Genomic DNA, 55525 nt, shown 5'->3' with positions numbered 1-55525 from the left:
ATGCTGTAGCAAGTAGGCCTTGATGGCCTGCGCCACGGCGGTCACGTTGCCTTCCGCGGTGGCCGGAAGCGGCAGGACGTCGGCCTTGCCGCCGGCGGCGGTGATGCCATCGTTAAAGCCTTTGCAGTAGGCCTCGATGTTCGCCGCGCCGGGCAGCGAGTTGACGCAAACGCCGCTCTTGCCGCCGGCCTTGCCGAGGTAGTCGCCGCCCGCGACGCCGGCCTTGTAGTCGACCGCGCCGACGTAGTTCAGCGCGCCGAGACGATCGGCCGCCTCGATACCGCCAGCGTTGTAGATCACCAGCGGGATCTTCTTGTCGACGACCGCCTTGAAGGCGGGATCCATAGCCTCCGGAACCCAGTCCGGGCCGACGATGGCGTCCGCGCCCTGGTCGATGGCCTGGCGGATGAGTTCAGCGGCATCGACGCCCAGGTTGTCGTAGTTCTGCGGGCCGAGCCAAGTGACCGAGCCGCCCTGGACCTCAACGACCTTGCCGGCGTCCTCCGCACCTTTCTTGACGATGGACCAGAACGGGTCGTCGGGCTTGCCGCCGATGACGAAGATCTTGGCAGCGAACGCGGCGTTCGAGGCGAACGCGACAACAGCGACGGTCGACATCGCCAAGGCGATGCGTCGGAACTTTCTCATCTCTGAAAACCTCCCATGCCCCGCTCCCGAGGGGGCTTTGTCTGCGACACGACCCATATCTTCTGCTTGAACTACTTGGAACGTGAAAATATAACCTCATGAATGATTGTTTCATGGAATGTCTGTCACGATGACACAGAAACTGGTGCGGGCATGAAACGGCCGACGATCGCGCAACTGGCCGAGGCGGCCGACGTTTCGATCTCGACGGTGAATCGCATCCTCGGGGGCACCGTCGGGGTCCGCGGCGAAACCATGCAGCGGGTGCAGAGCGCCGCCGAGCGGATCGGCTTCTACGGCGTCGGGACGATCGAGGACCGGCTGCGCAAGGCGACGCCCTCCTACCGGCTCGGCTTCGTGCTGCAACAGTCGAGCCGCGATCTGTACCAACTCTTCGGCCGGAAGATCGTCGCCGCCTGCCGCGACCGCCGCGACGAGGTCGTGGCGCCCGTCGTCGAGTTCGTCGACGTGCTCACACCGGAAAACATCTCCGCGCGCCTGATGGCCGTGGGCAAGGACTGCGACGCCGTCGCCATCGTCGCCGCCGACCATCCGATCATCAGTCACGCCATCAGGACCCTGCGCGAAGCGGGGAAGCAGATCGTCTCCTACATCACTGACCAGAGCGCACCGGATCGGGCGGCCTACGTCGGTACGGACAACTGGAAGCTCGGGCGCACGGCGGCATGGCTCATCGCGCAGACGACCTCCGGACCCGGTCGCGTGGCCGTGTTCATCGGCAACTATCGCTACCAGTGCCAAGACGTGGCCGACGCGAGCTTCCGCTCGTACATGCGCGAGCATGCCCCGCGACTGCTGATCGAGGAGAGCCGTCCGACCCACGAGGAGGCGGACGAAGCCTACCGCATGGTGAGCGAGCTGCTCCGCACGAACGACGATCTTGTCGGGATCCTGATCGTCGGCGGAGGCATATCGGGCGTGCTGCGGGCGATCCGGGAGGTCTCGCCCGAAAGACGGTCGGGCATCAAGGTCATTTGCCGCGACATCGGCCCGGAGACGCGCAAGGGGCTATCGGAAGGCCTGATCACCGCCGCCCTATGCCACCCGCTCGACGCGACCTCTGAGTTGCTCGTGAAAACCATGATCGAGGTGGTCAATCAGGACGACCGGGGTTCGACGCTTCAGCGGACGATCCCGTTCGAGATCGTGACACCGGAAAACATCTGAATCCGCTCACTTCGAGGATCGACGCTGGATTGGGTCTTCCGCAGCAGCTCATCGTCCGGCGCGCCGAGCGACGCCCGCCCGTCCGAGTTCGGGCACCTTCCGCTTGGCCGCGCGGCGCGATCACCCGCCGGGCGTCAGCACGGTCAGCTTGAACGGCCCGACGTTGGCGGCGGCGTGGGTGACGGCGTCGTTGGCATCTTCCAGTGCGAACTTGTCAACGGCGTAGTGGTCGAGATCGAGGAGTCCGGACCGGACGAGGCCGACGATGCCGCCGACGGCGGCCGGCTCGTACATCCACTGGCCGCGGACGGTGATGTTGTTGCGCATGATCCAGGGGTACGGCAGCGCCAAGTCCTCGCCGCCGAGCATGCCGACGCCGCCCATCAGCACCGCCCGTCCGTAGGGGCGTACCGCCATGATCGCGGCGCGCGCGACGCTCGCCGGCACCGACGGCGGCAGGAAGTCGAGGACAGCGTCGATCCGCCCCGGCGCCGCCCGCCGCATCGCCTCCGTGTCCCTGTCGCCGTCGCCCGTCAGCCGCACCGGCACCAGCCGCTCGCCGAAGCGGCGCTTCAGGTCGGCGAGCACCGCTTCGTTGCGGCCGGGCGCGACCACCGAGCGGGCGCCCATCGCGAGCGCGGTCGCGACCGCCGCGCTGCCGAAGTTGCCGGTGGCGCCGCTGACCAGCAGCGTCTCGCCGGCTTTGAGGTCCATCGCCAGCAGTCCGCCATAGGCGATGAGCAGGACGCCGATCGCGCACCAGCTTGCCGCCTCCGTCGGATCGATGGCGCCGATCGGCACGGCGTTCTCGGTCGGCACCCGGACTCGTTCGGCGAACGCGCCATCGCGATGGTACTCCTGCAACCTCTGCCCGCCCTCACCGCGCGCGCTCCAACCTTGCAGGACGATGTCCGGCGTCAGGGCGTCGTCGCGCGAGCGCACCGTCGGGTCGCAGAACACCCAGTCGCCGGGTTTCAGCTTCGTCGCGTCCGGGCCTGCCTCGCGCACCCGGCCTATCGCGCCGCAGCCGGGCACGACGGGCGTCGGCAACAGGTAGCGCCGCTCGCCCGAGAACACCTCGGCGGCGTAGGATAGGACGGGCGCGGCGGCGACGTCGACGACGACCTCGCCGGTGCCGATGACGGGGTCGGGAACGTTCCCGATCGCGAGCGGCGATCCGAACGCCTTCAGGACTGCTGCCTTCATGATCCGTCTCCTTCGGCCGTGGGAGACCCGATCTGGCCCCCCGGTGGAGCCGAATGAAGAGCCGGGCCGATACTGGTATGCTGCGCCACCACCCTCGGGGACCGCTGCATGGACGACGTCTCGGAGCTTGGCGCCTTTCTCCGCTCGCGCCGGGAGCGGTTGCGGCCCGACGACCTGGACCTGCCGACGCTTCGCCGGCGGCGCACGACGGGGTTGCGGCGCGAGGAAGTCGCGCAGCGCGCCGGCATCAGCACCGAATGGTACGTGAAGCTCGAGCAGGGACGCTCGGCGACGCCTTCCGACGAAACGGTCGCGGCGCTGGCGCTCGCGCTTCGCCTCACGGCAGCCGAGGCGGCGCACCTGCGGCGCCTGACCGGAGGCGACAGGCCGAGCCGCTTCGAGCGCGAGGAGGTGCCCGCGGCGCTGCGCCGCCTGGTCGAGAGCCTGCCCGAGCCCGCCTACGTCACCGGCCAGCGCTGGGACCTGCTGGCCTGGAACCGGGCGGCGGCGGATCTCTTCGGCGACTTCGGCAGCGTTCCGGCCGGAGACCGCAACATCCTGCTGCACGTCCTGACCGACCCGGCCGGACGCCGACTGTTCGGCAACGGGTGGAATGGAGAGGCGCGGCGCATGGCGGCACTGTTCCGCGCGACCTTCGACTTATGGCCGGGCGACGCGGCCTTCGCCGACCTCGTCGGGCGCCTCCGGGACGACTGCCCGGAGTTCGAGCCTTGGTGGACGGCGCACGACGTCGGCGAGCCCTCCGCCGGGACCAAGCTGCTCCACCATCCGAAGCAGGGACCCGTGCGCTACGGCTACGCCACCTTCCAGAGCAACGACGACCCCCGGCTGAAACTCGCGATCTATACCAGGATCGGGGAGTAGACCCCGTCCCGTGCCCGTGTCTGCGCGACGGTCGCGGCGTCGACTGACGCCGCCGCCGTGGAAGTCAGCCGGCGACCGCTGGCCTCAGCTTGGTCTCGCACCATTGCCGGAAGGTCGTCGGCGTCCGCTCCCGGTCGGCCTCGCCGCGCGCGACCATGCCGTCCAGCCCCTCGTTCTTGGCGGTCAGCATGTCGACCATCGCCTGCGCCATGCCCGCCGACGCGCCGCGGTTCGTCATCATGCCGCGCATGTCCTCCATCGACATCTCCCGGACCGCGACGGGCTTGCCGAGAACATCCGCCATGGTCCGCGCCATCGCCTCGAACGACAGGTCGTCCGGTCCCAGCATCGGTACCTCCTCGACTCCGCTCCACGACGTGTCCGTCAGCAGCTTCACCGCGACCGCGGCGACGTCGCGCGTCGCCACGTGCGGCAGCCTGAGGTTAGGTGACGCCGGCCAGTAGAACGTTCCCTGGTCCCGGATCGGAGCGACCTGCCGCAAGATGTTCTCCATCAGCGATGCGCAGGCGAGCGCCCGGTAGGCGACGCCCGTCTCGGCGATCATGTCGTCCATCCGCAGCGTCGCCGTCACGTGGCCGGCCTCCCCCGGCCAGCCGCGTCCCAACGCCGAGATGCCGACCACTCGTTTGACGTCGCTCTCCCGCAAGGCGTCGCAGCCCGGACGGGCGAAGTCCACGTAGGCCGCTTCCGCGCTCGCGGCGGCGGGGTCGCCCGGCACGAGCCAGAACACGGCGTCGGCCCCCTCGAACGCCCGCCGGCAGACATTGCCGTCGGCGTGCGACCCCTCGACCACCTCGATGCGCCCGCGCACCTCCGCCGGCAGCTTGGCCGGATCGCGGGCGACGACCCGGATCGGCTCGCCGCCGGCCAGGAGCATGGCCAGGACCTGACGGCCGATGTCCCCGGTGGGTGCCGTGACGACGATCATGCTGCTTTTCCTTCCGCATTCGCGGTCCGCGGCGCCGAGCGGATCGTTGCGGCGCCCGGGGCTTCCCTTGGGGCTGAGCAATAGGAGTTCGCTCGGGGACGAACCAGCCGCCAGGGTTCGCGTTGTCGTCGCGATCGTTCGGAAATCGCCCTTGGACCCGCTGTCGGACGTCCTCTCGCTCCTGAAGCCGCAAAGCTACGCGTCCGCCGGGTTCGACGCGGGCGGCGACTGGTCGTTGCGGTTCCCCGCCTACGAGGGGATCAAGTGCAACGCCGTCGTGTCCGGTGCCTGCTGGCTCTCCATAGATGCGGCCGCAGACGCCGTACGCCTGGAGACCGGCGACTGCTTCCTGCTTCCGAAGGGCTGGCCCTTCCGGCTGGCGAGCGACCCGTCCGTGCCGTCGACCGACGCGAACGCGGTGTTTCCGCCGGCCCGGCGCGGCGGCGTCGTGACGCTGAACGGCGGCGGCGACTTCTTCCTCGTCGGCAGCCGCTTCCTATTGGCCGGACGGCACGCGGAGCTGCTGCTCGACGTGCTGCCGCCCGTCGTCCTCGTCCGGCGCGACGAGGACCGCGACACGCTGCGCTGGGCGCTCGAGCGGATGCGGCGGGAACTGCACGACCCGCAACCGGGTGCCGACATGGTCGCGCAGCATTTGGCGCAATTGATGCTGGTCCAGGTGCTGCGCCTTCACATCGCGGAGGCGGCTCGGGACGGCATCGGCTGGCTGTCGGGCTTGGGCGACCGACGGATCGGCGCGGCGATCGGTTTGATGCACGCCGAACCGGCACGCCGATGGACGCTGGCGGAGCTAGCTGATCGGGTCGGCATGTCGCGAACGTCTTTCGCCGTCCGGTTCAAGCGGACGGTCGGACTCGCGCCGATCGACTACCTGACGCGCTGGCGCATGCTTCTGGCCGGCGACCGGCTGGCGAACAGCGAGGAGGCGATCCCGACAATCGCCGCCTCGCTCGGCTACGAGGCCGAAAGCGCTTTCGGGGCCGCGTTCAAGCGCGTCATGGGCTGCTCGCCGCGACGGTACGGCCGCGATCGGCTAGTGGCCGGGCGGGCGTGAACACTCGCCGCTCCCGGGAGCCGCGTCGATGGCCGTGGTAGACCTTGCCGCCATCTACGGCCGCTACATCGAGTGTTTGAACCAGCAAGACTGGGCCAACCTGGGCGAGTTCGTCCGCGATGACGCGGTCCATAACGGCCGACCGCTCGGATTGTCCGGCTACCAAGCAATGTTGGAGGAAGACTTCCGCACGATCCCGGACCTGCGCTTCCTCGTCGACCTCCTCGTCTGCCAGCCGCCGCACGTCGCGGCCCGCCTCTGGTTCGAATGCACGCCCGCCGGACGCTTCCTCGGCCTCGACGCCGCGGGACGGCGGCTCTCGTTCGCCGAGAACGTCTTCTACCGCTTCCGGGACGGCAGGATCGCCGAGGTCTGGTCGGTCGTGGACAAGGCGGCGATCGAGGCGCAGATCCGGTGACGGCGGAGCGGTCGCAAGGATTCGGTCGATGCTCGCGCACGACGACCGGCCCGACCTCCCCAACAACGCGCCGACACCGTGCGCCATCCTCGGCCGTCTGACCGCCCTTCCCGCGCCGGTGCTTCGGGAACCTCGCCGGCAGACACAACCCGGGGTGACCGGAGGAGGGCCCCCCACCCGCCGTCAGCCCCGGAGGCGATCGTCAGGCGGCAGCGGACTCGATCCCGACGGCCGAGTTGGCGGCTTCGGCGTCGATCTCGTCCTGGAACCGGCTGATGAACTCGTCGCGTCCGATCTGGCCGAGATCGACCGCCTTGGCGTTGCCGGCGGCGACGAAGGCAACGTCGGTGATGCCGATGACCTTGAGGATCAGCCGCAGGTACTGGGTGGCGATGTCCCGGTCGCGGATCGGCGAGCCTTCCGTGTAGACGCCGCCCGACGCCATCAGCACGGTCGCCCGCTTGCCGGTGACGAGGCCGCTGCCGTCAGCCCCGAGCGTCAGTCCCTTGCGCACGACGTGGTCGACCCAGGCCTTCAGCGCCGCCGGGATATTGAAGTTGTAGACGGGCGTCGCGATCACGAGGTGGTCCGTCGCCAGGAGCTCGGCGACGAGCTCGTCCGACAGGCGGAGCACGTTCTTCATCTCGTCCGAATGCTGCTCGGGCGGCGTGAAGTAGGCTTGCAGCCACGGCGCGTTCACGAACGGCAGGTCGGTTTCCATCAGGTCGCGGATGACGACCTCGCCGTCCGGGTGCGCCGCCCGCCAGCGGTCGACGAAGCGGCGGGTCATGTTGCGGGAGATGGAGAAGTCGCCGCGCGGGCTGGTTTCGACGATGAGAAGGCGGGGCATGATGATCGTCCTCTGCATGGTCGGCCGAGGCTGGCGGCCGTGATCGAACTCGTTGCGCGAGCGGCTTCGGCGGCGGTCGGCGCTGCCGGCCGGAATTGCGCTCCGCCAACGTGGTCCCTTGCAGGCCCGTTCGGAAGCGATGAAGATGTGATGGTTTCCATCGGCTGAGATGATGGATGATCGGCAGCCTTACACTTGACCAGCTCCGCGTGCTTGTGACGATCGCGGACGCCGGCAGCTTCTCCGCTGCGGGCCGGAAGCTGAACCGCGCCCAGTCGGCGATCAGCCAAGCCGTAGCGACGCTGGAGAACGTGCAGGGCGTCACGCTGTTCGATCGCGCCGGCCATCGCCCGCAGCTCACCGACGTCGGCCGCGTCCTTGTCGGCCAGGCGCGCATCGTCCTGGCGGGCGCCGGCCGGTTCGAGGCGGTGGCCGCCGGCACGCGCGAGGGGATCGAGCCGGAACTTGCCGTCGCAATCGATCCGCTGGTGCCGACGGCCGCCTTCATCGACAGCCTGCACGCGCTGCGCGTCGCCTTTCCCCACCTGCCGGTGAGCTTCTCGACCGAAGGCCTCGGCGGTGCCGAGCGGCGGCTGCGCCGGGGCGAGGCCGCGCTCGCCTTCTGCATCCTGCTGGGGGGACCGTCGGACGATCTCGCGGCACTGCCGCTCCTCGGCGTCGAGCTCATCCCGGTCGTGGCGCCGGATCATCCGCTGGCTCAACTCGGCCGGGCCGCAACGCGCGCGGATCTCGACGAGCACGCCCAGCTCGTGATGACCGACCCGTCCGCGCCGGACGGTCCGAGCCACGGCATCATCGGAACGAAGGTCTGGCGCTTCGTCGACCTCGGGCGCAGGCTCGACTTCCTCCTGGCGGGGTTCGGCTGGTGCCGCATGCCGGAGGCGTTCGTGGCGCCGCATCTCGCCGACGGGCGCCTCGTCCGCCTGTCGATCGAGGACGATCCCGCCCGTGCGTCCGGCCCCGTGACGATCTACGCCGCGCACCTGCGCGACCGCCCGCTCGGCCGCGCCGGCGCCTGGCTCCTGAACGATCTCAGGGACCGCTTCGCCTGACAGCGCCCACGGTTGTCCGGCATCGGCCGCTCGGTTCCGCCCGCGCATGACCGCGATAACGGACGCTCGGCAAGCCGTCCCGTCGAGTCCACCCCGTCCGACCCTCGGTCGATCCCGGGCGGGCGTTTCCCGTGCGCGGAAGCGGACATCCGCGCCGCAACCCATTCCAATGGACCGCCGCTCAATCCTGTGCGGTCGGGCGCACCACGATGCTGCCGATCTCGACGTCGTCGGGCTGCTCGATCGCGAAGGCGATGGCGCGGGCGATCGCGTCCGGCGGGATGGCGAGCTCCTCCTTCCGTTTCCGGATCGCGGCTTTCACGACCGGGTCGGCGATCGAGGCGTCCGCGAAGGTCGTGTCGACGAAGCCGGGCGAAACCTCCGTCACCCTGAGGTGCGGCCCCGCCTCCTGCCGCAGCGCCTCGGTGGCCGTGCGCAGGGCGTTCTTGGTCGCGGCGTAGACGCCCATCGTCGGGACGATCTTGATGCCCGCCGTCGAGAGGACGTTCACCACATGGCCTGCCCGCTGGCGGGCGAACACAGGCAGCGCGGCGGCGATGCCGTAGATGCGCCCTTGAGGTTCACGTCGATCATCGCGTCCCAGTCCTCGACGCGCAGCGCGTCGAAGCGCGAGATCGGCCCGATGCCCGCGTTGTTGACGACGACGTCGAGCCGACCGAAGCGCTCGGTGGCGAGGGCGACCAAGGCTTCGAGATTCGCCCGCCTCGTGACGTCGGTGACCCGGTACGCGACCTCGCCGCCGGAAGCGACGATCTCGTCCGCAACGGCAGCGAGTTCCGTCTCGCTCCGCGCTCCCAGGACGAGACGTGCGCCGCGGGACGCGACGTGAACGGCGGTCGCCCGGCCGATGCCGCGTCCCGCCCCGGTGATGGCGACGATCTTGTTCTCGATGGTCATGGCTGGCTCGGTGGTTGCGTCGAGCGTCGAAGCTAGGTCCGCTGTGTCGGACCATCTATGCTCGTTCGGCCATGAGTTTGTCGCGATCCGCCGAAGCCGCTGCCGACCCGTTCTCGGAGGTCCTCGCGGCCCTCGGCACACGAAGCGTTCGGGGCACCGGCCTCGAGGCGGAGGGCGACTGGGCGCTTTCCTTCGACGGCCGCGGCCGCCTGAAGTTCGTCGCGCTCACATCCGGCGGGTGCTGGCTTCTCCTTCCGAACCGTCCCCCGGAAGCGATGAACGAAGGCGACGTCTTCCTGCTCAGCAACACGCGCTACGCGGTCGCGAGCGATCCCGCCGTCGAGCCCGTCGACGGCATGGCGCTCTACGCCGCCCCGGGGCACGACGTCGTGCGGCTCGGGACCGGACGCGAAACGGTCATGATCGGCGGCGGAAGCGGCTTCGCGGATGGATGCGCCCCGTTCGTCCTGGACGCGCTGCCGCCGTTCCTGCGGATCGACAGCACGTCACCCAACGCCGAAACCATCGCGCTGACGATCGCGGCGCTGCACCGGGAGGTCCGCTCGGATGGGGTGGGCCGCGCGCTGGTCGCCGAACGATTGGCGGAGATTCTCGTCGTCGAGGCGGTCCGGGCTTACGTCGCAAGCAGGCCGGCGGAGAACGTCGGCTGGATCGCCGCCCTCGGCGACGAGCGGATCGCCAGGGCGATCGGGCTGATGCATGGCGACGTCGCCCGCCGCTGGACGGTTCCGTCGCTGGCCCGGGAGGTCGGCATGTCGCGCTCGGCGTTCGCGCAGCGTTTCTCGCGACGTGTCGGCCAGCCGCCGCTCGACTACCTGACCCGGTGGCGCATGCTGCTGGCGCAACGGAAGCTTGCCGCGGGCGCGCCCGTCGCGGCGATCGCCGCGTCCGTCGGCTACGAATCGCAGAGCGCCTTCGCCCACGCCTTCAAGCGCACGACGGGCCGGACCCCGCGCGACAGGCGGTCGTGACGCGGTCGGGCGTTGCGTAGCCTCGGCAACGCCCCGCGCCGGGCGCCATCCGGGTGAGGTTCGTCGGCAAGCCGACCCGTCCCGGCGTTGCAAACCCTGCCGCATCCCTCGCCGGGCGCAGCCGAACGCGGGCCTTCCGCCTCCGGGGAAAGGGCAACGAGGGGACGGCCGTTCGCTGTCGGTACCCCAAGTCAGAAACGGACCCCGGTCACCTGTCTCGCGCGCCCTCGGCGAATACCGCCAACTGGGCGGCGAAAGCCCGCTCGAAGGCGGGCCGCGCCTCGCCGCGCGCGACGTAGGCGTAGAGGTTCGGATAGCCCTCCAGAAGACCCGAGCCGTCCAGCCGTCGCAGCACCGTCACCATCATGAGGTCGCCGGCGCTGAAGGCGCCGTCGAGCCAGTCGGCGTCGCCGAGGCGGCTCGAGAGTTCGCCCAGTCGCTCACCGACGCGGCCCTCGAGAACGGCGAGGCGCTTGTCGTGCCAGGGCTTGTCGCGGTCCAGGAGCCCGGCCATCTCGTGGTCGACGATCGGCGGCTCGACGGTGTTGAGCGCGGCGAACATCCACGCGATGGCGCGGGCCCTTGCATCCGCATCGTCCGGCAGCAGCCCCGCTTGGTTCCCGGCGATGTGGAGCACGATCGCACCGGACTCGAACAGGACGAGGTCGCCGTCCTCGTAGGTCGGGATCTGCCCGAACGGATGCAGGCGGCGATGGTCCGGCTCCTTCATCGCGCGGAACGACAGGAGGCGGACCTCGTAGGGCCTCCCCACTTCCTCGAGCGCCCATCGGACCCGCATGTCCCGCGCCTGTCCCCCGCCGCGGTCGGGAGACCGTTCGAACGCCGTGATGGTGATGGTCATCGCATGGCTCCGGGAAACCGCACGATGCCCCGCGGGGACAACATCTTGCAACAACCGCCGGAAGCGGCCGCTTCCCGTCGCAACCAGCGATCCGCGGTCGGCTTCTCGGGCGGCGAAGGCGCTCGGGCGCCCGGACGGGCATGTCGCAGCGTGACGACCGCGTCCGTCCCCACCGCCTCCCGGCCGATCCGACGGCGGTACCGAACTGCTCGGTCGACCGTTCCGGGAGCGCCGATCGCGTTGCGGGAGGCGGAAGGTCTGGCCGCGCCGTTCGATGTCGCCCGGCGCCCCCTTCAACGCCGGGTCATCGAACCAAGGGCTCTTGGGCGCGCAAGTCGGTCAGGAGGTCCGGCCCGAAGGGATCCCAGCGAAGCTCCCGTCGCGTCGACGCGCCCGAGGCCGCAAGGTCCGCGGCCGCGAGCGGCGCCATCCAGCCGAAGTACGCCTGCGCCTCCCCTGGGTCGATCGATGCGACCGGCAACCCCAGCCGCACCCCGATCGCAGCGGCGACGTCGCGCATCGCGACGCCCTCCTCGGCAACGGCGTGATAACGCGCCCCGGCCCGCCCCGACGCGAGGACGAGCCCGTAGAGCCGCGCGGCGTCCCCGACGTGGACGGCCGACACGCGGTTGGCTCCCCCGCCGACATAGGCGACGGAGCCCTGTTCCCGTGCGAGCTGGATCTGCCAGGTGATCCGGCCCTGCCGATGCGTGTCGTGCACCTGCGGCAGCCGCACCACCATCACATGCCTTCCGGCCGCGATTAGCGCGTCCGCCGCCTCCTCGGTGGCGGCTCGCGGGAACTCCGCCGACGACAGGTGGCCGTCGGTTTCCAGCGCCGGGCCGCCGTTCCCGGAGCGGACGAGGCCCGTACCGGAGGTGACGACGAGCGGCCTGTCCGACCCGGCCAGCGCCGCGCCGAGCGTCTCGACGACCCTACGGTCGTTCTCGCTGTGTCGCCGCATGTCGGCATGGTCGTGGTCGAAGGCCGCGTGGACGACGGCGTCCGCCGCTTCGGCCGCAGCCCGGAGGAACGGCAGGTCGTTGACGTCCCCGCGCACGGCATCGGCCCCGGCCCGGGCGAGCGCGGCGATGCCCGCGTCCGAACGGCTGAGACCCGTCACCCTATGGCCGGTGCCGACAAGCTCCGTGACGAGATGGGAGCCGATGAATCCGGTGGCGCCCGTCAGGAACACATGCATCTTCTGTCTCCCTCGTCGCTCGATCGGGATGATCGGGGTTTCCGGGTCACCAGGGAACGGCCTGTCCGAAGCGGTCGAGATACTGGATGCCGGGTTTGCCGCGTTTGGCGAGCACCACGTCCACCAGGCTCGGCACGGTTTCCTCGATCGTGAACGGCGCGTCCGGGCCGCCGAGCGAGGTGCGGATCCAGCCGGGCGCCAGGAGCAGCATGGCCCGGGAAGCGTTTTCCGGCCGCGCCGCGAAGCTGCGCATGGACATGTTGAGCGCCGCCTTGCTGGCGCGGTAGACCTCGCGCATCCCCCTCTCGTTGTTGGCGATGCTGCCCTGCCCCGACGACATCGCGCCGACGAGGCCGTCCGTCGGCACCAAGTCCTGCAACGCCTCGATCACCCGCATCGGGCCGAGCACGTTCGTGACCATGACCCGCATGAACTCGTCGGTCGCGACGGCGCCGACACGCGTGTGCTCGTCCTGCGTGGTGGTGCCGGCGCTGACGAACAGGATGTCGAGCGCCTGTCCGGCGAGGCGCTCGCGCAGGGCCGCGATCCCGTCCGGCGCGTCGATGTCGAGCGCCTCGATCCGCACCCTTCCAAGGTGCGCCTCCGCCAGTTCGTGCAGCTCGGTCCGGGCGCCTTCGACCCTGACGGTGCCGACGGCGTTCCAGCCCCGCCGCAGGAACTCGGCGACCAGGGCGGACCCGAGGCCTCGCGAGGCGCCGACGACGAGGACGGTGGGAATTGATGGGTTCGAGGAAGCTGCTGACATGGACGTCGTCCTTGACTGCTTTCGTTGCCGCCGGAGCTAGTCGGCGATCCAGCCAAGCGCCAGACGCACGCCGTGCAGGTTGTCGTTGCGCGCGGCGCTATGTCGTCCGTCGCGGAGCGGCTAGGCTTCCGGCATGGACGACCTCGACCTGAATCTCCTGCCCGCGCTGGACGCCCTGCTCGACGAGGGCAGCGTCGCGCGGGCCGCCGTTCGCCTGCGCCTCAGCCCGTCGGCGATGAGCCGAACGCTGTCGCGGCTGCGCGCGGCGACCGGCGACCCGCTGCTCGTCCGGGCGGGGCGCGGCCTCGTGCCGACGCCGCGCGCGATCGAGTTGCGCGAGCGGGTCGGCCCGCTGGTTCGGGAGGCGGAGGGCGTGTTGCGTCCGGCGGTGGCGCTCGACTTGGCGAAGCTGGAGCGCGCGTTCACGCTGCGGGTCAGCGACGGTTTCGTCGACAACTTCGGCCCCGCCCTCCTCGCACACGTCGCCGCAGATGCGCCGGGCGTCCTCCTGCGCTTCGTCCAGAAACTCGACCGCGACACCGCAGGCCTGCGCGACGGCAGCGTCGATCTCGAGACCGGCGTCGTCAGCCGGGAAACGGGTCCGGAGGTGCGCGCCAGGGCGCTGTTCCATGACCGCTTCGTCGGCGTCGTGCGCGAGGGGCATGCCCTGACGGACGGATCGATCACCGCGGCCCGCTACGCGGCGGAGCGGCACATCCTCGGCCCGCGCGGCACCAGCGACCGCGGGCCGGTCGACGCGGCGTTGGCCGGGCTCGGGCTCGAGCGGCGGATCGCGACCGTAGTCACCGGCTTTGCGAGCGCATTGGCGCTGGTGCGGGGGTCCGACCTCGTCGCCGCCGTGCCCGAGCGCCACACCGACAGCATGCGGAGCGGCCTCTTTGCCTTCCCTTTGCCGTTCGACGTCCCCGAGGTGACGGTGTCGATGCACTGGCATCCCCGGAACGACGCCGATCCCGCCCATCACTGGCTGCGCGAATGCCTGCGCGACGCCTGTCACGAAAAGCGGGACGGTCCGCGGCGGGCGTCGTAAGGCCGCCGCTGGGCCCGGCCACGCGCTGTCGTCGCTGTTCCGGTTGCGGGAGGAACGCAGGGTCGGCACTCTCGCCGAACGGGGCGCTCCGCATGCCGACCCGAACCTGGAGGATACCGGATGAGCTCGGCGCGGAGGCGGCCGTCCGCCGGGCGCTGTCCCGCTACACGCGGGCACCCCGTGCCCTGGTGCCGTCTTAGCCGACCCTCGGTCGCAACGCCGTCGGGCACTTCGGCCCGTTCCACGACCGGCATGCCGGCGGCTTCTGGCCGGACACACTGGCTGTGCTGCGCGAAAGGCGGAACCGTTGGCCGGACCGGATCGCGCTCGAGAGCCCATGGATTCGACGGCGTTTCCGAATGGGGACCGGGAAACCCTATCGGACCGGAAAAGTTTTCCGGACGTCGACCGACGGGGAACACGCATCCGCCCGTCCCTGCCGGGCCCTAGAGTCCGGCGAGAAGCGCCCTCAAGTCCTCGCCCGTGCTCCAGCCCCGGATCGGCGCCAGTTCCCGCTCGTCGGGCGGGTTGTCGACCAGCGTCTCCGACCAGCCGCCGCATCCGAGCAGGGGGAACAGCGGCCGCCGGTGCAGCCAGGCAAGGCATACCTCCGAGATCGTGCCCGCCCTGCCGCCGATCACCAGGCAGGCGTCGCCCGCCAGCGCCATCATCAGGTTGCGAGCGTCGCCCATGCCGCAGGGAATCAGTACCGTGCACGGCCAGTCCGCCGTCGCGATCTCGTCCGACGGGATGATCGAGACGACCCGCCCGCCGGCAGCAAGCGCGCGTTCGGCGGCGAACCGCGTCGCCGGGCTGCCGCAGCCGCTGACCGTGGTGATGCCCAAGCTCGCCAGGACCTCGCCCGCTTCCCCCGCCCGCTCGTAGGCCACGCTTCCGGGCTCCGCGCTGCCGAGCACGCTCACCTGCAACGGGTGCAGGCGTCCCGATGTCGATCGGACTCCCGACGGGTCAACGCGTCGGTCCCCGAGTTCATCGCTTCCCATCGTTGCCGAACCTCCGTTTGCCGCCGTGCGTCCGTGGCCTGTCGGGATACCGGGAACGGTCGGGAAGCGCCATGACGGTTGCGCGGCCGCGACGTATGTCCGTCGCGTAATGGTCCGGGACGGACGGCACGCGCCGTCGGGGCGCCATCGGCGTTCGACGGGCCAATCGATCGCGGACGGACGTCGCCGGAGGCTTCAGAAGTGGTAGGCGACGGAGGCGGCCCAGTGATCCGCGAACCGACCGTAGGCCGCACGCACGGCGTCCCGCCATTCCGCGTCGCCGGACAGCCCGAGCCATGCGAACGCATCCGCCGGTCCAAGGTCCGGCCACGTGTGCAGCCAGCGCAGGCGGTCCTCGACCGCTCCCGGCGGCAGCACCAGCGTGCCGGGGAACGCGTGTTCCCTTCCCTCGTTCGCGTCCGCGAGCAGCGTCGCCACCAGTTCGACGTTGCGGTCGTTGAACACCTCGATCTCGGCGGCGGGCTCCCGACCGAGCGCATCGCCGAGCGCCTCCTCCAGGTTGACGAGCAGGTCGCGGCCGCGGTTCGGCTTCGACGACACGTTCGCGACCCGACGTCCCTCTCCTCGCCGCTCGTCCCCGATGATCCGCCCGTCGAAGCGTCCGCCCAGATCCCACCAGTCCCACCGCCCGAGCGGGTTCAGCCAGCGCCCCCAGCCGCCGGTGACGGGATGGCGTTCGAGCCCGGACGCGGCGTAGCGCGGGACGAAGGCGTCCAGCGCCATCGTATCGGCGAAGCGGACCTGCCAGTGATCTGTGCCGCGCCGATCCATCTCGCCGCGGACGGCCCCGGTGTTCAATGACCAGGGGGCCGCGTCGCCGCCCCCTTCGATCCGCAGGCCGCCGCGGCCGGTGACCGCGAACGTCAGGGCCGCTTCGTGGAGGACGCGCAACGTTTCCGTCTTGTCCTCGAAGGCCAGCAGGCTTTCGGGCAGTTCGTCCCGGCCGCCCCGCTCGAAGGGCGAGAGGGACGCACGGATCGCCGCGGCGGGCGGCGTGTCCGACATGGGGAGAAGGACGTAGGCGACGGAGAACATGCCCACGGTCTACCGGAAAGACCCCGACGCCGTCACGGATCGGTGCCGTCCGGCTTGGCGGAGGACGGGCCGGCGTCCGGAAACCTACCGGAAGTCCCGTGCCTTCACGCGGATCGCCGCCAGGGTCAGGTCGGGAATGTAGATGTCGCGGACCTTCGTCGGAGGACGCGACGGTTCCGCACTCTCAGGTTCGGGGTCTGCATCTGCGGTCGCTCCCTTCGTTGCCGTCTTCCGTCGACCGACGCTTGCCAATTCCCGCGACAGGTCGGTCATCGTGTGGGCGACGAGGTGGACGACCTCGCCCTCGCGCTGGATGCGGCCGCGGACGCCCAGCATGCCGGCGCCGAGCACGGCGCGGCGGTTCGCCTCGAACGTTTTCGTCCAGACCACGAGGTTGGCGACGCCGGTCTCGTCCTCGACCGTGATGAACATGACTCCCTTCGCCGAACCCGGGCGCTGCCGCACCAGCACGAGCCCCGCCACCTCGACCCAGCGCCTGTCCCGCGACGCCATCGCCTCGGCGCATGTGATTAGGCCGCGCCGCCGGAACTCGTCGCGCAGGAACGCCGCTGGATGTTCGCGCAGGCTGAGCCCGGTGTGGACATAGTCCTCCACCACCTCGCCGCCCGCCGGCATGGCGCGCAGCCGCACGGCCGGCTCGTGCTGTTCGGGAACCGTGCGCTTCGCCCGTTCCGCCGCGGCGGCAAAGAGTGGCAGCGGTTCGTCGGCCAGCGCCTTGATCTGCCACAGCGCCTCGCGCCGTGAGACGCCCATGCTGGCGCTGAACGCGTCGGCTTCGGCGAGCTCGACCAGCGCGGCTGCCGGTACGCGCACCCGCTGCCAGAGATCGTCGACCGAGCGGAACGGCTCGTCGCCGCGGTTCGCGACCAGCCGAGCAGCCGCTGCGTTGCCAAGACCCTTCACCATGCGAAGGCCAAGCCGCACCGCTAGCCGTCCGTTCGCGTCCATGCCGTCGCGGTCACCGCCGTTCACTTTTGTGATCGGCTCCAGCGTGCAGTCCCACCGGCTCGCGTTGATGCAGACCGGCCGCACCTCGACGCCGTGGTCGCGCGCGTCTCGGACGATCTGCGCCGGGGCGTAGAAGCCCATCGGCTGCGAGTTCAAGAGCGCCGCGCAGAACACGTCCGGATGCCAGCACTTCAGCCATGACGACGCGTAGGCGAGGAGCGCGAAGCTCGCCGCGTGGCTTTCCGGAAAGCCGTACGACCCGAACCCTTCGAGCTGCCGGAAGGTCCGCTCGGCGAACTCCCGCTCGTAGCCCTTGTCGACCATGCCCTGCACCAGCTTGTCGCGGAAGTGCGTGACGCCGCCGGTGAACTTGAACGTCGCCATGGCCCGGCGCAGCGCATCGGCCTCCGTCGCCGTGAAGCCGGCGCACTCGATCGCCACCCGCATCGCCTGCTCCTGGAACAGCGGCACGCCGAGCGTCTTGCCGAGGACGCGTTCGAGTTCCGGCTTCGGGAACACGACCTCCTCCTTGCCCTCGCGCCGGCGCAGGTACGGATGCACCATGTCGCCCTGGATCGGCCCGGGCCGCACGATCGCCACCTCGATCACGAGGTCGTAGAAGGTGCGCGGCTTCATCCGCGGCAGCATCGCCATCTGGGCGCGGCTCTCGATCTGGAAGGTGCCGAGCGTGTCGGCCCGCCGGATCATCGCGTAGGTGCGCGGATCCTCGGCCGGGACCGTAGCGAGGTCGAGATCGATGCCCTTCGCGTCGCGCAGGAGATCGAACCCTTTGCGCATCGCCGACAGCATGCCGAGCGCCAGGACGTCGACCTTCATGAACTTCAGCGCGTCGATGTCGTCCTTGTCCCATTCGATCACCTGCCGATCGACCATCGCCGCCGGCTCGATCGGCACCAGCTCGTCGAGGCGATCCCGCGTCAAGACGAAGCCGCCCGGGTGCTGCGACAGGTGGCGGGGCGTGCCGACGAGCTGGGAAGCCAACTCGAGCGCAAGGCGCAGCCGCCGGTCCTCGAGGTTCAGGTTGATGCCGGCGGCGTGTTTCGCCTCGACGCCTTCCGACCAGCTCCAGATCTGCGACGACAGGGCGGAGAGGAGATCGTCCGGCAGCCCGAGCGCCTTGCCGACATCGCGCAGCGCCCCCTTCGCCCGGTAGCGGATGACGGTGGAGCAGAGCGCCGCGTGCGTCCGGCCGTAGGTCTCGTAGACCCACTGGATGACCTCCTCCCGCCGCTCGTGCTCGAAGTCGACATCGATGTCGGGCGGCTCGCGCCGTTCCTCCGAGACGAAGCGCTCGAACAGCAGGTCGTTGCGGTCGGGGTCGATCGAGGTGACGCCGAGCACGAAGCAGACGGAGCTGTTCGCCGCCGAGCCTCGCCCCTGGCAGAGGATGCCTTTGCTCCGGGCGAACCGGACGATGGAGTTCACGGTCAGGAAGTATGGGGCGTAGTCGAGGCGGCGGATGAGGTCGAGCTCGTGCGTGAGGTTGCCGCGGACCTTCGCCGGGAGCCCTTCGGGATAACGCTCCAGCGCGCCCTCCCACGTCAGCTTCTCCAACGCCTCCTGCGGCGTCAGATTGGGGAACTGTCGCTCCTCTGGGTATTGGTAGGCGAGCTCGTCCATCGAGAAGCGGCAGCGCTCAGCGATTCCCATCGTCCGCCGGATCGCGTCCGGATACCGTTTGAACAGGCGATTCATCTCCTCCGGGGCCTTCAGGTAGCGGTCGGCGTGGCGCTCGCGGCGGAAGCCGGCGGCGTCGATCGTGGTGCGCTCGCGGATGCAGGTGACGACGTCCTGGAGGATGCGGCGGTCGGGGGAATGGAACAGCACGTCGTTCGTCACGACGGTGGCCACCCCGAGCCGGGCGGCCATCTCCGACAGCTCGTGGAGGCGAAGCTGGTCGTTCGGGCGGCGGCGAAGCGTCAGGGCGAGGTAGGCACGGTCGCCGAAGGCATCGCGCAGGCGACGGAGGTGCACCGCCGTCGCCTCGTCCGCCTCGTCCGGCACGAGGACAGCCAGCAGCCCGTCGCCGTGCGCGGCGAGGTCGTCGAACGCAAGGATGCAGCGCGCCTTGCCGCCGCGGCCCTTGCCGAGCGTCAGCAGACGGCAGAGCCGCGAGTAGGCGGCGCGGTCGGTCGGGTAGACGAGCATTGACGGGCCGTCCGCGAGATCGAGGCGGCAGCCGACGACGAGGTGGACGCCGCAGGTTTTCGCCGCCTCGTGCGCCCGCACGATCCCAGCCAAGCTGTTCCGGTCCACGACGCCGAGCGCCCGGATGCCCAGCGCTGCGGCCGCCGCGAACAGTTCCTCGCAGCCGGACGCGCCGCGCAGGAACGAGAAGTGCGTCGTCACCTGCAACTCGGCGTAGGGCGGCGCGTCGGCGCGAGCTGGACGCTCGGTCGGGTGGTTCTCCGTCAAAGCGATCGCCACCTTGGGGTGGGTTTGCTCGGGATCACGGGAACGCCCGCGCCATACGCGCTCGCCCGGCCGCGCCAAACCTTGGCGCCGTCATCGCTGTCGGGCCCACTCCACGGACAGGACGCAGGATGCGAACCTTCCATCATCACGACGCTTCGGGGCGCCGGTCGTATTGAAAGTAGGCGTTCAGGGCGCCCGCGATCATGCGCTCGTCCACGAAGCGCATGCCTACCGCCTCCAGCACGCGGCGGGACGCCGTGTTGCGCACGAGGGCGAACCCCACCAAGCGTTTGTCAGCGTGGTGGCGCACCGCCCACTCGATCAACGCCGCCGCGGCTTCCTGCGCGATACCGCGCCGCTGGAAGGCGGGCTGGATGGCATATCCGATCTCGAGTTGATTCTCCCACGGCGACCAGCCGGCCCGTCCCACGAAGGTGCCGTCCCGAAGGCTCAACTTCCACTTCGTGTGGCCGTGGGCTTCCTGCTCGAGCATGTGGGCGCGAAGCCGCGCCGCGATGGCGGCCAAGGTCCACGACTCGGATGCGGCCGCGTATCCTGCTTGAACGGCAGGATCCGAGTGCAGGGCGTGAAGCAGCGGCAGATCCGCTGCCTGCCAAGCATCGAACCGCAGCCGCGAGCTGGTGAGCATCTCCATTTCGTGCCCCCTATCCAAAGATACCGTGCAGAAACCAGCGCTGCGAGCCGGTCTCCGGGTGCTCGCCGTCACCCTCGCGGTAGAGCCAGTACCGTTCCCCGGCGTCGTCCTCGACCCGGAAGTAGTCTCGCGCGGTCGCAATCTCGGCGTCGCGCTTCCACCATTCGCCGAAGACCCGCTCCGGCCCGTCGGCGCGTCGTACCCGCCGCCGCACCCCGCGCCACCGGAACCAGTTCGGGGGGTGATCGGGCAATAGCGCCATCGTCTCCACCAGCTCCGGCCGCGGCAGGAGGCGGGACGGCCGCGGCCAGTGGTCGTGCCACGCTGCCCCGTCGTCGGGGTCGAGCGCGCCGATGCGCGCGATCGAGCGCTCCGGCACGTCGCTGGCGACGGGGGCGAAGCGGTAGAGGCGCCGTTCGCCGAGTCGGTTGGCGAGAACGTCGATCAGTCCGGCGACGTCCACCACCGGCTCCTCGATCACCGGGGACACCGCTTGCCTTTCGCCCAAAGGCTCGGCCAGCGTCGCGGCGAGGCGCATCAGATCGATGCCGAAGCCGGGGTCGACGGTCTCGATCCGGCTGGCGAGCAGCCGCGTCAGTTGCCGGACGTCCCGAACGGGCTGCCCCGTCCCGACCCGGATCGCCTCCACCCGGTTGTCGACGCGCGTGAACAGGAGGTCGAGGCGCCGGGCGCCGAGGCCGCGCAGTTCGAGTTCGGCACATAGGGCGGCGACGAGCTTGCCCGTGTAACGGGCGACGGTCTCCGGAGCGCCGATCGGCTCGGGGAAGGCGCGACGCACCTCCACGAGGTCGGGCGACCGCACGGGGTCGACGGGTTCGGGAACGACCCCGAATGCCTGGTCGAGGCGATGGCCGAGCGTCGGCCCGAAGCGTTGCGTCAAAGGCGCCCGCGGTTGGCTCGCGACGTCGCCGATCGTCCGGAAGCCGAGGACGTTTAGGTCCACAACCGTGCGTGCAGCAAGCCGCAGCGCCGTGACGGGCAGCCCGGCGAGTGCCTCCCTCCCCACCCTTCCGTCGACGATGACCATGGGCGCGCCGGCGAAGCGTGCGGCGGCGTGCGCCGCGCCCCACGTGTCGGCGACCGCGACGCGCGCTTCCATTCCCGACGCCGCGAACCGCTCGACGAGTTTGGCAAGCATCGTCTCCTCGCCGCCGTGCAGATGGTCGGCGCCGGTCGTTTCGATGACGAGGCCGTCCGGCGGATCGGCGGCGACGACTGGCGAGAAGCGCAACGCCCAGATCGCCAGCCGCTCCAGCGCCGCCGCGTCGCCAGCGGGATCCGCCTCGATCACCGCGAGGCCCGGAACGAGCGCCTGCGCCTTCGCGGTTGGCATGCCGACGGAAAGGCCAGCCGCCTCGGCTATGTGGTCGAGCGCCACGACGGTGCGCCGATTGCCGTCGCGACCGACGAGCACGAGCGGCACGTCAGCCGGCGGCGCGGCGCCGGGCGAGGTCCGCCGCAGCCGATCGGTCGGCCAACGGGGCAGCCAAAGCGAGACGACCCTTGTCATCGCAAGCGTCCACCTCGAAGTCGGCGCACTCGCCCGCCCGACAGCGGATCAGCTCCAACAGCCAGCGCGACCGCCCGACGCCAGGCACGGGCAACGGAACCGAGGGCAGGACGGACACGCGCCAGCGCGTCGCGGCCGCGGTCGGCTGCCCGAAGTCGGCGGCTTCCGTCTGCCGCCGCCAGCGCCGGATCGCCAGCGCCATCGTGCCAGACCCCTCCGCGGCTAACTGGAGCCGGCGCGAGGCGGTCATCGACAGCTTCGCGACCTCCGCCACGACCGCTCCGAGTCCGCCATGCCGCAGGCAGTCCTCGAACGAGCCGAGCAGTTCCCGCTCGTCGCCCGCCTCCACGAAGATCACCCTTCCCGGGAGAAGCCCCGCCTGCTGCAAGGCCGGAGCGAACAGGTCCTGGCGCACGACGCACCAGAGCACCGGACCCTTCGTGCGCGCCGCGACGCCGGCCGCGAAGAGGGCTGCCGCCGCCCCGTCGACGGAGCCAGTGCCCCCACCCGCCACCTCGTGCAGCGAGCCCAGCGCCAAGCCACCGCCCGGCAGGCGCCGGTCGATCGCCTCGACCCCGAACGGCAATGCCGCGCGCGTCCGCGACGCCCGGCCCTCGAGGCGCAGGACGCGCTCCCGCAACTCGGCCAAAGTGAGCGGGATCGCCGGGGATGGCATCGCGGGTGCGGGCTCCGGAAATCATTTCGAATGCGAACTCGACCCGAATCAGGCATGGTTCCGTTCACTATCTGTTCGCATGGCGGATGCGGTCAATCCGCGACGTTTCCGGTGTGGACAAGCTGTGGGCAACGGGACCATGCGATCGACCGGCGCGCGTGGCGGCAAGCTCATCGAGAGGATGCGTGGTGACCGACAAGACGCTGTTCATCGTCCAGCAGTTCGAGCGTCGCGGCAAGAAGTTCACGGCCGGCCGCTCGGTCGAGTACCGGACAGCCGCCGAAGCGATCGCCCGGGCCGAGCGGGACGCGGAGAAGTTCGCTGGCGTCGTCGCGCTGACGATGGCGGTCGATACCGACACCGGCGAGGTCGTCGAGGAACCGAAGGTGCTCGCCCGCTTCGGCGAGGTCGGGCGGGAGTTTCGCGATGAGGGCTGAGGCCGCCTTCCGTCGCCTCGGTCCCGGCGACGCGTCAATTCTGCGACATTTGAATGCCGTCTTCGCCGAGGCCTTCGACGATCGGGAGACCTACCAGGACGCGCCGCCATCGGACGCCTACCTGGACGGGCTCCTGGCGAAGGAACACGTCGTCGCCCTCGTGGCCCTGGCGGACGACGCGGTCGTCGGCGGGTTGGTCGCCTACGAACTCGACAAGGCCGAGCGGATGCGGCGCGAGGTCTACGTTTACGATCTCGCGGTCGCCGCGACACATAGGCGGCGAGGACTGGCGACGGGCCTGATCGAGCACCTCTGCGGGATCGCGGCTGAGCGCGGCGCCTCCGTGGTCTACGTTCAGGCCGACCGTGGCGACGGTCCAGCCATCGCACTCTACGAAAGCCTCGGGACCCGCGAGGAAGTCCTGCACTTCGACATCGAGGTCGGGCATGGGCTCAAAGAGGAGTAGGCGGCGGATCGACCATGGCGACGGCAACGGCAGTGGCGACGATCGCAACGGAAATGTCGAGCGAGATCGCTCCAGCGGTCCGCAAGATCATCCACATCGACATGGACGCGTTCTACGCTTCGGTCGAGCAGCGGGACGATCCGGCCTTGCGCGGGCTGCCGGTCGCGGTCGGCGGCTCGTCGCAGCGCGGCGTCGTCGCGGCGGCGAGCTACGAGGCGCGCCGGTTCGGCGTGCGCTCGGCGATGCCGTCGGTGACGGCGAAGCGCCGCTGCCCGGACCTCGTCTTCGTCAAGCCGCGCTTCGAGGTCTACAAGGCGGTGTCCGCCGAAATCCACGCCGTCTTCGCCGAGCACACCGACGTCATTGAGCCGCTGTCGCTGGACGAGGCCTATCTCGACGTCACGGTGAACAAGCAGGGCATCGCGTCCGCCACCGCGATCGCGCAAGCTATCCGGCGACGCATCAGGGAGACGACCGGGCTGACCGCTTCGGCGGGCGTCTCCTACAACAAGTTCCTCGCCAAGCTCGCCTCCGACCACCGGAAGCCCGACGGCCTGTTCGTCGTGACGCCGGCGATGGGTCCGGGCTTCGTCGAGGACCTGCCCGTCGGCCGCTTCCACGGCGTCGGTCCGGCGACGGCGGCGAAGATGGAGGCGCTCGGCATTTGCACCGGCCGGGACTTGCGCGACCAGTCGTTCGCCTTCCTTCGGGAGCGGTTCGGCAAGGCGGGTCCGTTCTACCACGGGATCGCGCGCGGCATCGACGAGCGTCCAGTGAGGCCGAACCGGGAGCGGAAATCGGTCGGCGCCGAGAACACCTTCGGCGACGACCTCTTCACGTTCGAGGCAATGCGCGAGGCGCTCCGACCGATCGCAGACAAGGTCTGGCGCTATTGCGAGGCGAAGGAGCTGCGCGGGCGCACCGTGACGCTGAAGGTCAAGTACGCCGACTTCCGGCAGATCACCCGCGCGCAGTCGAGCGGGCAACCGGTCGCCAGCCTCGCCGACCTTGATCGCGTGGCCGGCGAACTCCTCGCGCCGTTGATGCCCGTCCCGAAGGGCGTGCGCCTACTCGGGCTGACGGTCTCGTCGCTCGTGGCGGAAACGGAAGCCGCGGAACGGCAGCTCGTCCTGCCGATGTAGGCTAGGCGGGTCCGGGGCGCCGACACCGCCGGGCGTCGGCGCGACGTGCCTTCAGGCTGCGCCCAGCAGCGGGGCGACGACGTCGCCTTCGTCGTCGTGCTCCACCAGGCTGTCGGCATTCGCTTCGACCCGGCCGAAGAACTCGTCGGCGTCGAACCATGCGAGATCCGTCGACGCCGAGAACGGCCCGACCGCGATGGGTCCCGTGACCGCCGACAAGACGAGGCGTTCGCCGTCGGCGGTCGCGGCGCAATGGATGGTCTCGGGACGCCCGTCCGGCACGCCGCGACGGCGCAGCGCCGCCTCCATCGGGATCCGGACCGTCTCCCAGGCGAGCGCCGCGCCGCAGGCCGGCCAGTCGAGCGGCGCGCCGATCGCCATGTCGGCGAGATCCGCGGCGTAGGAGTCGTACCAGGATTCGACGGCGGCGGCACTCGCCAAGTCCTCGGCGTCGAGTTCGTCCTCCGGGACCGCCGTCCTCCCCGCGAACGCGTCCAGCACCAGCTCGATGCCGACCAGCGCGCCGAACGCCGTGTCGCCTCCGGAAGCGGCGGGGTCCGCCTGGAGGAGTTCGGCCACCGCGACCCGGATGGCGTCCGGCGACGGCAACGGCGTCCGCAACAGCCCGTCTTTCAGACGATCGGACAGGTATTCGTGGAGCGCCCGGACCCGTCCGGGCGGGCTCGCGTCCGGCATGAAGGCGGCGATCGGCACGACGAGGGGAAGCACGAGGCATCGGCCGTCCTCGGGCACGACCCCGGCCTCCCGCAGCGACGTCTCCAGCCGGGCGATCTCCCCGGCGTCGTCCGCGAACGCGGCCACCCTGTCCGCAGGCCCGACCACGGGGCAGAGGACCAGACGCGTGCCCAGCTCGACCTCGGCACCGCCCGCCTCCGCGACGCGCAGCGTCCCGAGCCCGGCCTCGGCGTAGGCTTGCGCCCGGAAGTCGGGATACCCTTCCCCGAGGATGTCCTCAAGATCGTCAGCCAGCCGCGTCCAGGCATCGTCGAAGTCGGCGTTCGACAGGCACGGCCTGAGCTGGCCCGTGGCACCCTCGCTCGCGAACGCCGCAGCCGCGCGCAGGATCGCCCCTTCCGTCGGCGACTTCGCCCGCTTCACCGACTGCCGGGCGATCTTCGCCGACGCCCGCCTGTCCGCCCGATTGGCCATGCAACATTCCGTCCGACACGGCTCGCCCGTCGCATCCGCGGTCGCTGCGTAGTCCGGGGATTCGGCCCCGTCCACCCCGATCGCACCCCCGCTTGCCCTCGCCAGATGGCCGAGCTGCTGGTTCGAGTGTCAGGTCGCCCGGCCCGACGCCGCTTCCCGGCGAGCCTTTGAAACGCCGATCAGTACGCTGAGGCGAAGCGGTCGACCGTGTCGAGGACGGCCGAGTCGGCGTAGGGTTTGGAGAAGAACACGGCGCCCTTCGGCATTTCGTGAGCCGCGAGCTTCGGACGACCGGACACGACGACGATCTCGACCGGCGGCCAGCGATGACGGCAGACGTGAGCGAGCGCCAGGCCATTCATCGATCCCGGCATCTCGATGTCGGTGAACAGGACGCGGATCTCGGGTTGGCTCTCGAGCAGTCGGATCGCCTCGTCGGCGTTCCGCGCTTTATATACGAGGTAGCCGGCGTCCTCGAAGAAGCTCGCCGTTTGCATCAGCAGCGGCCCGTCATCCTCCACGACCAGGACGGCGAAGGAAGAATGCGAAGCGACCATTGGGCGGCATCCCGCCGGACGCGCGACGACAACAGGCACCGACGCTCCGGTTCTGGAACAGTAGTGTAGACGGCTAAACGTTCGGTTACGTTTGGGAAGGCATCGGCCGGGGCGTCGAGCGGAACGTCCCGGCCGCCGAGCGGACCCGGCTACTTCGGCATCAGGACAGTGTCGATGACGTGCACGACGCCGTTCTTCTGCATGACGTCGGCCTGCGTGACGGTGGGGGCGTGACCGCTTTCGTCGAACACCTCGAGCTTGTCGCCGTTCATCTGAAGGGTGAGCGTGCCGCCCTCAACGGTCTTGACGTTGTGCTTGCCGCCATCGTCCTTGATCATCTGCATCGCGGCCGCCGACGTCGCCTTGGCCGGCACCACGTGGTAGGTCAGGATCTTCGTCAGCTTATCCTTGTTCTCCGGTTTGACCAGCTCGTCGACCGTGCCGGCGGGAAGCTTCTTGAACGCGTCGTCGGTGGGCGCGAACACGGTGAACGGCCCGTCGCCCGCCAGCGTGTCGACGAGACCGGCGGCCTTCACGGCAGCGACCAGCGTCGTCAGGTTGTTGGCCTTGGAAGCGTTCTCCGGGATCGGCTTCATCGGGTCCATCGGCGCGCCGCCGACCATCGGCATGTCCTGCGCGAACGACACGGACATCGCTCCCGTCGAAGCGCCGGCGACCAGCGCGGCGACCGCGGCTGTCCGGATCATGGTGCGGATCATCATGGGTTCTCCCTGTCTCATGACGGCCTCGGGACCGAGGCGCGATCGAGATACGGGGCGACGACGCAAGCGGCTTCAAAGCGATCAGACCTCCGAGCCGACGTCAGGCGACGAGGTTCCTCGCCGAGCACCAGAACCCAGCGAGATCGTCCACGGGGTGGACGATCAGCCAAAGCGGCCGGAAGCGTCGACGGGATGCCGTCACAACCGGAAAAGTTCTCCGGCTTTCGCCCGCACTCCCGATCCGGCGCCCTTGCGGGACGCGGCCCCGGGACGCTTCGCGGACGACACGATGACCCCCGCTCCCATCGAACCGCGGATCGCACACCGCGAACCCGTATGCGGTAGTGCCATGTGGCGCGGCTTCCCGGCTCAGGCGTCGAGCGGCATGTCGATGGTGCAATCGAGGCGGTCGGCGCCGAGCGTGTAGGTCGTCTTGGCTTTCAGCGTATAGGGCAGCGCCTCCTCGATCAGCGTGCGCCCGTAGCCGCCCTCGTGCAGCGGTCCCCGCGTTTCCCCGACCGTGACGCTGATCCCCGTCTCAGTCCAGGCGAAGCGCATCCGGCGCTTGCCGCCCTCGTCGGCGTATTCCTCCCAACGAACGGCCAATCGTCCCTCGTCGCCCCTCAGCGCGCCGTACTTCCTGGCGTTGGTGGCGAGCTCGTGGACCGCCAGCGACAGGGTCTGGACCGCGGACTTCCTCAGCGCGATGGCCTCTCCCTCGATCGCGACGCGATCGCCCTCCAGGTCGGCGCCGAGCGCGTCGAGTTCGATCCGCACGATGTCGCCGATGTGGATCCGCTCGTCGCGCTTCCGCGAGAACAGGCCCTGGACCCGCGACAGCGCCTCCAACCGCTCGGTGAACCGGACGCGGAAGTCGGCAAGCGAGTCGCTGGACGCTACGATCTGGCGCATGATCATGCCGACGATGCCGATCAGGTTGCGGGTGCGATGGTGGAGTTCGGCGACCATCACCTGCAACTGCGCCTCGCTCTCGCGCAGCGCCTCCTCCGCCTCCTTCTCCTCCGTCGCGTCGTGCCCGACGCCGCCGATGGCGGTGACGCGGCCTTGGGCGTCCCGGATCGGAAAGTCGGTGTTGCGCAGCCAGCGGATCGCCCCGTCGCTCGGGCGCTGGACGCGGTACTCGAAGGTGACGCTCTCGCCGTCGCGCACGCGCCCGATCATGTCGACGGCGTGCTGCCGGTCTTCCGGCACGATGAGATCGGTCCAGTTGCGGAAGTTGTTGCCGGCGAACGCCTCGTCCCGCGGCAGGCCGTAGATCGCCTCGAACGCTGGCGTCAGGTACGTCCATCCGAGCGTTTCGACGTCGCGGATCCAGAGGACGTCCGTCGAAGCCTCGCCGAAGCCGCGCAGCCGTTCCTCGCTTTGCTTCAACCCCTCTTCCGCAAGCCGACGGCGCGTGACGTCCTTGAACAGGACGGCGACGCGCCGGCTGTCGGCGTTCTCAGGCTCGGTCTTGAAGACGTGGAACTCGTACCAGATGCCGTCCGGGGCCGCGTAGCGCTCCAGGCTTGCGGCCTCGCCGGTCACGGCGACCCGGCCCCAGATCTCGTACCAGTACTCCTCGTAGTCGGCGACGTCGCGCAGGCGATGCCCCGTCAGGTCGCTGCCGACCATCCGGATCGCCGCCGGGTTGGCTTCGACGTACGCGATGTCAACCGCCCTGCCGGCCCCGTCGAAGACGACGTCGGCGAGGAGGTACCCCTCGTCCATCGTCTCGAACATCGTGCGGTAGCGCTCCTCGCTCTCGCGCAGAGCCTCCTCGGCGCGGACCTTGTCGTCGACATCGATCGTCACGCCGACGTGGCCGCGGTAGCCGCCGTCGCCCCGGAACAGCGGTCGGGCGTAGTTGTCGAACCAGTGCCAGGCGCCGTCGGCGCGCCGGATGAGGTTGCGCCCGTACCAGGGAGCTCGCGTCCGGACCGCTTCCAGGTAGCTCTCGACGTAGGGCTGCTCCTGGTCGGGATGAACGAGCCCGTGCCAGCCCTCGCCGGCGATCTGCTCGGCGCTGCGCCCGGTGTAGTCGAGGAACGCCTGGTTGACGAAGGCGTTGGCGCCCGCCTCGTCGTTGAACCAGATGAATGCGGGCGCGGTCTCCGCGAGCGTGCGGAACCGCCGTTCGCTCTCGCCCAGCGCCGCTTCGGCTCGGGCACGTTCCAGCGCCGCCCAGGTGCGTTCGGCGACTTCGCCGGCCAAGTCGATGTCGTAGTCGCTCCAGTGCCGCGGACTCGACTGGTTGACACCCAGCAACGCCACCAGCCGCCCTTGCTTGATCAATGGAATGCCGAAGCCGGCGCGTGTCGAGACGGAGGCGTAGGCCCTGCGCTCGGCCTCGTCGTAGCGCGGGTCGACGTTCACGTCGTCGCTGCTCGCGAACCGTCCGGCCCGCCATTCGCCGACCGCATAGGTTGAGAAGGCCGAAAGCGAGTAGCGACCGACCCGGCTCGAAACGCCGTCCGTGTAGTCGGAGAGGATGTCTGCCGTGTCGCCGTCGCCGTCGACGACCACGTAGAAGACACGGCTCGCGTTCAGATGTCCGCCGAGCACCCGCATCGCCGCGCCCTGGATCTCGGTCGGATCGGCCAGCGGCCGCAGCACGTCGGAGAGTTCCAAGAGGAACGCCTGCCGCGCCTCGCTGTCGCGAAGGGCGGCATCGGCCCGCCGCTGCGCCGTGACATCGAAGGTGACGCCGTAGAGCACGGTCGGCGCTTCGCCGTCGCCGCGGCCGCGCCAGCGGATCCAGCGTCCGGCCGTCGGCCCGGCGACGATCTCCAGCGGCCCGTCGAACTCCTCGCCCGCGTCGATCGCCCGGTTGACGATCACCTGCATCTCGGCCGCGCCCTCCGGCGACATCCGCTCGGTGAACAGCGACAAAGGGTGCGCCTCCTCGGACGGCGGAAAGCCCCAGAGCGCCAGGAACTTCGCGTCGCCCCAGACGAGACGGTTCGCGAGGTCCCAGCGCCACGTGCCCATGCCGCCGCCGGCCAGCGCGACGCGGCGCAGCGCCTCGCTCTCGCGCTGCGCCTGTCGGGCGAGCTTGCGCTCGGTGACGTCGCTGGCGGACCCGAGCCACTCGACAATCCCGCCGTCACCGTCGAGGATCGGCACGGCGCGGGACAAGGTCCAGCCGAGCGAGCCGTCGGTCCGGATCACCCGGTGCTCCTGCTCGAACGTCGACTTCGTGTCGATCGCCTTGCCGATCGCCGCCCTGACGGTCGAATGGTCGTCGGGGTGGATGTAGCGGTCCAGCCAGTTGCCGCTCGGCTCGACCGTGTCGGAGAGGATCCCGCGGCCGTCGAGCCGACGCATCTCCGTCCAGTCCGGACCCATCCGGTAGACGACGTCGGAACTGGCGGTCACGAAGGCGCGGAACCGTTCCTCGTTGTCGCGCAGTGCCGCTTCCGCGCAGGCGCGTTCCGCCGCCGCCCAGGTCCGCTCCCCGACTTCCTCGACGAGGCGGATCTCGGCGGGCGTCCAGTCCCGCGGAACAGAGGAATGGACCCCGACCGCCGCGACCCAGCGACCGTCCTTGACCAGCGGGACGCCGATCCAGGCCCTGACCCGGATGGCGCGGACCGCCGCGAGGTTGCCGTCCGACGCGGCGTCCCGCTCCGTGTCGCGGGCGACCATCGTGCGTCCCGCCCGGTAACCCGCGCGGATCTCGTCGCCGAAGTCGGTGAGGAGCATCCGGTCGGGGAGCGGCACCGCCTCCCGTTCCCACCGGGCGGTCAGGAAGAACTCGTTCTGATCGGCTTCGACCTCGTAGTAGCCGGCCCGGCTCACCGCGAGGCGTTCGCCCATCAGCCGCACGGCGGCGTTCTGGATCTCAATCGCGTCGCGCAGCGGGCGAAGCGTGTCTCCGAGTTCGAGCAGGAACGCCTGCCGCTCCTCGCTCTCGCGAAGGGTTGCTTCCGCACGCTTCTGCTCGGTGACGTCGTTGAAGACGATGGCGACCTTCAGGCTGCCTTCGCCCCCGATCCTCGATGCATAGGCCGCGATCCACCGGTCGACGGGCGGGGCGAGGTAGCTCTCGTTGCGGGCGGCCTGTCCCGTCAGCGCGACCTGGCCGTAGAAATCCAGCCACGGTCCCCCTTCCGGGATGATCTCCAGCGACCGCTTCCCGACGATGCCGTGCAATCCCGTGTGCCGTTCGTAGGCCGCGTTGGCTTCGAGATGCAGGAGATCGACGGGTTTCCCGGTCCCGTCGAGGATCACCTCGACCACGGCGAAGCCCTCGTCGATCGACGCGAACAGCGTCCGGTACTTCTCCTCGCTCGCGCGCAGCGCCGTCTCGGCCCGGAGGCGCTCGCCGATCGCGAAGCCGGTCATCGCGGCCGCGATCACGTCGCCGTCGGCATTGCGCACCGGGGTCAGGTAGGCGTCGAACACCTCCGCCGTGCCGCTCATGCTTGGATCGAGGGGCTGCGCCGGGACGTGCAGGCTCTCGCCGGCGAAGACGCGATCGTAGAAGGGCGCAACCGCGGCGAACTCGTGCGCGAAGGCTTGCGCCAGCGGCCGGCCGAGCACGTCCGGATGGCGGTTGCCGTAATGGCGCGCCGCCGCGTCGTTGTAGAGGAACAGTCGCTCCGGCCCGACCGCCAGCGTCGCCAGCATCGGCGACGCCAGCATCGTCTCGACCGCGGCCCTCACCCTGTCCGTCCAGCCCTCGATCGGCCCGAGCGGCGTTTGCGCCCAGTCGAGGGCGCGGATGCGCTCGGCCATCTCGCCGGAAGCCCTCGGGAAGGGCATGCCGCTTGCCGAACCTGTCATCGCGCCGCCCCGTCGATCGCACCGCGTAGCCGGGTGCGATCATTCCCCGTTCCGGCTGGGTTGCCAACGACGCCGGCGGGGCGTTCCATGCCATGCTTCGGAAGTCGGGCGCGACCCGTGGAGCGACGGACGACGGCATGACGGACGCGAGCGACTTCGCCGACCTGGCGGGCAAGCGGGTGCTCGTGGTCGAGGACGAGTACTTCCTCGCAACCGAAATGGCGGCGGCAGTCCGCAAGGCGGGCGGCACGGCGCTCGGCCCCGTGCCGGACGTCGAGGCGGCGATGGCGATCGTCGAGGCCGAACGGGTCGACGCCGCGGTGCTGGACGTGCGGCTCGGCGACGAGACGTCGTTCCCGGTGGCGCAGGCGCTGAAGGCCAAGGGCGTGCAGGTGGTGTTCGTCACCGGCTACGACGACTGGTACCTGCCGGCCGATCTCGACGATGTGCCGGTCTACCGCAAGCCCGCCGATCCCGACGAGGTGGTGCGCGTCCTCCTCGATCCGAAGCGCGACGGGCAAGGCTAGCGCAGCCGTCGCAGTCGCTTGGCGACCACGGCGTCGAGCTCGGCCAGCGCGGACACGGTAGCCGTCTTCTCGGCGAGCGCGGCGAGGATCTCGGCCTCCACCTCCGCCTCGACGCGCAGCACCGCGTCGCGCGCCGCCCGGCCCTCGTCGGTGAGGTGGACCAGCACCCGGCGGGCATCCTCGTTGTCGGCCGAGCGAACGACCCAACCCTTCGCGGCGAGACGGTCGGTCATCTTCGACACGGTGGAGGCCCGGACCGACAGGCGGATGGCGATCTCGGCGACGGAGACTTGGCCGTCGTCCTCGAACGACAGGAGGAACTGGTCCTGCCCGACCGCGACGTCGAGGTCGACGAGCCGCATCGCCAGTAGCTGTCGCACTGAGCGCGACACGGAGAGCAAGTGAGGAAGCAGGGAAAGGTCGGCGAACCGTTCGGGTGACCCCACCGCGTCGGTCGTCGTTCCAGTCATCGTCGGCCTGTCCCTGCTCTTGGCGCAAGTCGCTGACAAACAATCATGTTGGCAGGATCGTCGCACCCAGAGGTTCATTAGGCAACGATGCTTCGCCGCTTCCGACGCCCCCCGGCCGTCAGTCCCGAGCTTCGATCTCGTCCTCCGCCTGCAACTCGGCGAGCGACGCCGTGATGCGGCAGCGCAGGCCGTCCGACGCGTAGTCGAGCGCCGCCGTGCCGCCCGTGGTTCCCGACAGGCCCATCTCGATGAGCCGCGTCCCGAAGCTCTTGCGATCGGGCGGCGTGACGGGCGGGCCGCCGACCTCGCGCCACTCGAAGGTCAGGACGGGTCGCCTCGTCTCCGGGTCGGCGGCGACCGACCACGATACGTCGACGTGGCCGCCGGCGGCCGACAGGGCGCCGTACTTGCCCGCGTTGGTCGCCAGCTCATGGCAGATCAGCGCCAACGTCAGCGCCGCCCTCGGTCCGAGGCCGACCTTCGGTCCCTTGAGCCGCAACCGGTCGCCGTCGTCGTGCAGCGTCACCGCGGAACGGATCACCTCGCGTACGGCCGCTGCGTCCCGCCGCCCGGTCATCAGCACGTCGTGGGCCTTGGACAGGGTCTGAATGCGGTCCGAGAGGGTCTTGCGCGCCGATCCCATGTCCGGTGCGCTCCGCAGCGTCTGCGTGACGATGGAGGAGACGAGCGCGAGGTTGTTCTTCAGGCGGTGGGCCAGCTCTTGGTTCATCAGGACGCGCCGCTCCTCGGCCGCGATCCTGGCGACGGCGGCCTGCGCCCGGTCACCCACTTGCCGGACGAATTCGAGTTCGTCCCGGGACCAGGCGTACGGGCGGTCCTGGTTGACGAAGACGAGCGCGGCGAACTCGCCGCGGTCGATCACCGGAAGGTTCAGGAAGGCCTCGACCTTGATCGCCCGCAGCGCCCCGACCCCCGACGCGGTGCGGGGATCCGTCCCGACGTCGTCGACGGCGATCGTCCCGCCGGCCTTCAGCGCGTCGACGTGGGTGCCGAAGTCGCGGAGCCTGTGCCGTCCGACGACGCTCGGGACCCCCGGCGCGCATCGGTCGGCGAGGACGTCCGCGACGTCGGTCGTGCCGTCGAAGCTGGCGAAGCCCGTCCGGCTCGCCTCGATGCCGCTGGCCAGGCATTCCGCCGCCGCCTCGGTGATCGCCTGCCGGTCGGTCAAGGTGCGCAGCGCGTCGCCGAGCCGCAGCAGCGCATCCTGCCGACGCTCGCGCTCGACGCGCTCGGTGACGTCCACGAAGATCGTGGTGAACGTCTCGGGCCCCCTCGGCTGCGCGACACCCTCGTAGAACCGACCGAGGATGCCGACGCGGCCCGTGAACGGCCTCGCCTCGCCCGTGTCGACGACTCCGCCGAGCCCTTCCACCCATTCGTCCTCGATCCCCGGGAAGACCTCGCGGACGGTCCGGCCGACGAGGGAGCCCGCATCGACGCCGACCAGACGTCCCCAGGCCGCGTTCACCTCGTCGTAGCGCCAGTCGACGATCCGGCCCCCGGCGTCTCGGACGACCGTGCCGAGGCCGAAGCCTTCCTGCAAAGTCTCGAACAGGCTCCGCCACTTCGTCTCGCTGGCGACGGTCACGGCCTGGCTTTCCGCCAGTGCCTTCGCGGCCCGGCGCCGTTCGACCCCCGCGCGGGTCCGGCCCGCGGCGTCGCGCAGGAACTCCACCTCCGCGTCCGTCCACTCCCGGGGATGGTCGTCGTTGACGTAGAGGATCGCGACCGTCCGCCCCCGCTCGACGATCGGCAGGTTGACCAGGCTACGGACCGCGACGCCTTCCAGCGGTCCCGTGTTGCCGGCGGTGCGCGGATCGAGGCGGATGTCCGGGATGACCACGGTCCGTCCCTGCCGCAAGTCCTCGGCGTAGCCGCCGTAGTCGTCCATGCGGTAGGTGCCGGCGAGGCTCGGATAGCCGTCCGCCGTCCAGTCCGCCGGGACGACGAAGGTCTCGCCGTCAGCCTCCACGACGCCGTAGCCGACCCAGCCGACCCCGAGCGCCCGGCCGAGGATCGCCGCGGCCGCGCCGGAGATCGCGTCCGGGTCGTCGAGGTCGAGCAGCGCGTCGCCGAGCTCGCGCAGCGCCTCGCGACGTCGCTCGGCGAGGACGCGCTCCGTGGTCTCGAGGAATATCACGGTGAAGCGGTCGCCGCCGACCGCCTGCGCGACGCCGTCGTACCAGCGTTGCAGCGAGCCGACCTGCCGCGTGAAGCGGATCGCGGTCCCGGTCTTAACCACGTCGGCGAATTCGTTCACCCATTCGTCCTCGACGCCGGGGATCACCTCGCGCACGGTGCGCCCGACGACGGTGGTGGGTTCGATGCCGACGAGGTCAGCCCAGGCCCGGTTCACCTCCTCGTAGCGCCAGTCGACGATCCGGCCGTCCGCGTCGCGGACGACCCGGCCGAGGACGAAGCCCTCCTGGAGGTTCTGGAACAGGCCACGCCACTTGGCCTCGCTGCCCTCGAGCGCCCTCCGGGTCTCGTCAAGTTGCAGTCCCGCTAGGTGCTGTTCGGTGCGGTCGCGGACGATCTTGATGAAGCCGAGGTGCTCGCCGTCATCGTCCCGGAGCGGCATCATGTTGCCGCTGGCGTAGAAGCGCGAGCCGTCCTTCCGAAGATGCCAGCGCTCGTCCACGGCGCTGCCACCCCGGAGCGACGCCCGCATCTCGGCGCCGATCCGGTCGATGGCGCGGTCCTCGGGCGTAAAGAAGCGTTCGGCGTCGGTGCCGCGGATCTCCTCCGCCGTCCAGCCGAAGATGCGCTCGGCCCCGGCGTTCCAGTCGGTGACCGTGCCGTCGCGGTCGGTGACGACCACGCCGAACTCGGTGACGCTTTCGAAGGTCTGGCGGTAGCGGACCTCGGCCTGCCTCAGCGCCCGCTGCGACTTGACCTCGGCGACGTCACTGACAGCGGACGCGACGAGCCCGGCGAGCATCTGCATCATCACGACGTCGCGGGGCGAGAAGGCGTCGGCCTTCGCTGACTGCACCTTCAAGGCGCCGATCGGCTCGCCGCGGCGCGTCACCGGCACCACCACCATCGAGCGGATGCCGAGCCCGATGGCCAGGGCATGGTTCATCGAGGGGTCGGCTTCCGTGTCCGCGCAATGCATCGGCCGCTCGGCAAGCACCGCCTTGCCGGACAGCGTCCTGCCGACGGGCAGGCGGATGCCCTTGTGGCGGGCCGACGTGCCCGACACCGTGTCGTAGACGAGGTCGTCGCCGTCCCGCAGTTCCACCACCGCGCCGTCGGCGGCGTCCACGACGCGCAGCGCGCCGTCGACGACGGCTTGGAACACCGACCCGAGATCCGCCTCCGCGGCGGCGACGGCCTGCTGCGTCGCGATCATCGTCTCGAGGCGGGCGGCCTCGGTCAGCGCCACCTGTCGGTCCGCCTCGCGCTCCCGCATGGAGTCGTCGCGCTGCGTGACGGCGCGGCGCAGGTCGAGCTGCGCCATGACCTGGTTCGCGAGCGCCCGGAGACCGACCCGCTGCGGCGCCGTCAGGCCGCCCGGACGCGGCACGGTGTCGATGACGCAGAGCGTGCCGAGCGTCAGGCCCTCGGCGGTGTTCAGCGGCGCTCCGGCGTAGAAGCGGATGTACGGCTCGCCCGTGACGAGGGGGTTGTCGCGCGTGCGCGGGTCCGCCGTCAGGTCGTCGATCTCGAGGATCTCCGCGGTCCCGAGCGCGTGCCGGCAGACCGAGCTGTCGAGATCCGTCTCGCACGGCTCGAAGCCGACGCGTGCCTTGAACCATTGCCGGCGGCGGTCGACGAGGCTGACGAGGGCGACGGGCATGTCGCAGAGCTGGGTCGCCAAGGTCACGACATCGTCGAAGCCGCGTTCCGGCGGCGTGTCCAGGACCCGGTAACCGTGCAGCGCGCCCAGCCGCTCGTCCCGGCCGAGAACCGGATCGTGTGTCGTCAAAATCCTTGGACCCGTCAGAAAGCTGCGTCGCCCCGACCCCCGGGCGCGCCGGGGAGGACGCTAGCCGACCGTGACGGCGGGATGAAGGCTTTTTTTTAACAGACGCCTTACGACCTCGCCCGTTCGGGCAGGTTCGCGAGTGCCAGGAGGATCTGGCCGTCGGTGAATGGCTTGCCGACGAAGCCGACGGGCCGCGACCCGGCCGACCGGGCGCGTACCTCGTCGGTCAGCCGGCCGCTGACGAACAGGGCGGCGACGTCGTGCTCTTCGCGCAGCCGTCGCGCCGTCTCGACACCGTCGACGCCGCCGGCCAAGTCGACGTCCATGAGGGCGAGGTCGAGGTTCACGTATGCGGACGCCACCTCGAGCGCCCTGTGCAAGTCCGTCGCGAACCCGACGACCTCGTGTCCGGCGTCCTCGAGGATGGCTTGCAGGTCGAGTGCGATCAGCGGCTCGTCCTCAACGATCAGGATCCGCAACGGCACGTGGACGATCCCCCGGTCGGAGGACGGCGCGGGGCGATGAATGAAAAACTCATTCCACGACAAGTGGTTGGCATCGGGAACGTTCCGTCGGTCGGAGCGACGCGACGATCGGCCCGCGGGCGGTGCCGCGTGCCGGGTTCCGCCGAACCGTTCCCGGAACGGCTTCAGACGGCATGGCGTGTCCGGCGGGAGCCTGCCGCTGCCCTTTACGGAATACGGAGCCGGGTCGGCAACGGCAACCAAAACAGCGACTTGGCATTGACGCGACGATGACCGACGCCCCCGACGACCGCCGCCCCTTCGCCCTCGTCGTCGACGACGATCCGCTGATCCTCATGGACGCGCTCGACATCCTTTCGGATGCGGGGTTCCGGCCGCTCGAGGCGCGCGACGTCGACGCCGCCGAGGCCATCCTCGTCGAGTACGCCGACGAGATCACGCTCCTGTTCACGGACGTGCAGATGCCCGGCGGCCGCGACGGCTTCGATCTCGCGCGGCTGACGGCGGAGCGCTGGCCGGCGATCGGCATCCTGGTGTCGTCCGGCATGGCGAACCCGGACCCCGGCGTCCTGCCGGAAGGGGCGATCTTCCTGCGCAAGCCCTTCTCGGCCGAGTTGATCCATGATCGCCTCCATGTTCTGCTGCCAGAGGGCAGGAAGCCGGACCCGCTCAAGCAAAGGGCACGGCCGCACTGAGCCTCGGCTCCGGAGAAGGCATCCGCCCGCATTGGGTACCGGATCGGGAAGACGCGGTCACCCCGACGGCGAAGACACCCGCGCCATCCGAGACGCCGCGACGCGCAAGGCCTTCCCGGAATCGGCTCCCAGCGACGCTTTGATCGTTCAGACGACGCCGGCCGATCCGAACGCGATCCCAGCCGCGAGCCCGGGCCGGAGTCATCGCGTTCGGAAACCGTCGCTTCGGTGGGTCCATTCCCGCAGCGTTCGACCGATCGCGTCCGGCTGGTCGTGCGGAAGGAAGTGCCGCCCCGCGCCGACGTGGCGGGCGGCGAAGTTCGGCAGGCATGCCCGCCATCGTGCCACGTCGCCAGGTCCGATCACGGCGCCGGGCGATGCGTGCAGCGCGAGCTTGGGCATCTCGGACGCCCGGAGGGCTTCGAATGCCGCTGTCATCCGCGCCGCGACATCCTCCGGCTCGCCGCCGACCGGGATCTCGCGCGTCCATTGCAACAAAGGCAGACGCGAGCGCGCATCGGGGTACGGCGCCCGGTAGGCGTCGAGCTCGTCGACCGTCAGCGCCCGCTCGGTCCCGGCTTGCAGGATGACCTCGACCAGCATGTTCTCCACGAGGATCAGCCGCTCGCCCTCGCCCGGAGTGCGGAAACGCCGGAACAGCGAGCGACCGCCCTCGTCGAAGGCGTCCCAACCCGGCAAGGGTTCGAGACGCCCCTCCATGAAGGCAAAGGCGCGGACGCGGTCCGGATGCCGGGCGACGAGGTCGGCGCCCAGCGCGACGCCCCAGTCGTGGGTGACGATCGCCATCCGATCGAGGTTCAAGCTGTCGATCAGGCCTTCGAGGAAAGCGGCGTGGTCGGCGAAGCGGTACGCGATGTCGGGCTTCGAGGAGCGTCCCATGCCGATCAAGTCGGGCGCGATGCACCACCCCCGGTCGGCGAGCCACGGCATGACGTTCCGCCAGAGCTCGGACGAGGTCGGGTTGCCGTGCAGGAACAGGATCGGCGCGCCGCTTCCCGTCTCCAGGCAGTGCATGACCTGTCCGCGAACGGACACAAGGCCGGAGGTCGGCATGGCGGGCGGCTTTCTCAGGCCGCGGGCGAGATCCCGCGGAGGACGAACGGCGCCGCCGCGTCGCATGCCCGGCGGAAACGCCAGCTCCCGACGGGCCTCAGTGCAGGGCGACCCCGACCCGCGAGGCGATCGCCAGGTCGTGCAGGGCCGAGGCCTTGTGCGGATCGGCCTCGGCGGCGAGGATCACGGCGAAGAAGGCTCCACGGCTGATCTCCTTCTTGCTCGCACCCGGATGGCGCTCGCGCACCTTCGCGACGAGATCCTTCGGCTTCATGCCCGGAACGGCATACAGCGCGACCGTCCGGGCGATCTCCTCGATATCGGCCATCGGCGTCCCCCTTCACGCGACTGACACACGGGCGAAGTTAGCCACCTTTGGATTCAGCGCAAGCTCCATGCGATCCGATCGCGGGACGGTCGGGAGGCACGCCGCCGCGACCAGGGCATCCGACCCGATCCCGGTCGCCCGGATGCCGGGTGCGTGCTCAATGCTTGGGTGTCCATGCGTGGCGTGCGAGCGCGAAGCGAGAGGGGGTCGTTCGGCGAGCCAATCGATTGCCTGCATGTCGACGTCGTTGGGGTGCGGAGCGGGTATGGGGGGACCTCACTCGTTCGCGGCGGCCGGGGCCCATCCCCGACGTCGACCGTCGCGCCGGCTCCCCTCGGATAGAGGTTCACGCCGTCCTTTCGTCGACGACAACGGCTTCGTCGCGGACGTCCCGTCCGGTCGACGCCGTCTCCAGCATCGCCCCGAGGCTCGCGGTCGCGCGGTTCGGCATCGGGTCGAAGACGAGTTCCTCGGGCAGCCGCGTCATCCGGACGATGTCGCCGTCCTGCTCGACGAAGGTGTCGAAGTGGGTGAAGTTGCTGGCCGTCAGGTCGAGCACCGGCTCCCGGTTCGCCTCGAGCGCGGCGCGGAACCCCTCGACCGTCCCCGTCGCGACGAGAAAGTCCGACAGGCGGCGGAAGAGCTTGGGCAGGATCACCGCATCGTCGGTGACGGAGGCCAGCGACGACACCCGCACACCGGACTGCGTCCTGTCCCCGGCGAAGACGCCCTTCCCTTCCGCGCGCGCCTGCCTCGCGGTCGCCGCCAGCGCGTTCCGCAGGTCGGCGAAGAGTCCCCAGTAGAAGGTCGGGTAGACGAGGCCCGCCGCGAGGGTCGCCTGGTTGTAGCTCGCCGCCAGCCCGGTGGCATCGAGGAACACGTCGTCGCCGTCCTCCTCGTCGGCTGGCCCCGCGAAGGCGAAGGCGATGACGCGCCCGTACTTGTCGACGGAGCGGGTGAGGACGTGCCCGGGGGCGCCGTCGTTGGCCGACGCGATCGACCGCCGCTCCGCCGTCCAGGCGACGTCGCGGACGCCGACGAAGTCGAGGAGGAAGTCGGTCGCGGCCCGCGCCAGCGGCATCGGCTGGCTCAAGGCGCCGCCCCCGGACGGCGGCGAGTAATGGCTCTCTAGGGCGTCGACGCCCTCGAGCCGCAGCGGGACATGGCCGGGGGCGTTGAAGCGCGCCTCGCCGAGAAGCAAGCCGAGCGCGGTGCGGTCGTCGGGCTCGAAGCGGATCGTGTCGCCGTCCGGCGCATAGTTGACGACCCGGTAGCGTCCCTTCACGAGGCGGTAGGGCATGGCGGATCCTCCGCGGGCTCGCTACAGGCTAGGTCGGGTCGATGACGGTCCTGCGACGGTCGCGGTGCCGACGCGGCATACGCTTACGCGGGCTGCTCGGAGGAGATCCGTCGGTATCCCCTCGCGGCGGTCGCCGTCGGCGGGGTCTGGTGAGCCGGTACGGCGGCGAAACGCCGACGTCCCGGCGAGCGGCTGCCACCGAATCCGGTTCCTGCCTGCGAACCGCATGGTAAGCAAGTCGGCCGCTCCAAGCAGGGCCGTTCGACGCCGTACCTAGGCTTGGTGGCGACCATGCGGACGACGAGCTAGGGCGGCAGCGGCGGGGGCTCACCTTATCGCCGGCCAGGTCGAGGGACTACTCGAACCAGCCCTCCATGCCGGCCGGCGTGAACGCCGCCAGCATCGACGCTTTGTCCAGCCCGATGTTCCGGCAAGTGTGCGGCACGCGGCGCCGCGCGTTCTCGAGCCGACGGTCGTGGCCTCGAGGGCGCGGTGGCCGACGGCCGCAGGCAACTCCCCGTCGACCAAGCGGAAGAACTAGTCCTCGCGGCCCTGGATGCGCGGCGGCCCGCCGCCCGGCGGCACGATGCGGTGGACGATGAAGCAGGCTTCCCTGCTGCCCGTGCCGGTGACGAGGAACGTGTAGCGGTCGCCCGGCACCCGGAACGCCCGGCCCTCGCTGCTGACGACGTGGATTAGCTCGTTGTTGACTGCCCTCGCCTCAACCACCTCGCGGACGGGCAAGACGGATCGCCTGTCGACGCGGGCACGGATCGGCGCTATCGGTCGACCGCAACGGTCCGGAGCCGATGGCAGAGAACCCATATACGTCCATCGTCGCCGACCCTCCCCGCCTCGCGGCGCTCGACGCCTACGCCGTACTCGACACGCCGGCCGAGCCCGGCTTCGACGACGTCGTGCATCTCGCCTGCCGGCTCTGCTCTACGCCTGTCGCGCTCGTCAGCCTGGTCGCCAGCGACCGGCAGTGGTTCAAGGCTCGCCTCGGATTCCCGTCGTGCCAGACCGACCTCAACAGCTCCGTCTGCGCCCATGCCCTGTCGACGCCGGATCGGGTGCTGGTGATCCCGGACCTGACGGAGGACCCTCGCACCTCCGCCAACCCGCTCGTCACTGGTGAGCCCCACATCCGCTTCTACGCCGGCGCGCCGCTGGTGACGGCGGACGGCGACGTGCTCGGCACGCTCTGCGTCATCGACCACGCGCCGCGGCCTGACGGTCTCTCTGCCGAGCAGAAGGACGACCTGAAGGCGCTCGCGCGCCAAGTGATGACGCTGCTCGAGCTGCGTCGCGCCGTCGTCGTCCGTGACCGTTTGCGCGAGCAGGACCGGCACTGGCGCGAACTGTTCGGCCGGTTGGATGAAGGCTTCCTGCTCGGCGAGGTCATCCGCGACGCAGACGGGCGCGCCCGGGACTGGCGTTTCCGCGAGGTGAACCCGGCCTGGAGCCGGCTTCTCGGCGTCGATCCGGATGCCGTGATCGGGCGGACGGTTCGCGAGGCTTTCCCCGATATCGAGCAGGAATGGATCGACGAGTTCGTCGGGGTCGTCGACAGCGGCAGGCCTGCGACTTTCACCCGGCAGGTCGGCACGCTGCACCGCTGGTACGAGGGTCGCGCCTTCAGGCTCGAGGAAGACCGCTTCGGCGTCTTGTTCCTCGAGGTGACGGCCCGGGTCGCGGCCGACACGCGTCGCGCCGCGCTCCTGTCGCTCGGCGACAGGCTGCGCGACCTGACCGACATCGGCGAGATGACCCGCGCCGCCTCCGAGATCGTCGGGCGGACGCTCGGCGCGACCCGCGCCGGCTTCGGCCGCGTCGACACCGATGTCGAGACGGTCGCGATTGAGCCGGATTGGACGGCGCCCGGCATGTCGAGCATCGCCGGCGTTCATCGCTTCGAGGACTACGGGGATTTGCGGCACGAGCTGATGCGCGGCGAGCCGCTGATCATCGACGACGTCGACACCGACCCGCGCACCCGGGACGATCCAGGCCGCATGCACGACGTCGCCATCGGTGCCCTTGTCAACATGCCGGTGCGCGAGCGCGGGAGGACCGTTGCCGTGGTGATCGCCCACGACGTCGCGGCGCGGCACTGGACAGCGGAGGAGCTGGCGTTCCTGCGCAACGTCGCCGACCGCCTTCAGGCTGGCGTCGCTCGCGTCCACGCCGAGGACCAGCAGGCAGTGCTGAACCGCGAACTGGCGCATCGGCTGAAGAACACGCTCGCCATTGTCCAGTCGCTGGCGACCCAGACGTTGAAGGACGTGCCGGAGCGCGCGCCGATCGAGGCGTTCGACCGTCGCATCCTCGCGCTGTCGCGGGCACACGACGTCCTCATGCAGAAGAGCTGGTCGGCGGCCCGCATGCGCGACGTGATGGCCGGCGTCCTGACGATCCAGGCCGACCTCGACCGCTTCGCCTTCGACGGACCGGACCTGGACATCGGCCCGCAGGCGGCGCTGTCCTTATCGCTGCTGCTGCACGAACTGGCGACGAACGCGCTGAAGTACGGATCGCTGTCGTCGCTGAACGGCCGAGTGAACCTCGCATGGCGGACAGAGGACGGCGCCGAGCCCGTCCTCGTGCTCGACTGGGCGGAGACAGGCGGCCCGCAGGTCGTCCCGCCGAGCAACCGCGGCGGCTTCGGCACCAAGCTGATCCGGATGGGACTGCTCGGAACGCGCCGGACCGACCTCCGTTACGAGCCAGCAGGGCTCAGGGTCGAGTTCCGCGCGCCGCTTTCGGAAATCCAGGAGGCAGCCGCCTGATGGCCTCGCAGTCCCGCCCGTCCTTGCCGATCGTGCTCGTCGTCGAGGACGACCCGATCCTGATGATGGCGATGGTCGACTTCGTCGAAAAGGCCGGCTGCGAGGCGATCGAGGCGACGAACGTCGTGGAGGCGATCAAGATCCTGGAGACGCGGACTGATGTCCGTACCGTCTTCACCGACCTCGACATGCGCGGCTCCACCGCCGGCATGAAGCTCGCCGTCGCGGTCCGCGACCGCTGGCCCCCGGTGGAACTGGTGCTCGTCTCGTCGCGTCCTTGGGCCGAGCACGATCTGCCGGCTCGAGGCGTCCTCTTCGGCAAGCCGTTCGACGAACGGCGCATCGTCTCGACGATCCGCAAGTTTGCGGGCTGACGCCCGACGCAGCCGATCCATCGTCTCCATAGGCTCACTCGACACAATTCTGTCGCGGTCCGTCGGCTTCATCGGGTTGGGGACGCGAGGAAACATCGAACATGAGCGAGACGGCATTGGCGGAGGGCGTCGCGGCCTTCCGGCGCGGAGCGTCGCGAACGTCGAACCCGTTCGACGCCAGCAGCGAGGACTGGATGTGCTGGCGCGACGGATGGGATCAGGCGAACGCACTCGCCGGTCACATCGAACAGGGCACGGCCGAGGCGTTCGTCCGGGCGGCGGTGGCGAGCCGCGAGCTGGTCGAGGACGCGTGAGCCACGATCCGATCCGCCGATCCTCGAACGGCGGCGATCGGTTGATCCGTCTCGCTCAAGCCAGGCACCGTATGCTGCCCGGGAATGTCCGGGAGGGGTTCCGTGCATGTCCGAAAACGATCAGTATCCCGCAGAACGACATGGAACGAAGACGCCAGTCGCGATCCTGCTCGTCGTCGCGATCGGCGCAGCGGTCGGAGCGTTCGTCTACGGCCGCTCCGATACCGCGACGGATCGGACAATCACCGGCGGCATCGCCGTGAGCCCGAACCGAACCACGCCGGTCGCGTCATCGCCGCCGGCTCCTTGACCGACCTTCGAGCAATCGCGCCCTTCCAGTTTCCGGCGATACTTCGAGCCTTGGGCTGATCTTATCGGAACAGGTCGAGCTGGAAGCGCTTCGAGAAGCCGACACCAACGGTGTACTGGTTCTCGTCGCCGGCCTTCACGATCGGCGATCCTTTCGCATCGCCGACGAACCGATTCCACGACGCGTCGGCGTTGATGAACCAAGTCGGGCGGAACTCGTAGCGGGCGGACGCCGCGGCGCCGACCGTCTTGAAGCCACCCTTCGGATCGTAGCTGTCGAGGCGGCCGCCGGAGCCGAGCGACTCGGCCGGCGACACGCCGAAGTAGTCGTTCATGTACTCGCCGGACGCGAAGCTCGCGACCGGTCCGGCCTTGACCTGTAGCGCCTGTAGCGGGCGGACGACGAGGTTCGCGCCAAGATCGCCGACGACGCCGTGCGCGCCGCCGAAGGCGTAGCGCGCCGCGCCGTAGATTTCGGCGTGGTCCCATTCGTAGCCGAGCCGGGCGCCGGCCTGGTACGTCGGATCCACATCCGACAGGCCTTCGAGGGCGTCGGAGTCGCCGGAGTCGCGCTTGCCGACGTAGCCGAAGGACGGGCCGACCGAGAAGCCGCCGCGCTGCGGGTCGATGCTGCCGAAGGAGAACAAGCCCGGGATGCTGAGGTAGTCGAGGCTGACGATCGGGTACGGGCTGAACCGCTGATCCATCGAACCCTCGTACTTCGGCGCGGTGCTGCCACCGACCCCAAGCTCGATTACGACGTCTGTCTCGCTCGGCGACGCCGCGCCTGCTCCTGCATTGGCGGCGGCCGCGGCGTTGACTTGAAGCAACGCGGCGACGCCGGCATAGAACGCCATCATACGCATCGAACACGGACCCCTGCTGCCGGTCGTTCTGGCCGTTTCGGTTTCGTCACGGCGGACGTCGGTCAGATCGCCTGTTCCGGCTGCATCGCCGGCTCGAACTCCGGCATGCGGCGGCGCAGCGGCGACAGACGCTTCGGCAACCGCGCCACCATCGGCACGGGCGCGGCCGCGACGCGCTTCTGCCGACCGACGATCATCATCGGGATGCTGGCGAACATCGCGATGCAGGAGATCGTCAGCAGCGGGCCGATGGTGGGATCCTCCTCGACCGCGGTCGTGTAGAACACCAGCCACCATTCGTAGAGGAAGGTCGGCGGCGCGAGCGCGAAAAGGATTGCTCCGGCCCAGCCGATCAGGCGGAACTGCGTCGTCTCGTACATCGTGGTGGCGGGTTCGGTGATCATGGTCGTATCCGTTGGTTGGCGGAAAGGAGGAGTGACGGCCGGCGGAACGCTCAGGCTTTTGGTGTTCTCATGTAGGCCCGCAGGTAGGCGGGCGAGAGCACGCGGCCGTCCGTGCGTCTCACCCACGGCCAGCTTGCGGTGCGCGAGGCGCACTTCAGGCGCCCCACCGCCCATGCCATCGCGTCGCCGAGAGATTTGCACGGCTGCGGCGCCGTACGCGTTGCGGCCGAGTCTGTCTCGACCGACCATACGGACGAGAGGGGGCAGACGTGCTCGTCGCCGAGCACGACCAGGATTTCCGGCGTGGGCATGTGAGGATGACCGTTCGAATGTTCGTTCGTTCGCTAAAACTCGAACGATCGTGGTTCGATCCTCACAAGATTTGGGGGGTCGGATCGTCGGCGGCCTTAACGGAAACTCAACCTTCGATCGGCCAGTCGTTCCAAGGCGGTGATGCAGTCGGCGGCGCCCGTCACTGCGCGCCCCTGACGCGGCACTCGGCGAACTTCGCGCCCTCGGCGCCCGTGACCGTCGTCGCCTTGCGCCCGCCGGCGGCGACCTTGACAGCCTCGCCCGTCGCGACGCCGAGGTCCTCGCGGTCGGCGTCGTAGAGTGTGCATTCGGCGACCGCCTCGACGTCCTTCTTCGTCCGGTTGGCGACGGTAACGGAAACGTCGGAACCCTGCTTGCCAGGTTGCAGGTCGTCGACGCGGATCGCGATCGGTTCCTCCGGCACGAAGTCGGCGGGCTTCAGGTCGACGTCGGCGTCCTCCTGCGCGCCGGCGGGTCCGGCAAGGCCGATCCACGCGACGGCAAGGGCGACCGCGGCACGGCGGACATGGCAGGGGCGGGAAAGGCGATCGGTCCGCGGCATGCGGATCTCCGTTCGGGCGACCGATCGCGAGCCTACCGCGCGACGCTTGATCCTGCCTTTCGCCGAAGCCGCGCGGGATCTGTGGCGGCCGTCAGGACGGCCGCGCCAGCACGATCTCGCGGATCCGAGTCGCGAGCTCGCGCATCGAGGCCTCGGTCTTGGCGAGCACCTCGTCGGCGGCGCCCTCCAGTGTCGAGCGCTCGGCACGGGTGAGGTCCTTCGACGACAGCACCACCACCGGGATGTCCCGCCATTGCGGCTCGGCCCGCAGTTCCTTCAGGAAGTCGAAGCCGTCCATCACGGGCATGTTGAGGTCGAGCAGGATCAGGTCGGGCTTGCGCTCCCGAACGCGGTCGAGGCCGAGCTGGCCGTTGGTCGCCGAGACGAAGGCGGCGCCCTGCTTCTCGACCATCGTGGCGTAGCGCGCCAGCGTGTCGACGTCATCGTCGATCGCGAGCACAACGCCCGAACCGTCCGTTCGAAAACGGTCCATCACCTCCTTCAGCTTATCCCATTCCACCGGCTTCAAGAGGTAGTCGGACGCGCCGAGCGCGAAGCCGAGCCGCTGCTCGTCCATGACGGTGATCATCACCACCGGGATCGCGCTGAGGGCCGGATCCTCCTTCAGCTCCGCCAGCACCGACCAGCCATCCTTCTTCGGCATCGTCACGTCGAGCAGGATCACGTCCGGCACGAGGGCACGCGCCATCTCCAGCCCGGCGACGCCGTCCGATGCGGTACGGACCGCGAAGCCCTCCTTCGACAGAAAGCGCGTTACCAGTTCGCGGGCGTGCGGATCGTCGTCGATCGCGAGCACCGTCCCCGCCGGCCCGACCGCGAGCGTACCCCCCGTTGCGGGCAGCGGCTCTTCCTCGACGACTGTCACCTCCGCCGGAATGCGGATCGTGAACGTCGTGCCCTCACCGAGGACGCTGGTGGCACCGATGTCGCCGCCGAGGAGACGGCAGAAGGCCTGTGTGATCGCGAGCCCGAGCCCGGTGCCACCGAACTTGCGGGTCGTTGAGGCATCCGCCTGCCGGAAGCGCTCGAACAGTTGCTCGACCTGCTCCTCGGTCATGCCGATGCCGCTGTCCGTGACGGCGAGCGTGATCCAGTCGCGGTCGCCGTCGCTCGTTCGCTCGCCGCGCAGCGTGATCGTGCCGCCTTCTGTGAACTTCGAGGCGTTCGACAGGAGGTTCAGCAGGCACTGCCGCACCTTCACCTGGTCGGTGTGCACCTTTCCCAAAGTGCCGTCGTGCTCGATGCGCAGAGTGTTGTTCTTCTTCGCGACGAGCGATCCCACCGTCGACGCGACCTCGTCCATCACCGTCGCCAAGTCGAACGTCTCCGGGTAGACGTCCATTCGTTCCGCCTCGATCTTCGACAGGTCGAGGACGTTGTTGATCAGGCTGAGAAGGTGCCGGGCGTTGCCCTCGATTTTCTTCAGATCGGCGAGGAGATGCGTCTCGCCGAGGTCCTCGACCTCCTCTTCCAGAAGCTCCGCGTAGCCGATCACCGCCGACAGCGGTGTTCGGAGTTCGTGACTCATGTTGGCGATGAACTGGCTTTTCGCCCGGTTGGCGTTGTCGGCGTTGTCCTTGGCCGCCAGGAGCTCTTCCTCGACCGCGCGTTGCTCGGTGACGTCGGTGTTGGTGCCGAACCAGCGCAGGATCGCTCCCTCAGCGTTCCGGATCGGGATCGCGAGACTGAGGAACCAGCGGTAGGTGCCGTCGACGCCGCGAAGCGGAAACGTGTCCTGCCAGGGTTGTCCAAGCGCGAAGGCGCGCTTGTAGCCGTCGACGACGCGCTCAGCGTGGTCGGGATGATGAACCTTCTGCCATCCGAAGCCCCGCATCTCATCGAGCGTCGTGCCGGTGTAGTCGAACCAGCGGCGGTTGTACCAGAAGATCTCACCATCCGGCCGGGCCGTCCAGGCCATTTGCGGAATGTTGTCGGCGATGGCGCTGAGCTGGCCGCTCGCCTCGTCGAGCGCCGCCGTCGCCCGCAACTGCTCGGTCGTCTCGAGCACGAGGAGACCCGTGCCGCCGCGCGTGCCGTCGACGCCCCGCACCGTCGGGAAGGCGGCCGCGATGCCGACGCGCGAGCCGTCGTCGCCGAAACGGAAGCCCGGGTCGACGGTCGCCCGGCCCGTCGCCCGCGCCCGGTCGCTCAGCGCGGCGAACCAGCGCGAAGCATCGGTATCCTTGCCTTCGGGGCCGGCGATCCGCCCGAACTCGACGTTGGAGCGGGCGAGCCTGCCGTCGCGGTCGATGAACGCGATGCCGACCGGGGCGACGGACATCAGGTCGTCGAGCAGTCCCGCGCTCGCGCGGACCTGGCGTTGCCGTCGGCGGGCGAGCGCCGACAACGCCACTGCCGCGACGGCGGCGAACAGGAACAGCGCAGTCTGCACGAGGGTCAGGAACCGCTGCGCCCTCGTGTTGCCGGCGATCGCCTTGCCGGCCGCGCCGCGTTCCGCCCGCAGCGTCGCGCGACGCTCGTCGAGGACGCGCTTCCCCCGCTCCTCGACCTCCGGTGCGGTGGCCGCCTCGTAGCCGCCGCTGCGCCGAAGGCCGATCGCGTCCTCGTCGAAGGCGACCTCGCGACCGACGGCGCCGACGACGGCGTCGATGCGGGCCCGGTCGGCGCCCGCGCTCGCCGAGGCTTGGCGGAACGCGTCGATGTCGGCGTCGAGCCTGCCCTTCGCCTCGCCGTAGCTGTCGAGAAGGCTTTCGGATCCGGCCAGGACGTAGCCGCGCTGGCTGCTTTGCATGGTCGTGACGGTCGCCGCCAACTGCTCCAACGACCCGAGCAGGCCGCTCTGGAGGTCGGACGAACGGGAGCGCTCGAAGCTCGACCAGAGCGACCATGCGAAGGCGGCGACGCACAGCAGGAAGACGACCGCGACAAGCGCGGGGACGCGGCTTGATCGGCCGCTTCCGGCTCCGGTTCCGATCGGCGCGACTGTCGGCGTATCTGTTGTCAACGGTCACCCCCGGCGCTGTACGGGGCGGATGCCCGGCGCCCACAAACGCATAACCAAGCACGGCGGTTCTCCGAGGTGTGGCGGAGCATCCGTTGGGTGGGGCCCGCACTTCGTCCGGAAGGGATCGGAACGGCGGCGGCGGACGCCCTCGCGAGGCGGGTCCCGAGACCGGGAGCGGGTCGCGGAGCCCCCGAGTCTTCGCTATCTTGGTGACGGTCGTCGGCGGAGGCGTCGGCAACGGGCTTTGGCGAGGGAGAGTGCCATGACGATCGAGTTCGGCAATGCCCGGGTGCTCGTCGTCGGCGCTGCCGGCGGCATCGGCAGGGCCACGGCCGTCGCCTTCGGACGAGTGGGCGCGCAAGTCGTCGCGGCCGGACGGCCCGGCGCGAAGCTCGATGACGCCGCCCGGGAAGCCGGCGCCGAGGCCGCGGCACTCGACTTCACCGACGATGCCGCCGTCGAGGCCTTCTTCGCCAGACGCGATCCCTTCGACCATGTCGTGGTCGCGGCCGCCGCCACGAAGATTGGGCCGGTCGCGGCGCTGTCCGTCGCGGATGCGAAAGCCTCGATGGACTCGAAGTTCTTCGGGGCGTTCCGCGTCGCCAAGGCGGCGCGCATCACTGACGCGGGCTCGCTGACCTTCGTCTCGGGTTTCCTTTCGACGCGGCCGAGCGGCGCGTCCGTGCTGCAAGGGGCGATCAACGCCGCGCTGGAGGCTCTCGCCCGCGGTCTCGCGCTGGAGAAGGCGCCGGTGCGCGTCAACACGGTCTCGCCCGGCCTGATCGACACGCCGCTCCACGCGCGGCTGGGCGACGCGGACCGCGCGGCGATGTTCGAGCGGACGGCCGCCAAGCTTCCGGTCCGCCGGGTCGGTCAGCCGGACGACGTCGCGCAGGCGATCCTGTTCGTCGCCGCCAACCCCTTCGCCACCGGTTCGACCGTCACCGTCGACGGTGGCGGAACCATCGCGTGAACGAACGGTCGCTGGCTCCGATCAGCAGAGCAAACCGACCGAGCCTACTCCGATAAGACGCGGGTCGGATCGAGCCTCGCCCCTCATCGCTCATAACTTGTAGCTGCCGCTCGCCTCGATCACCTGGGCTGTAACCCAACGGCCCTCGTCCGACGCAAGGAACGCCACTGCCGCAGCAATGTCCGACGTCTCGCCGAGGCGTTGCGCATGGCGACGGACTGGTTGCACGCCGCCGTCGGCAAAAGCGCGACGCTCCATGTCTGCCTCCTCCGCATGTGGAACCAGCCAACTTTTGGACGGCTGGAACCGTCTGCCCGGCGAGGATGGGGAGCGCGAACGAAAACGCCCGCCGGGGGAGGACCGGCGGGCGTCATGCATGGCCTACGGCTGGGAGGAGGATGCCGCAGGCCGGTTCGTCGCGGCCTTGGGAGGAGGATGGGCCGGGACGAAGCTCGGGAAACTCGTCAGCGGATCGACTGGCGGGCGATCGCCGGGATGTCGGACTTCGCGATGCCGAGATCGGCAAGCTCGCGGTTCGACAGGCGGTTCAGCTCGTTCACGGTCGAGCGGTAGGAACGGTAGTTGCGAAGGGCGCGGGTCAGGTTCATCGTCTTGGTCCTAGGTCTGGCTCCCATCGGTAGGAGCCGTTTTCGTGTTCGTTTTTCTTCGACGCCCGCAACATACGCATTTCAACCGATTAGCAGGAGTGGCACGGACGCATGGGAGCCGTGCGGCCGTTCGATATGTCAAAGCGGCTCGTCAGCCGTGCGCGACGGGTCGAGGCAGTCTGGAGGAGCATCCGCGATGGCGAGCACCATGCTGATCACCGGCGCGACCGGCGGCATCGGAACGGCGCTCACCGAGCGGCTTGCGCGGGCTGGCCATCACCTGATCCTGGCCGCGCGGGACCCGGGACGACTGGATGCCCTCCGCGAGAGGGTATCGGCATACGCGGCGGGGCCGATCGACGTCGTCTCCGTCGACATGACCGACCTTTCGTCGGTGGCCCGCTTTTCCGACCAGCTCGCCGCATGGGGGGCGAAGCTCGACGGCGTGGTGCTGATGCCGCCGCAGGTACCACCCACCGGGGAGGCCCTGCCCGATGCCGCCGTCTGGGCGAAGCTCTTCAGCGACCACTTCACCGGGCCGCTCGCCCTTCTCCAGTGCGCGATCGCCGCCATGACCCCGAACCTTGCAGAAAACCGACGCGGCAAAGTCGTCATCGTGTCCGGCATCTCGTCCGTTCAGGTGCTCAGCCACTACGCCACCAACAACGTGATCCGCGCCGCGTGGCTCGCACAGGCGAAGACGCTCGCCTTCGCGCTCGGCGAGAGGGGCATCCACGTGAACACGCTGTCCTTGGGAGGCACGCTGTCGCCCCACTACGCCGACATGATCCAGCAGCGGGCCGCCGCGTCCGGTCAGAGCTTCGAGGAACGTCTCGCGGCGGAGACGCTCAACATCCCGCTCCGGAAGTATGGTTCCCCGGACGAAGTCGCGGGGGCCGTGTCGGCGCTCCTGTCCGACTTCTCCGACCACCTGACGGGAGCCAACATCATCCACGACGGCGGCTTCACCCGCGCCTACTGATCGCACGAGGGCGGCCCGGTCGAACGATCCCGACCGTCGCCGGGACTGCATCGGAAGGAGCAGATGAACGAGCCAGGCCCGCGATATCCCACGCTTCCGATCGCCGCCGCCGCCGCGCGGCCTGGCTCCTCGGCTCGCCGTTCGGCCTGGCGCTCGCCGCCGTCTGGTCGATCCTGCTGGTCCTCAGGGAACCGTTCGCCATGGACGCCGCGTCCGCAAGGGCAGAGCGGGAGGGAGGGACGTTCGGCGCCGGGCGGATGCGCCGCCTCGGACGGCTCGTCGTCGCGACCTGCGTCGCCGCGATCTGGGCCGTCTGGAGCGTCGTCGCGCTCGCCGACGGCGGCATTTGGTGAGCTCCGGCGTCCTTTCGGTTCGGTCCCCGCCGGCGGCGAAAGGGCCTCGATCGCAACAGTCAGGTGAAACCGTCGACGCGGCTTTGCTTGAGCCCCCCTCCCGTCATCGTCGATGTGACGGTGACGGGAGGGGGAACGGACGGATGCTCGACGACGCAGGTCCAGACGGATTCGGGCTCGGCTCGCCCGTCCCGGTCGCCGCGGGGGCCGTTTCCCGCCGCCATCCCGACGACGAGATCGTCCGCGGCGTGCGCTGGGGCCGTTCCGGCTGGTTGGGCAGTCCCGCCTACTGGGCCGCGCTCGCGGCGGAGGCGGATCCGGCGGACGACTACGTGCGCCGCGACGACGCGCCATGTCGCCGACGGACTGTCCGAGATCGTCATCGGCGCCGTCGGCACCGACGCCCAAGCCGACGGCAAGGCGCCCTTCCTCGACGCGATCGACCGGGCGCTCGCCTTGCAGGAGGGCGGCGTCCGCGTGTCGGCCCCGGCGCGGGACTTGGATCCCGTGAACCTCGTGCGCCGCTCCGGGCTGCCGCTCGAACTCCTCGGCCTGACGTTCTCATGACATTCGGGGCCGCACTCCTGCGGCCAATGCCGCGGATGCGGGAAGCGACTCGCGACGATCGAGGCACTGAAGGGCGGCCGCCTCGCGAGCGAGTGAACCGAGCTGGAAAGCGGGACGGCGGTCCCGACGGCCGGAGCATCGACGGGAACGATCTCCATCCCCGTTGACTCGACCACCTTCCCGTGCGTAGCTTCCCGGCCATGCGACCCTGCCCGATCCAACCGCGGACATGCGCGCGCCCCCGGCGCGATGTGGCCCCGCGCGCCGTCGCCGTCCACCGCCCCATACGCTGACCTCCGAGCCTTCCCGAGGTTGACGGACGAGCGGCGCCGCCCCGTCCGGTACGGAGCGTCGCGATGCATCCAGACCATTCGATCCGCGCGGTCGAGACGCCGCCGTCTCATCCACCCGTCGCGTCCGTCGTTCCGACCGAGGGCGGGAACTACCGCCCCATCCGGTGCCGGGGGGACGCGGTGTTCCCCTCCGCCATGGCCGTCGACGTGGCGCGCCTGCTCGACGTCGACCCCGCGGTCGAGCACTGGCGTTGCCGGGTGCCGGTCGCGGGTACGGCGCACGTGGCGGACTTCGGCGCCAGCGGAAGCCGCGGCGAGGAGTTGCTGTTCGTCGTGCCGGAAGGACGACCCTTCCCGGCGATCCATCGCGAGTCGCTGCCGCCGGGCGCGCGGTTCGTCCTCCCAGCCGACATCGATCCCGTCCGGCTCGAGAACGCCAGGGCGATCCTGCCGTTCGCCCGGTGGCGGGTGTCGCTCGACGACCGCATCCGTCTGCTTGCCGCTCTCGACGAAGAGGGCTCGGTCACCCTGGCGGAATGCCTCGGCATCCTCCGGAACACGTCGCGCCCGATCGCGGCCGTCGCGTCGCTGGCCTTGGCCCGCTTCGTCGACCTCGACCTCGACGAACCCATCGGCTCCCGGACGCGGGTGATACGGCGCGAGGCCTGACGACCCCTCGCCAGTTCCCTTTCCTCGACGCCCGGACCGCGATGCGGCCGGCGATCGGAGTTCCGTGCCATGACCATCCTCGTTCCACCGTTCGGCGAGCCCCAGCAACTGCGCGAGGAGCTCGAGCGCCTCCGGCGCCTCGTCGCGGACGTGGAGGCGCTGGCCGACGGCCGCCACCCGTCGGCGGCAATCCTGGACGACGCGCCCATCGTGGAGGATTGGGCGCTTGCCTTGCGCAGCGCACCCTGCCTGACAGGACAGTTCCAGGGTCACCCGAGCATCCGGAACGGGCAACCGGGGGTCACCTCGGACCTCTGGGTGCTCGCCCCCTCGCACGGCTACGCGCGGACCCTGTCGCGCTTCTACCGCCTCGGCCACGCCGCCGGGACCGACCGGGGGGCGCTCCAGTGACCCGGCTCGACGACTTCCAGCCGATCGACCTCGAGGACAAGGAGGGCTTGTTCATCCCGCCCGGGGCGAGGAACGTCGTCGGCAAGAACATCGTCGCCCGAGCCATTCGAGCCCGCGACCAGTACGACCTGGCGGTGAAGCGACTCGGCAAGCGGGAGGCAGACAAGCTGTTCTCGACCGTCGCGGCCGGACCGGACGGAAGGTATCCGCTGCACGAGGTCGAGATCGATCACACGACGTTGGACATGATCGTGGTCCACGAGAACGGCGCGATTCTGGGACGTCCCTACCTGACGGTACTCATAGATCGTCACACGCGAATGATCCTCGGCTTCGCCATCGGCTTCACGCCGCCCTCCTGGACGAGTGTCATGGAAGCGCTGGCGATGGCCGTCCTACCGAAGGACGACTTCCTTGCGAGGATGCGCGGTTCGGAGCTTTCGATCGTATCGGACTGGCCTTGCTTCGGGCCGCCGGACGTCCTCTTCGTCGACCGCGGGGCGGAATTCCGTTCGGCTTCGATGCGGGCGGCCGAGATGGCGCTCAACATGCGCATCGTCGATCTGCCTCCTGGCTCGCCCTGGCTGAAGGGCAAGATCGAGCGCTGGTTTCGGACGCTCAACCTGAAGCTTCTGCACCGGTAGCCCGGCACGACGTCGTCGAACGTCGGCGAGCGTCGGCGAGCGTCGGCGGAAAGGCCACGATCCGGAAGGGTCGGCCTGTCTGACGCTCGACGACCTCTGTCGTATCGTCGGCAAATGGATCGTCGACGTGTATCACCGCGAGATCCACAGCAGCACCGGACGGACGCCGCTCGAAGCCTGGAAGGACATCGACAAGGTCGGACCGAAGCTCCCGCCGCCAAGGGAACTGCTGGCGCCGCTGGTGGGCTTCACTCCCTACCGTAAGCTGCAACGCGACGGTGTCAGGTTCAATCGGCTGCGCTGGAACTCGAACGGTTTCCAAGCTCTCAGGGCGAGTTCGGACTGCCCGAAGGACGTGCTGATCCGGATCGATCCCCACGACCTTCGGACCGCGTACGTGCTCGACGAGAACACCGGCGTGTGGATCGAAGGCGAACTGCAGTCGGAATCGGAGGTCGAGAACTTGACCTTGGCGCAGTACGAGCACCTGCGGGTGAAGTCGCGCGAACTCGCTCCGGTCGACCTGGACGAGCAGCTCGACATCGCGAGGGCGCGACAGGAGATCTTCGATTTCGTCGCCGACCGCA

At 69.8% G+C, this 55525-nt stretch carries 54 protein-coding genes and 1 pseudogene (1 of these 55 cut by a window edge); 24 read left to right on the top strand and 31 right to left on the bottom strand.

From position 1 onward, the window contains the following. Nucleotides 1-648, bottom strand: partial view of a substrate-binding domain-containing protein gene (locus tag F6X38_RS21690; protein WP_150973564.1) — the 5' portion only. It extends 327 nt beyond the left edge of the window; the window shows 648 of its 975 coding nt (coding positions 1-648); the start codon lies at nt 646-648; its stop codon lies off the left edge, out of view. A 153-nt stretch (nt 649-801) separates the two neighbouring features. Here F6X38_RS21690 and F6X38_RS21685 point away from each other — a divergent pair, with 153 nt between their 5' ends. Continuing rightward, nucleotides 802-1836: a LacI family DNA-binding transcriptional regulator gene (locus F6X38_RS21685; RefSeq protein ID WP_150973562.1), complete on the top strand. Its 1035-nt coding sequence runs from the start codon at nt 802-804 to the stop codon at nt 1834-1836. Nucleotides 1837-1956: 120 nt separating this feature from the next. On the opposite strand, the gene F6X38_RS21680 is transcribed toward F6X38_RS21685, so the two are convergent. Further along, entirely contained in the window at nt 1957-3042 is a 1086-nt protein-coding gene (locus F6X38_RS21680) for an alcohol dehydrogenase catalytic domain-containing protein (protein ID WP_150973538.1), read from the bottom strand. A gap of 108 nt (nt 3043-3150) precedes the next feature. Here F6X38_RS21680 and F6X38_RS21675 point away from each other — a divergent pair, with 108 nt between their 5' ends. After that, complete coding sequence (locus F6X38_RS21675) at nt 3151-3927, top strand: helix-turn-helix transcriptional regulator (RefSeq protein ID WP_150973535.1); 777 nt, start codon at nt 3151-3153, stop codon at nt 3925-3927. A 64-nt stretch (nt 3928-3991) separates the two neighbouring features. Here F6X38_RS21675 and F6X38_RS21670 read toward each other — a convergent pair whose 3' ends face one another. Next, complete coding sequence (locus F6X38_RS21670) at nt 3992-4876, bottom strand: NAD(P)H-binding protein (protein ID WP_150973533.1); 885 nt, start codon at nt 4874-4876, stop codon at nt 3992-3994. Nucleotides 4877-5027: 151 nt separating this feature from the next. Here F6X38_RS21670 and F6X38_RS21665 point away from each other — a divergent pair, with 151 nt between their 5' ends. Both F6X38_RS21665 and F6X38_RS21660 read left to right on the top strand, forming a co-directional pair. Next, complete coding sequence (locus F6X38_RS21665) at nt 5028-5951, top strand: AraC family transcriptional regulator (protein ID WP_150973531.1); 924 nt, start codon at nt 5028-5030, stop codon at nt 5949-5951. Between the two features lie 28 nt (nt 5952-5979). After that, nucleotides 5980-6369 (top strand): ester cyclase, encoded by a 390-nt coding sequence (locus F6X38_RS21660; RefSeq protein WP_150973529.1) that lies wholly within the window; start codon nt 5980-5982, stop codon nt 6367-6369. A 202-nt stretch (nt 6370-6571) separates the two neighbouring features. Here F6X38_RS21660 and F6X38_RS21655 read toward each other — a convergent pair whose 3' ends face one another. After that, the gene (locus F6X38_RS21655; RefSeq protein ID WP_150973527.1) at nt 6572-7219 is read right to left on the bottom strand and encodes an FMN-dependent NADH-azoreductase; all 648 of its coding nucleotides are present in this window, start codon (nt 7217-7219) and stop codon (nt 6572-6574) included. Nucleotides 7220-7395: 176 nt separating this feature from the next. Here F6X38_RS21655 and F6X38_RS21650 point away from each other — a divergent pair, with 176 nt between their 5' ends. Further along, on the top strand, nt 7396-8292 hold the full coding sequence (locus tag F6X38_RS21650; RefSeq protein WP_150973525.1) for a LysR family transcriptional regulator: 897 nt from the start codon (nt 7396-7398) through the stop codon (nt 8290-8292). A gap of 181 nt (nt 8293-8473) precedes the next feature. On the opposite strand, the pseudogene F6X38_RS21645 reads toward F6X38_RS21650, so the two are convergent. Next, nucleotides 8474-9210: pseudogene (locus F6X38_RS21645) on the bottom strand (SDR family oxidoreductase). A gap of 71 nt (nt 9211-9281) precedes the next feature. Here F6X38_RS21645 and F6X38_RS21640 point away from each other — a divergent pair. Next, complete coding sequence (locus F6X38_RS21640; RefSeq protein WP_150973523.1) at nt 9282-10202, top strand: AraC family transcriptional regulator; 921 nt, start codon at nt 9282-9284, stop codon at nt 10200-10202. A gap of 208 nt (nt 10203-10410) precedes the next feature. On the opposite strand, the gene F6X38_RS21635 is transcribed toward F6X38_RS21640, so the two are convergent. The 3 genes from F6X38_RS21635 to F6X38_RS21625 all read right to left on the bottom strand — a co-directional run bounded on the left by F6X38_RS21635 (nt 10411) and on the right by F6X38_RS21625 (nt 13031). Beyond that, on the bottom strand, nt 10411-11064 hold the full coding sequence (locus tag F6X38_RS21635) for a glutathione S-transferase family protein (RefSeq protein WP_150973521.1): 654 nt from the start codon (nt 11062-11064) through the stop codon (nt 10411-10413). Nucleotides 11065-11368: 304 nt separating this feature from the next. Then, nucleotides 11369-12265: an NAD-dependent epimerase/dehydratase family protein gene (locus F6X38_RS21630; protein ID WP_150973519.1), complete on the bottom strand. Its 897-nt coding sequence runs from the start codon at nt 12263-12265 to the stop codon at nt 11369-11371. A gap of 46 nt (nt 12266-12311) precedes the next feature. After that, complete coding sequence (locus F6X38_RS21625) at nt 12312-13031, bottom strand: SDR family oxidoreductase (protein WP_150973517.1); 720 nt, start codon at nt 13029-13031, stop codon at nt 12312-12314. A gap of 133 nt (nt 13032-13164) precedes the next feature. Between F6X38_RS21625 and F6X38_RS21620 the strand changes: the two genes are divergently transcribed. After that, nucleotides 13165-14082 (top strand): LysR family transcriptional regulator, encoded by a 918-nt coding sequence (locus tag F6X38_RS21620; protein WP_150973515.1) that lies wholly within the window; start codon nt 13165-13167, stop codon nt 14080-14082. Between the two features lie 446 nt (nt 14083-14528). Here the strand turns inward: F6X38_RS21620 and F6X38_RS21615 are convergent, their stop codons facing one another. The 6 genes from F6X38_RS21615 to F6X38_RS21590 all read right to left on the bottom strand — a co-directional run bounded on the left by F6X38_RS21615 (nt 14529) and on the right by F6X38_RS21590 (nt 22409). Continuing rightward, entirely contained in the window at nt 14529-15086 is a 558-nt protein-coding gene (locus F6X38_RS21615; RefSeq protein WP_161992877.1) for an SLOG cluster 4 domain-containing protein, read from the bottom strand. Nucleotides 15087-15281: 195 nt separating this feature from the next. Then, on the bottom strand, nt 15282-16148 hold the full coding sequence (locus tag F6X38_RS21610; protein WP_161992876.1) for a hypothetical protein: 867 nt from the start codon (nt 16146-16148) through the stop codon (nt 15282-15284). 78 nt (nt 16149-16226) lie between these two features. Continuing rightward, nucleotides 16227-19547, bottom strand: a complete 3321-nt coding sequence (locus tag F6X38_RS21605) for an error-prone DNA polymerase (protein WP_150973558.1) — start codon at nt 19545-19547, stop codon at nt 16227-16229. Nucleotides 19548-19692: 145 nt separating this feature from the next. Continuing rightward, a complete protein-coding gene (locus F6X38_RS21600) occupies nt 19693-20202 on the bottom strand; it encodes a GNAT family N-acetyltransferase (protein WP_150973511.1) in 510 nt (169 codons plus the stop codon). A gap of 10 nt (nt 20203-20212) precedes the next feature. Beyond that, complete coding sequence (locus F6X38_RS21595; RefSeq protein WP_150973509.1) at nt 20213-21733, bottom strand: Y-family DNA polymerase; 1521 nt, start codon at nt 21731-21733, stop codon at nt 20213-20215. Then, nucleotides 21648-22409, bottom strand: a complete 762-nt coding sequence (locus tag F6X38_RS21590; RefSeq protein WP_150973507.1) for an ImuA family protein — start codon at nt 22407-22409, stop codon at nt 21648-21650. The genes F6X38_RS21595 and F6X38_RS21590 overlap by 86 nt, the downstream gene beginning before the upstream one ends. Between F6X38_RS21590 and F6X38_RS24025 the strand changes: the two genes are divergently transcribed. Genes F6X38_RS24025 through dinB form a run of 3 tightly spaced genes read left to right on the top strand, consistent with a single transcriptional unit; the run spans nt 22403 to nt 24454 of the window. Beyond that, complete coding sequence (locus F6X38_RS24025; protein ID WP_246191483.1) at nt 22403-22846, top strand: hypothetical protein; 444 nt, start codon at nt 22403-22405, stop codon at nt 22844-22846. The two genes, F6X38_RS21590 and F6X38_RS24025, sit on opposite strands and share 7 nt — an antisense overlap. After that, nucleotides 22836-23312: an AAC(3)-I family aminoglycoside N-acetyltransferase gene (locus F6X38_RS21580; protein WP_150973505.1), complete on the top strand. Its 477-nt coding sequence runs from the start codon at nt 22836-22838 to the stop codon at nt 23310-23312. The genes F6X38_RS24025 and F6X38_RS21580 overlap by 11 nt, the downstream gene beginning before the upstream one ends. 14 nt (nt 23313-23326) lie before the next feature. Next, nucleotides 23327-24454 (top strand): DNA polymerase IV, encoded by a 1128-nt coding sequence (gene dinB / locus F6X38_RS21575; RefSeq protein ID WP_150973503.1) that lies wholly within the window; start codon nt 23327-23329, stop codon nt 24452-24454. 51 nt (nt 24455-24505) lie between these two features. On the opposite strand, the gene F6X38_RS21570 is transcribed toward dinB, so the two are convergent. The 4 genes from F6X38_RS21570 to F6X38_RS21555 all read right to left on the bottom strand — a co-directional run bounded on the left by F6X38_RS21570 (nt 24506) and on the right by F6X38_RS21555 (nt 31691). Beyond that, nucleotides 24506-25624, bottom strand: coding sequence for a hypothetical protein (locus tag F6X38_RS21570; protein WP_150973501.1), 1119 nt, complete (start codon nt 25622-25624; stop codon nt 24506-24508). Between the two features lie 179 nt (nt 25625-25803). After that, entirely contained in the window at nt 25804-26181 is a 378-nt protein-coding gene (locus F6X38_RS21565; protein WP_150973499.1) for a response regulator, read from the bottom strand. A gap of 149 nt (nt 26182-26330) precedes the next feature. Beyond that, nucleotides 26331-26900 carry a fasciclin domain-containing protein gene (locus tag F6X38_RS21560; protein ID WP_150973497.1) on the bottom strand — a complete coding sequence of 190 codons (570 nt, stop codon included), beginning with the start codon at nt 26898-26900 and terminating at the stop codon, nt 26331-26333. A 372-nt stretch (nt 26901-27272) separates the two neighbouring features. Further along, on the bottom strand, nt 27273-31691 hold the full coding sequence (locus F6X38_RS21555; protein ID WP_150973495.1) for a PAS domain S-box protein: 4419 nt from the start codon (nt 31689-31691) through the stop codon (nt 27273-27275). A gap of 137 nt (nt 31692-31828) precedes the next feature. Between F6X38_RS21555 and F6X38_RS21550 the strand changes: the two genes are divergently transcribed. After that, nucleotides 31829-32218 (top strand): response regulator, encoded by a 390-nt coding sequence (locus tag F6X38_RS21550; RefSeq protein WP_161992875.1) that lies wholly within the window; start codon nt 31829-31831, stop codon nt 32216-32218. Here F6X38_RS21550 and F6X38_RS21545 read toward each other — a convergent pair. The 3 genes from F6X38_RS21545 to F6X38_RS21535 form a co-directional block, all read right to left on the bottom strand. Next, complete coding sequence (locus F6X38_RS21545) at nt 32215-32580, bottom strand: MarR family transcriptional regulator (RefSeq protein WP_161992874.1); 366 nt, start codon at nt 32578-32580, stop codon at nt 32215-32217. The genes F6X38_RS21550 and F6X38_RS21545 overlap by 4 nt on opposite strands. A 226-nt stretch (nt 32581-32806) precedes the next feature. Next, nucleotides 32807-36640: a GAF domain-containing protein gene (locus tag F6X38_RS21540; RefSeq protein ID WP_150973489.1), complete on the bottom strand. Its 3834-nt coding sequence runs from the start codon at nt 36638-36640 to the stop codon at nt 32807-32809. 107 nt (nt 36641-36747) lie between these two features. Beyond that, complete coding sequence (locus tag F6X38_RS21535; RefSeq protein ID WP_150973487.1) at nt 36748-37368, bottom strand: response regulator; 621 nt, start codon at nt 37366-37368, stop codon at nt 36748-36750. 26 nt (nt 37369-37394) lie between these two features. Between F6X38_RS21535 and F6X38_RS21530 the strand changes: the two genes are divergently transcribed. Further along, entirely contained in the window at nt 37395-37820 is a 426-nt protein-coding gene (locus F6X38_RS21530; protein ID WP_150973485.1) for a response regulator, read from the top strand. A gap of 201 nt (nt 37821-38021) precedes the next feature. Here F6X38_RS21530 and F6X38_RS21525 read toward each other — a convergent pair whose 3' ends face one another. From F6X38_RS21525 to F6X38_RS21510, 4 genes are all read right to left on the bottom strand, one after another. Then, entirely contained in the window at nt 38022-38894 is an 873-nt protein-coding gene (locus F6X38_RS21525; protein WP_210248905.1) for a haloalkane dehalogenase, read from the bottom strand. 97 nt (nt 38895-38991) lie between these two features. Beyond that, a complete protein-coding gene (locus tag F6X38_RS21520; RefSeq protein ID WP_150973481.1) occupies nt 38992-39222 on the bottom strand; it encodes an Hsp20/alpha crystallin family protein in 231 nt (76 codons plus the stop codon). Nucleotides 39223-39568: 346 nt separating this feature from the next. Continuing rightward, nucleotides 39569-40522, bottom strand: coding sequence for a thermonuclease family protein (locus F6X38_RS21515; protein ID WP_150973479.1), 954 nt, complete (start codon nt 40520-40522; stop codon nt 39569-39571). Between the two features lie 537 nt (nt 40523-41059). Beyond that, on the bottom strand, nt 41060-41266 hold the full coding sequence (locus F6X38_RS21510) for a hypothetical protein (RefSeq protein WP_150973477.1): 207 nt from the start codon (nt 41264-41266) through the stop codon (nt 41060-41062). 65 nt (nt 41267-41331) lie between these two features. Between F6X38_RS21510 and F6X38_RS21505 the strand changes: the two genes are divergently transcribed. The 4 genes from F6X38_RS21505 to F6X38_RS21490 all read left to right on the top strand — a co-directional run bounded on the left by F6X38_RS21505 (nt 41332) and on the right by F6X38_RS21490 (nt 44309). After that, nucleotides 41332-43311, top strand: coding sequence for a GAF domain-containing protein (locus tag F6X38_RS21505; RefSeq protein ID WP_150973475.1), 1980 nt, complete (start codon nt 41332-41334; stop codon nt 43309-43311). Then, nucleotides 43311-43685: a response regulator gene (locus tag F6X38_RS21500; RefSeq protein WP_150973473.1), complete on the top strand. Its 375-nt coding sequence runs from the start codon at nt 43311-43313 to the stop codon at nt 43683-43685. Before F6X38_RS21505 ends, F6X38_RS21500 begins: the two co-directional genes overlap by 1 nt. Nucleotides 43686-43786: 101 nt before the next feature. Then, on the top strand, nt 43787-43999 hold the full coding sequence (locus F6X38_RS21495) for a hypothetical protein (protein WP_150973471.1): 213 nt from the start codon (nt 43787-43789) through the stop codon (nt 43997-43999). Between the two features lie 106 nt (nt 44000-44105). Further along, the gene (locus F6X38_RS21490) at nt 44106-44309 is read left to right on the top strand and encodes a hypothetical protein (RefSeq protein ID WP_150973469.1); all 204 of its coding nucleotides are present in this window, start codon (nt 44106-44108) and stop codon (nt 44307-44309) included. Nucleotides 44310-44370: 61 nt separating this feature from the next. Here F6X38_RS21490 and F6X38_RS21485 read toward each other — a convergent pair whose 3' ends face one another. The 4 genes from F6X38_RS21485 to F6X38_RS21470 all read right to left on the bottom strand — a co-directional run bounded on the left by F6X38_RS21485 (nt 44371) and on the right by F6X38_RS21470 (nt 49438). Next, entirely contained in the window at nt 44371-45165 is a 795-nt protein-coding gene (locus tag F6X38_RS21485) for a MipA/OmpV family protein (RefSeq protein WP_246191482.1), read from the bottom strand. Between the two features lie 71 nt (nt 45166-45236). After that, nucleotides 45237-45578 (bottom strand): hypothetical protein, encoded by a 342-nt coding sequence (locus tag F6X38_RS21480; RefSeq protein ID WP_150973465.1) that lies wholly within the window; start codon nt 45576-45578, stop codon nt 45237-45239. 472 nt (nt 45579-46050) lie between these two features. Further along, complete coding sequence (locus tag F6X38_RS21475) at nt 46051-46452, bottom strand: hypothetical protein (protein WP_150973463.1); 402 nt, start codon at nt 46450-46452, stop codon at nt 46051-46053. A gap of 91 nt (nt 46453-46543) precedes the next feature. Beyond that, complete coding sequence (locus tag F6X38_RS21470) at nt 46544-49438, bottom strand: response regulator (protein WP_150973461.1); 2895 nt, start codon at nt 49436-49438, stop codon at nt 46544-46546. Between the two features lie 262 nt (nt 49439-49700). Between F6X38_RS21470 and F6X38_RS21465 the strand changes: the two genes are divergently transcribed. After that, nucleotides 49701-50411, top strand: coding sequence for an SDR family oxidoreductase (locus tag F6X38_RS21465; RefSeq protein ID WP_150973459.1), 711 nt, complete (start codon nt 49701-49703; stop codon nt 50409-50411). Nucleotides 50412-50501: 90 nt separating this feature from the next. On the opposite strand, the gene F6X38_RS21460 is transcribed toward F6X38_RS21465, so the two are convergent. Both F6X38_RS21460 and F6X38_RS21455 read right to left on the bottom strand, forming a co-directional pair. Further along, on the bottom strand, nt 50502-50669 hold the full coding sequence (locus F6X38_RS21460) for an SDR family oxidoreductase (RefSeq protein WP_246191481.1): 168 nt from the start codon (nt 50667-50669) through the stop codon (nt 50502-50504). 206 nt (nt 50670-50875) lie between these two features. After that, the gene (locus tag F6X38_RS21455) at nt 50876-51019 is read right to left on the bottom strand and encodes a DUF1127 domain-containing protein (protein ID WP_150973456.1); all 144 of its coding nucleotides are present in this window, start codon (nt 51017-51019) and stop codon (nt 50876-50878) included. Between the two features lie 196 nt (nt 51020-51215). Between F6X38_RS21455 and F6X38_RS21450 the strand changes: the two genes are divergently transcribed. From F6X38_RS21450 to F6X38_RS21435, 7 genes are all read left to right on the top strand, one after another. Beyond that, nucleotides 51216-52001 (top strand): SDR family NAD(P)-dependent oxidoreductase, encoded by a 786-nt coding sequence (locus tag F6X38_RS21450; RefSeq protein WP_150973455.1) that lies wholly within the window; start codon nt 51216-51218, stop codon nt 51999-52001. A 200-nt stretch (nt 52002-52201) separates the two neighbouring features. Continuing rightward, nucleotides 52202-52354 (top strand): hypothetical protein, encoded by a 153-nt coding sequence (locus F6X38_RS23575; protein WP_161992872.1) that lies wholly within the window; start codon nt 52202-52204, stop codon nt 52352-52354. A gap of 87 nt (nt 52355-52441) precedes the next feature. Continuing rightward, nucleotides 52442-52921 (top strand): adenine nucleotide alpha hydrolase family protein, encoded by a 480-nt coding sequence (locus F6X38_RS21445; protein WP_150973453.1) that lies wholly within the window; start codon nt 52442-52444, stop codon nt 52919-52921. A 356-nt stretch (nt 52922-53277) separates the two neighbouring features. Then, nucleotides 53278-53883, top strand: a complete 606-nt coding sequence (locus F6X38_RS23570; protein ID WP_161992871.1) for a hypothetical protein — start codon at nt 53278-53280, stop codon at nt 53881-53883. Nucleotides 53884-53952: 69 nt separating this feature from the next. Further along, on the top strand, nt 53953-54294 hold the full coding sequence (locus F6X38_RS23565) for a DUF6634 family protein (RefSeq protein WP_161992870.1): 342 nt from the start codon (nt 53953-53955) through the stop codon (nt 54292-54294). Next, complete coding sequence (locus F6X38_RS23560; RefSeq protein WP_161992869.1) at nt 54291-54938, top strand: DDE-type integrase/transposase/recombinase; 648 nt, start codon at nt 54291-54293, stop codon at nt 54936-54938. The genes F6X38_RS23565 and F6X38_RS23560 overlap by 4 nt, the downstream gene beginning before the upstream one ends. A gap of 127 nt (nt 54939-55065) precedes the next feature. Continuing rightward, nucleotides 55066-55525: Mu transposase C-terminal domain-containing protein (locus F6X38_RS21435; RefSeq protein ID WP_202618051.1), on the top strand; the 460-nt coding region annotated here is incomplete at its 3' end.

Source organism: Plantimonas leprariae (assembly GCF_008802405.1).
GTDB lineage: Bacteria > Pseudomonadota > Alphaproteobacteria > Rhizobiales > Rhizobiaceae > Plantimonas > Plantimonas leprariae.
This window is presented reverse-complemented; position numbering and strand designations above follow the sequence as displayed.

Bases quoted from the DNA above. Each gene is read 5' to 3' on its own strand.
- F6X38_RS21685 (WP_150973562.1), top strand. From the start codon at position 802: ATGAAACGGCCGACGATCGCGCAACTGGCCGAGGCGGCCGACGTTTCG.
- F6X38_RS21680 (WP_150973538.1), bottom strand. From the start codon at position 3,042: ATGAAGGCAGCAGTCCTGAAGGCGTTCGGATCGCCGCTCGCGATCGGG.
- F6X38_RS21675 (WP_150973535.1), top strand. From the start codon at position 3,151: ATGGACGACGTCTCGGAGCTTGGCGCCTTTCTCCGCTCGCGCCGGGAG.
- F6X38_RS21670 (WP_150973533.1), bottom strand. From the start codon at position 4,876: ATGATCGTCGTCACGGCACCCACCGGGGACATCGGCCGTCAGGTCCTG.
- F6X38_RS21660 (WP_150973529.1), top strand. From the start codon at position 5,980: ATGGCCGTGGTAGACCTTGCCGCCATCTACGGCCGCTACATCGAGTGT.
- F6X38_RS21655 (WP_150973527.1), bottom strand. From the start codon at position 7,219: ATGCCCCGCCTTCTCATCGTCGAAACCAGCCCGCGCGGCGACTTCTCC.
- F6X38_RS21650 (WP_150973525.1), top strand. From the start codon at position 7,396: ATGATCGGCAGCCTTACACTTGACCAGCTCCGCGTGCTTGTGACGATC.
- F6X38_RS21640 (WP_150973523.1), top strand. From the start codon at position 9,282: ATGAGTTTGTCGCGATCCGCCGAAGCCGCTGCCGACCCGTTCTCGGAG.
- F6X38_RS21635 (WP_150973521.1), bottom strand. From the start codon at position 11,064: ATGACCATCACCATCACGGCGTTCGAACGGTCTCCCGACCGCGGCGGG.
- F6X38_RS21630 (WP_150973519.1), bottom strand. From the start codon at position 12,265: ATGCATGTGTTCCTGACGGGCGCCACCGGATTCATCGGCTCCCATCTC.
- F6X38_RS21625 (WP_150973517.1), bottom strand. From the start codon at position 13,031: ATGTCAGCAGCTTCCTCGAACCCATCAATTCCCACCGTCCTCGTCGTC.
- F6X38_RS21620 (WP_150973515.1), top strand. From the start codon at position 13,165: ATGGACGACCTCGACCTGAATCTCCTGCCCGCGCTGGACGCCCTGCTC.
- F6X38_RS21615 (WP_161992877.1), bottom strand. From the start codon at position 15,086: ATGGGAAGCGATGAACTCGGGGACCGACGCGTTGACCCGTCGGGAGTC.
- F6X38_RS21600 (WP_150973511.1), bottom strand. From the start codon at position 20,202: ATGGAGATGCTCACCAGCTCGCGGCTGCGGTTCGATGCTTGGCAGGCA.
- F6X38_RS21595 (WP_150973509.1), bottom strand. From the start codon at position 21,733: ATGACAAGGGTCGTCTCGCTTTGGCTGCCCCGTTGGCCGACCGATCGG.
- F6X38_RS24025 (WP_246191483.1), top strand. From the start codon at position 22,403: ATGGCATCGCGGGTGCGGGCTCCGGAAATCATTTCGAATGCGAACTCG.
- F6X38_RS21590 (WP_150973507.1), bottom strand. From the start codon at position 22,409: ATGCCATCCCCGGCGATCCCGCTCACTTTGGCCGAGTTGCGGGAGCGC.
- F6X38_RS21580 (WP_150973505.1), top strand. From the start codon at position 22,836: ATGAGGGCTGAGGCCGCCTTCCGTCGCCTCGGTCCCGGCGACGCGTCA.
- dinB (WP_150973503.1), top strand. From the start codon at position 23,327: ATGGCGACGGCAACGGCAGTGGCGACGATCGCAACGGAAATGTCGAGC.
- F6X38_RS21570 (WP_150973501.1), bottom strand. From the start codon at position 25,624: ATGGCCAATCGGGCGGACAGGCGGGCGTCGGCGAAGATCGCCCGGCAG.
- F6X38_RS21565 (WP_150973499.1), bottom strand. From the start codon at position 26,181: ATGGTCGCTTCGCATTCTTCCTTCGCCGTCCTGGTCGTGGAGGATGAC.
- F6X38_RS21560 (WP_150973497.1), bottom strand. From the start codon at position 26,900: ATGATCCGCACCATGATCCGGACAGCCGCGGTCGCCGCGCTGGTCGCC.
- F6X38_RS21555 (WP_150973495.1), bottom strand. From the start codon at position 31,691: ATGACAGGTTCGGCAAGCGGCATGCCCTTCCCGAGGGCTTCCGGCGAG.
- F6X38_RS21550 (WP_161992875.1), top strand. From the start codon at position 31,829: ATGACGGACGCGAGCGACTTCGCCGACCTGGCGGGCAAGCGGGTGCTC.
- F6X38_RS21545 (WP_161992874.1), bottom strand. From the start codon at position 32,580: ATGCGGCTCGTCGACCTCGACGTCGCGGTCGGGCAGGACCAGTTCCTC.
- F6X38_RS21530 (WP_150973485.1), top strand. From the start codon at position 37,395: ATGACCGACGCCCCCGACGACCGCCGCCCCTTCGCCCTCGTCGTCGAC.
- F6X38_RS21525 (WP_210248905.1), bottom strand. From the start codon at position 38,894: ATGCCGACCTCCGGCCTTGTGTCCGTTCGCGGACAGGTCATGCACTGC.
- F6X38_RS21520 (WP_150973481.1), bottom strand. From the start codon at position 39,222: ATGGCCGATATCGAGGAGATCGCCCGGACGGTCGCGCTGTATGCCGTT.
- F6X38_RS21515 (WP_150973479.1), bottom strand. From the start codon at position 40,522: ATGCCCTACCGCCTCGTGAAGGGACGCTACCGGGTCGTCAACTATGCG.
- F6X38_RS21505 (WP_150973475.1), top strand. From the start codon at position 41,332: ATGGCAGAGAACCCATATACGTCCATCGTCGCCGACCCTCCCCGCCTC.
- F6X38_RS21500 (WP_150973473.1), top strand. From the start codon at position 43,311: ATGGCCTCGCAGTCCCGCCCGTCCTTGCCGATCGTGCTCGTCGTCGAG.
- F6X38_RS21495 (WP_150973471.1), top strand. From the start codon at position 43,787: ATGAGCGAGACGGCATTGGCGGAGGGCGTCGCGGCCTTCCGGCGCGGA.
- F6X38_RS21490 (WP_150973469.1), top strand. From the start codon at position 44,106: ATGTCCGAAAACGATCAGTATCCCGCAGAACGACATGGAACGAAGACG.
- F6X38_RS21485 (WP_246191482.1), bottom strand. From the start codon at position 45,165: ATGGCGTTCTATGCCGGCGTCGCCGCGTTGCTTCAAGTCAACGCCGCG.
- F6X38_RS21480 (WP_150973465.1), bottom strand. From the start codon at position 45,578: ATGATCACCGAACCCGCCACCACGATGTACGAGACGACGCAGTTCCGC.
- F6X38_RS21475 (WP_150973463.1), bottom strand. From the start codon at position 46,452: ATGCCGCGGACCGATCGCCTTTCCCGCCCCTGCCATGTCCGCCGTGCC.
- F6X38_RS21465 (WP_150973459.1), top strand. From the start codon at position 49,701: ATGACGATCGAGTTCGGCAATGCCCGGGTGCTCGTCGTCGGCGCTGCC.
- F6X38_RS21460 (WP_246191481.1), bottom strand. From the start codon at position 50,669: ATGGAGCGTCGCGCTTTTGCCGACGGCGGCGTGCAACCAGTCCGTCGC.
- F6X38_RS21455 (WP_150973456.1), bottom strand. From the start codon at position 51,019: ATGAACCTGACCCGCGCCCTTCGCAACTACCGTTCCTACCGCTCGACC.
- F6X38_RS21450 (WP_150973455.1), top strand. From the start codon at position 51,216: ATGGCGAGCACCATGCTGATCACCGGCGCGACCGGCGGCATCGGAACG.
- F6X38_RS23575 (WP_161992872.1), top strand. From the start codon at position 52,202: ATGGACGCCGCGTCCGCAAGGGCAGAGCGGGAGGGAGGGACGTTCGGC.
- F6X38_RS23570 (WP_161992871.1), top strand. From the start codon at position 53,278: ATGCATCCAGACCATTCGATCCGCGCGGTCGAGACGCCGCCGTCTCAT.
- F6X38_RS23565 (WP_161992870.1), top strand. From the start codon at position 53,953: ATGACCATCCTCGTTCCACCGTTCGGCGAGCCCCAGCAACTGCGCGAG.